This is a genomic window from Actinophytocola sp., assembly GCF_036378875.1.
In the GTDB taxonomy this organism is placed as follows: Bacteria; Actinomycetota; Actinomycetes; order Mycobacteriales; family Pseudonocardiaceae; genus Actinophytocola.
Genome location: NZ_DASUVO010000014.1, coordinates 1 through 48,306 on the forward strand (window position 1 = coordinate 1; position 48,306 = coordinate 48,306).

Here is a 48,306-nt window from a genome sequence, read left to right on the forward strand (position 1 = left end):
CACGGACGCGTCGAAGCTGGGCGACGAGAACGCCAACACCCTGTCCCCCGGCCGCACCGCGAACCGGTCCGCCTCGGCGAACGCGAAGTTCGCCAAACCGGCATGGGTCACCACGACCCCCTTGGGCCGCCCGGTCGAGCCCGAGGTGTAGATGACGTACGCCGCGTTGGCCAACGTGGGTGGCGTCGGTTCCACACCCGGCTCACTGTCCATGGCGGACACCTGAGCCACGTCGTCGATCACCAGCACCGGGCGGGCGTCGGCGAGCATGAACTCCTTGCGGTCCGCCGGATAGTCCGGATCCACCGGCAGGTACGCCGCACCCGCCGCCACCACCGCGAGCTGAGCGATGATCAGCTCGACGGACCGCGGCAACACCAACGCCACCACGGCTTCCGGACCAGCGCCACGAGCCGCGAGCACACAGGCCAGCCGGTCGACTCGGGACGCCACCTCGGCGTAGCTCAACACCAGATCCCCGACGATCAGCGCGGGCGTGTCCGGTGTCCGCGCCACCTGGGCACGGAACAACTCGATCAACGTCGCCGGCGCGAAGTCCGACCTGGTGTCGTGCCACGACTCGATCAGGCGGCGCTCGGCGGGCGACAACAGCGGCAGCTCACCGATCGTGCGGTCGAGGTCGGTCGCCAATGCCGAGATCAGCCTGCGCAGGCGCCCGGCGAGAGCCTCGGCGGTGGCCGTGTCGAACAGTCGTGGGTCGTAGCCGAACTCCAGATGCAGCACCGGACCGTCCACATAGGCGGTGACGCTGACCGCCAGGTTCGTGGTCTCGACGCTGTCCACGGCGGCGACCTGTGGCCCGTCCGCGTGTTCGCCCTCGATCGGGTAGTTCTCGAAGGCAACAAGGCTGTCGAACAGCGGCTGCCCGGCCGGCACCTCGCCGCACGCCTGCACCTGCGCCAGGGACAGGAAGTCGAACCGGCGGGACTCGGCCTGCGCCTCCTGCAGCTGGTGCAGCCAGTCGGACAGCAGCGCGGTTGCCTCGACCCGCACGCGGGTGGGGACGGTGTTGATGAACATGCCGACGATGGACTCGGCGCCGGGCAGGTCGCCGGGCCGTCCGGACACGGTGGTGCCGAACACGACGTCCCGCTCCCCGCTGTGCCGGGCCAGCAGCACGGCCCACGCGCCCTGCACGAGGGTGTTCACGGTGAGGCCGTGTTCGCGGGCGGTGCGTTCGAGGTCAGCGGCCGGCAGGGTCAGCCGGACGTTCGCGGTGGTCTCGGTGCGGTGTGCGGTCACCGGCGGGTGGTCGAACGGAAGCGGCGTGCTGCTGGTGATCCCGGCGAGGACGTCACGCCAGTGCTGTTCGGCGGTGGCCACGTCCTGCGCCGCGAGCCAGGCCAGGTAGTCGCGGAACGGGCGCCGGGCGGGCGGTTCGATGCCGGCGTACTCGGCGAGCACGTCGGCGAACACCTGCGACGTGCTCCACCCGTCGAGCAGCAGGTGGTGGCAGGTCCACAGCAGCTCGACCGTGCCCGGCTCACCCGGGGCGATCACCAGTCGCATGAGCGGCGCCGCGGCCGGGTCGAGGGTGGTCTCGTCCTCCGGCGTGATCGGCCGGTACTCGACCGGCACGGTCACCTCGCGGCGGACGACCTGCACGGGGGTGCTGACGCCGCGCCACGTGAACTCAGTGCGCAGGATCGGGGTGCGGGCCACGACCCGTTGCCACGCGGCGCCGAACCGCTCTGGGTCGTCGATGCCGCTCAGCCGGACACGGGTGTGGGTGACGTACGCGCCGGGGTCCCCGAGGCTGTGGAACAGCATGCCGGCCTGCATGGGCGTGAGCGGGTACACATCCTCGACGTCAGAGCCGTCACCGACCAGATTGTCTACTTCGGACTGGGTGAGGGCGGTCAGCGGGAAGTCGGACGGGGTGCGGCCGCCGTTGTCCGCGCAGTGCGCGGTGATCTCGCGCAGTGCGGCGGCGGTGTGCACGGCGAGCCGGCGGACGGTGTCCTCGTCGTGGATGTCGGCCGCGTACTCCCATTCCAGTCGCAGACAGCCGTTCTCGATGGCGGCGGTGATGTCCAGCAGGTGGCCGCGTTCGGTCTCGGGCGCGATGTCCTGCCCGAGCGGACCGGCGCTGCCACGGATCAGCCCGTCCGCGGTGTCGTTGTCGTCGCCCCAGCGACCCAGGTAGTTGACGCACACCTGGGGCTCTGGCACGTGGTCGAGGTCGGCGCCGGGCCGCAGGTACCGCAGGGCCTCGAAGCTGACGCCTCGCCGGGGGATCGCGCGCAGGGTTTCCTTGACATTCTTGAGGGTGGCGCCCCAGTCGCCCTCCGGCAGGTCGAGTGTCACGGGGAACTGGCTGGTGAACCAGCCGACCGTACGGCCGATGTCGACCCCGTCGAGCACGTCCTCACGACCGTGGCCTTCCAGGGTGATCGCGACCCGCGGGTGTCCGGTCCAGTCGGCCAGCGCACGGCCGATGGCGGCGAGCAGGACGTCGTTGATCTGTGTGCGGTAGGCGTCGGGGACCTGGCGCAGCAGCGCGTCGGTCTCGTCCTCGCTCAGCACCGCCGTGACCGACCGGGCGTCGGCCACCCGGTTGCGTCCGTCCTCGTGATCGACCGGCAGCGGCGGGGTGGCGGGAACCGCTTGCCAGTACGGCAGGTCGGCGTCGAACCCGCCGTCCCGCACGTGCTCGGCGAGCAGTCGCGCCCACTGTCCGAAGGAGACACCGCGTGGTCCGGGTTCGGCACCCGCGTAGGCACGCTCGAGGTCTGCCAGCAGCACCCGCCACGACACCGCGTCCACGACGAGGTGGTGTGCGGTCAGGAACAGCAGGGGGTTGTCGCCGGTGAACAGGATCGCGCGGAACACCCGCCCGTCTGCGGGCCGCATCGAGGCCTGCGCGGCTGCCGCGTGCCGGTCGTGGTCGCCGGCCACCACGATGTCGAGCACGTCGGTGACCGGGCCGGGTTCCTGGTCGGTGTCGGTGAAGTGGGTGCGGAGCGAGGGGTGGTGGTCGCACAATACGGTCAGCGCGTGGCGCAGGCGTGCCGCGTCGATGTCCGGGGCCACCTCGACGGCCATCGACATCGTGTAGTGGTCGCGGTGTGGCACGGCGGCGACGAACCAGTGCTGAATCGGGGTGAGTGGCGCCGGTCCGCCGGTGTCGACGATGGGTGCCGGTGCGGTGTCCCGAACCGCGGCGATGGCGAGGTCGGCGACGGTCTGCCGGAGGAAGATGTCCTTGGCCGTCAACCGGATGCCGGCCTCACGGGCCGTGGACACGACCTGCATGCTCAGGATCGAGTCGCCGCCCATGGCGAAGAAGTTGTCGTGTGCGCCGATCCGTTCGACGCCCAGCACGGCCGACCAGATCGCGGCCAGCTCGGTCTCCAGGCCCGGTCGCGGTGCGACGTGTCCTCGGTCCTCGGCCGGGGCGGGTTCTGGCAGTGCGCGGTGGTCAAGCTTGCCGCTCGTGGTCAGGGGCAGTTCGTCGAGCGGCACGAGCGCGGCCGGGACCAGGTAGTCCGGCAGGGTCGAGCGGAGGTGGGCCGTCAGTTCGTCGGGGTCGCCGCCGACGAGGTAGCCGACGAGCCGCAGGTGGTCGCCGGACTTGCGGGCCACGACCGCGGCGTCTCGCACGTCGGGGTGTGCGAGGAGCGCGGCCCGCACCTCGCCGGGCTCCACCCGGTGCCCGCGGATCTTGACCTGCTCGTCGACCCGGCCGAGGTAGTCCAGCTGTCCGTCCTCGGTCCAGCGCACACGGTCGCCGGTGCGGTACATGCGCGTGCCCGGTGCGCCGAACGGGTCGGCCACGAACCGGGACGCGGTCAAGCCGGGCCGGTTCAGGTAACCCCTGGCCACCTGCTGGCCTGCCAGGTACAGCTCACCTGGCACGCCGACCGGCGCGGGTCGAAGCTCGGTGTCCAGCACGTAGGTCTGGACTGTCCGGAGTGGACGGCCGATCACCGGCTGGCCCGGCACGATCCGGCAGCCGGTGGCGTCGACCGTGACCTCGGTGGGTCCGTAGTAGTTGACCGCCATCAGACCCGGCCGGTCGGCGAGCGCCTGCCACAACGTGTCCGTCGCCGCCTCGCCACCGAGCATGACCATCTGCAGTCCGGCTTCGGCGAGGCCCGCCGCCATGAGTTGGGTGGCGTAGGTCGGGGTGAGGTCGACCGCGGTGATCCCGTTGCGGCGGAAGTAGTCGACGAGCGCGGGTGGATCGAGCCGCAGGTCCTCGTCGATGACGTGCAGCTCGTGGCCGGCGGCCAGGAACAGCAAGCCTTCCAGTGAGGTGTCGAACGAGAACGCCGCCGTCACCGCGAACCGCTGCGGCCCCTCCAGTTGACCGATGATGTCGACGCGGTGGTTGTGGTACAGCGCGGACAGGTTGCCGTTGTCGACCTCGACGCCCTTGGGCACGCCAGTGGATCCGGACGTGTGGATGACGTAGGCCCGGTGCCTCGGGTGCGGCACCACGTCGACGGCAGCCTCCGGAAGGCCGGCGGTGTCGGGCAACGCGTCCAGCACCACGGCCGGTTGGGTGTCGGACAGCAGGAACGCCACGCGGTCGGCGGGCAGGCTCGGCTCGACCGGGACGTATCCGGCGCCCGCCTTGAGCACGCCCAGCATGGCGATCACGAAGTCCACCGAACGGGGCAGCCGCAACGCCACGAGCCGCTCCGGTCCAGCCCCGTGCGCGATCAGCCACCGCGCGAGCCGGTTGGCTTCGGCGTCGGCCTCGGCGAACGTGCGGGACTCCGTGCCGCAGACGAGCGCGGCCGCGTCCGGAGTGCGGGCGGCCTGGGCGGCGAACACCTCCGTGATCGGCGGGTGTGGGCCTGGCAGGTCACCGCGTTGCCACTCCCCGAACACCAGGGCGCGCTCGTCGGCGTCCGCCAGTTCCACTGTGGACAACGAGCGGTCCGGTGCGGCGGCGACGGCGGCGAGCAGCACCCTGAGGTGGTGGGCGAGGCGGGAGACGGTGGCCGCGTCGAACAGGTCCGGGTTGTACTCGATGCCGCCCAGCAGTTCCGGACCGTCCTGTTGGAACTCGATCGTCAGGTCGTGGGTGGAGGTGACGACCGGTGGGCTCACCTCGGTGACGGTCAGGCCCGGCAGGTCCGGCACCTCGTTGGGCGTGTTCTGCAACAGGACCATCACGTCGAACAGCGGGTTGCGGCTCGGGTCGCGTTCGGGCGCCAGCGCGTCGACCACCCGCTCGAACGGCACGTCCTGGTTGGCGAACGCGGCGAGCACGGTGGCACGGACCCGGCTCAGCAGTTCGGTGAACGACTCGGTCGGGTCGACGGCCGTGCGGAGCGCGACGGTGTTGACGAAGAACCCGACGAGGCTGTCCAGTTCGGCGCGGTCCCGGCCGGCGGTGACCGTGCCGACCGTGATGTCGTGCTGTCCGCTGTAGCGCGCGAGCAGGACCTGGCAGGCGGCGAGCAACGTCATGAACAGCGTGCTGTCGCGGCGGGCACCCAGCTCGACCAGCGCGGCGGTCTCCTCGGCCGGCAGCGCGAACCGGTGCACGGCTCCCGCCGAGGACCTCATGGGTGTTCGTGGCCGGTCGGTGGGCAGGTCCAGCGGCTCGATCCCGGCGAGCGTGTCGCGCCAGTGGTCGAGGCTGCGTGCCGCGTCCTCACCGGCGGCCCATTCGCGTTGCCATGCGGCGAAGTCGGTGTAGCGCAACGGAAGCGGCGGCAGCTCGACGCCCTGGTAGAGGGCCGCGAGGTCGTCGGTGAGCACGGCGGTGGACCACCCGTCGGTGACGATGTGGTGCAGTGCCAGGACGAGCACGTGCTCGGTCGGGGCGAGCCGGATCAGTGTGGTACGCAGCAGTGGGCCGTGCCGCAGGTCGAACGGGCGGGCGCACTCGGCGGCCAGCACGGCCTCCAGTCCCGCCGGGTTGTCGGTGAGGTCGACCAGCACGAGGTTCGCGGGCATCGGGTCGTGCACGATCTGCACGCCCTCGGCGAAGGTGGTGCGCAGCGACTCGTGGCGGGCGGTCAACGCGGTGAGCGCGGTGGTCAGCGCGTCGACGTCGAGGTCGCCGGTCAGCCGTAGCGTGGTCGGGCTGACGTACTCGCTGCTGTTCTCCTCGAACTGGTCGAGGAACCACAACCGCTGCTGCGCGAACGACATCGGCGCCGGTCCCGTCCCGGGGTAGGTGGGGATCGTGTCGGTGTGTCCGCCGGGGATCGCGGCGGCGAGCGCGGCGACCGTGGGGTGTTCGAACACCGCGCGCGGGGAGATCTGGCTGCCGAACGCGGCACGCAGCCTGGACACCACGCGGATGCTGAGGATCGAGTCGCCGCCGAGAGCGAAGAAGTTGTCGTGCGCGCCGACCCGCTCGACGCCGAGCACATCGGCCCAGGCGGCGGCCACCACCCGTTCCGCTTCGGTGCGGGGCGCGACGAACGTGTCGGTGGTGAAGTCCGGCGCGGGCAGTGCCCGGCGGTCCAGCTTGCCGCTGGTGGTGAGCGGCAGCTCGTCGAGGGTGACGAACGCGGCCGGCACCAGGTAGTCGGGTAGCACCCTGGCCAACGCGCGACGCGGGTCCTCTGGGTCGCCGACCACATACGCGACGAGCCGGCCGTCACGGGCGACGACGGCCGCGTCCCGCACCCCCGGCAGACCGCGCAGCACGGCGGCGACCTCACCGGGCTCGACGCGGAAGCCGCGGATCTTGACCTGGTCGTCGACGCGGCCGAGGTAGTCCAACTGTCCGTCCTCGGTCCAGCGCACGCGGTCGCCGGTGCGGTACATGCGCGTGCCGGCCGGGCCGAACGGGTCAGCTATGAACCGTTGCGCGGTCAAGCCGGGCCGGTTCAGGTAACCCCTGGCGACCTGTGGCCCCGCCAGGTACAGCTCGCCCGGCACGCCGACCGGAACCGGCCGCAGCTCGCCGTCCAGCACATATCCCCGCACTGTCCGGAGTGGACGGCCGATCACGGGACTACCCTCAGTGATCCGGCAGCCCGTCGCGTCCACGGTGACCTCGGTGGGCCCGTAGTAGTTGACCGCCATCAGACCCGGCCGGTCGGCGAGCGCCTGCCACAACGTGTCGGTCGCCGCCTCGCCACCAATCATGATCATCTGCAGGCCGGCGTCGCCCAGCCCGGCGGCCATGAGCTGGGTGGCGTAGGTCGGCGTGAGGTCGACCGCGGTGATCCCGTTGCGGCGGAAGTACTCCACCAGCGCGGACGGGTCGAGCCGCAGGTCCTCGTCGATCACGTGCAACTCGTGACCGGCCGCCAGGAACAGCAAGCCCTCCAACGACGTGTCGAACGAGAACGCCGCCGTCACCGCGAACCGCTGCGGCCCCTCCAGCTGATCGATGATGTCGAGCCGGTTGGCGTGGTACAGCGCCGCCACGTTGCGGTGACTGACCACCACGCCCTTCGGGCGCCCGGTGGAGCCGGAGGTGTAGATGACGTACGCGGCCTGGTCCGGTCGGACCGGGACGTCGGGATCCGCGTCCGGGTACGCCGACAGATCACCCAACTCGTCAAGGACGAGCACCGGCCGGGCATCCGACAGGATGAACTCGACCCGTTCGGCGGGCAGGCCCGGGTCGATGGGCAGGTACGCGGCACCGGACTTCAGCACACCCAGCATCGCGACCACGAAGTCCACCGAGCGCGGCAGCCGCAGCCCGACCACCCGGTCCGGCCCGGCGCCCTGCTCGATCAACCGGTGGGCGAGCCGGTTCGCGGCGGCATCCAGCTCCGCAAAGGTCAGCGTCGTCGCCCCGGACACCACCGCCGTGGCGTCCGGCACCGCTCGGAAGGAACGGTGGAACAGCGGCAGTTCCCCGATCGCGGCGTGGTCAGGCAGAACAACCGCACGGTCCCCGGTGGACAGCCAGGGCAGCTCCCCCAACGGCCTGGCCATGTCCTCGGTGAGGCCGGCGACGATGTCCCGCAGCCACCCGGCCACCCGCCGCGCGGTCGTCTCGTCCAGCAGAGCCGGGTCGTAGGCCAGTTCGAACCGCACCCGCTCGTCGAGGTTCACGGAGAGCGCGAGCGGCAGGTTCGTGGTGTCGATGGTGTGCACCTCGGCCACCCGCAGTCCATCCACGGTGGACGTGTCCTCGAACGGGTAGTTCTCGAACACCACCACGCTGTCGAACAACGCGGTACCAGGCGCCAGGTCGGCGTGCGACTGGATCCGCGTCAGCGCCAGGAAATCGTGCCGGCGTGACTCGCTCTGCGCGGCCTGCAGCTCCCGCAACCACGGCTCGGCCGGACGACGCGGGTCGACGGTGACCCGCGTGGGCACGGTGTTGATGAACATGCCGACCATCGACTCGACGCCCGGCAGTTCGGCCGGGCGGCCGGACACCGTGCTGCCGAAAACGACGTCGTCCGTGTCCGCCCAGCGCGACAGCAGCAACGCCCACGCCCCCTGCACGAGCGTGTTGACGGTGAGCCCGGCACGCTGTGCGGCGGCCCGCACCGGACTCGCGTCGAGGTCGACACGAACGCCGGCACTCGACTCGGTGCGGTGCGCCTGGGTGGGTGGCCGGTCGTACGGGACGGCGACGGGAGTGTCGAAACCGGACAGCACGGACCGCCAGTACGCGTCGGCCGCCGTGTCGTCCTGTCCGGCGAGCCAGCCGAGGTAGTCACGGAACGGCCGGCGCGAGGGCACGGCCGCCGGCAGACCACGGGTGATGGCCGCATGCCGGGCACACACCTCGGCGAACACCTGCCCGGTGCTCCACCCGTCGAGCAGCACGTGGTGGGTGGACCAGATCAGCACCACCCGATCGTCGCCGGTGCGCACGATCGTCAACCGGGTCAACGGGGCTCGGGCCGGGTCGATGCGGCGCGCACGGTCGCGGGCCACCAGCTCGTCCAACGACGTGTCACGCAGGTCGTGCACCTCGATGTCGAGGGCGACGTGGCGGTGCACGACCTGCACCGGCTCGTCGACGCCTTCCCACACCACGCTGGTGCGCAGCACGGGAGTCCTGGCGACGACCTGCCGGAACGCCTCGGCGAGCGCTTCGGGGTCGGGCACGCCGTCGAGGACGAGGCGTACCTGGTCGACGTACGCGCCGCTGTCCGGGTCGACGAGGCTGTGGAAGAGCATGCCCGTCTGCAGCGGGGTGAGCGGGTAGATGTCGACGACGTCCGTGCCGTCCCCGGCGATCGCGTCGACCTGTTCCTGGGTGAGGCGGGCGAGGGGGAAGTCCGACGGGGTGCGGCCACCGGAGTGTGCGCAGTGCTCGGCGATCTCCCGGCACGCGGTGATCATGGCGTCGGCGAGACCGCGGACCGTGTGCTCGTCGTGGAGGGCGGTGGAGTACTGCCAGTTCAGCACCAGCTCGCCGTGTTCGACCAGACCGTTGATCTCGAGCGGGAAGTCGAGGGGCGAGCCGGGGTCGATCTCGGCGCCCGTCGGTTCGTGCCGGATGCGGAACGTCGAGGCGTCGTCGGAGTCCCAGCGGCCGTGGAAGTTGAAGCACACCTCCGGCAGCGCGGGCAGGTCACTACCCGGCCGCAGGTAACGCAGGGCGTCGTAGCTCATGCCGCGGCGGGGCACGCCACGGACCTGTTCCTTGACCGCCTTCAGCGTGGCGTCCCAGTCGTCGGTGGACACGGTCAGCGCGAGCGGGTACTGGGTGGTGAACCAGCCGACGGTGCGGGACAGGTCGGCGCCGGGGATGATCTCCTCGCGGCCGTGGCCCTCCACGGTCACGGCGACGGTGTCGCGGCCGGTCCAGCCGGCGAGAACGCGGCCGAGCGCGGCCAGCAGCACGTCGTCGGCGTGGGCGCGGTAGCGCTCCTCGGCCAGGCGCAGGAGCGCGGTGGTCGTGTCGCGGTCCAGCCGGGCGGTCACCGAACGGGCCGTGGCCGCCGTGGCCTCCGGTCGCGGCGGCGGCGCGGGAACGGCCTGCCAGTACGGGAGATCGTCGTCGAACCCACCCGCGGCCACGTGGTCCCGCAGCCGGTGTGCCCATTCGCCGAACCCGGTGCCGACCGGCGCGAGCCGCACCGGTTCCCCGGACAGGGCCTGTGTGTAGGCGGTGCGCAGGTCCTCGACGAGTACCCGCCAGGACACGCCGTCCACCACGAGGTGGTGTGCGATCAGCAGCAGCCGCCCGTCCATCAGCAGCGCCCGGAACACCTGACCGGACGCGAGGTCGAGCCCAGCCCGTGCCGACCCGGGGTCACCGACCTCGATGTCCACTGTGGATTGACCGGGTTCCTGGCGCCAGCTCTCGCCGCGGCGCGCGAACCGCATGCGCAGTGCCTCGTGGTGGTCGACGACCGCGGCCACCGCCGTCGCCAGTGCCGCCCGGTCGACGTCCTCGGCCAGTTCCAGGAGCAGCGACATCGTGAAGTGCCGGCGGGCGCCGTGTGTGGCGAAGAACCACGACTGGATCGGTGTAAGCGGCGCCGGCCCCGTCGGGGTAGGGGTGATCGCGGTGGGTTCGGCGGTGGTGACGACGGTCGCGAGTTCCGCGATGGTCTGGTTGGCGAACACGTCCCGCGACGTGAACCGCAGTCCGGCCTGGCGGGCGCGGGACACGAGCTGGATGGACAGGATCGAGTCGCCCCCGAGGCCGAAGAAGTTGTCGCCGGTGCCGACCCGCTCGACGCCAAGGACCTCGGCCCACAGCGCGGCCAGGCGGACCTCGACATCCCCTTGCGGTGCTCGGTAGTCGGAGTCGTGACTGATCTCCGGCGCCGGCAGGGCTTTCCGGTCTACCTTGCCACTCGGGCTCAGCGGCAGCCGGTCGAGCACGACGAACGCGGACGGCACCAGGTAGTCGGGCAGCACCTTCTTCAACTCGTCACGCAGACCGGCCGGGGTGACCGTGGCCGTTGGCACGACGTAGCCGACGAGCCTGCGGTGACCGCCGTCCTCCCTGGCCACGACGCAGGCCTCGCCGACACCGGCACAGCCCAGCAGCGCGGCCTCGACCTCCCCGGGTTCGATGCGGAAGCCGCGGATCTTCACCTGGTCGTCGGCGCGCCCCAGGTACTCCACGGTGCCGTCCGGGGTCCACCGCACGACGTCACCGGTCCGGTACATCCGCTCCCCCGGCGCACCGTACGGGTCCGCGACGAACCGGCCCGCGGTCAGGCCGGGCCGGTTCAGGTAGCCGCGCGCGACCTGCGGGCCGGCCAGGTACAGCTCGCCGAGGACGCCGACCGGGACCGGCCGCAACGCGTCGTCGAGCACGTAGGCCCGCAGGTTCGCCAATGGCCGGCCGATGACCGGCCGCTCCCCCGCGACCCGGGTCGACAGCGCGTCCACAGTGGCCTCGGTGGGGCCGTAGAAGTTGTAGACGGCCGTGTCCGACAGGGCAAGCTCCCGCCACAGCGGCGCGTCCAGTGCCTCGCCGCCCAGCATCAGCACGGCCGGGCGGTGGGACGGGTTGGTGAGCAGGCCGGCGGGCAGCAGGCGGCGCAGGTAGGACGGTGTCAGGTCGAGGAAGTCGATGCGGTGGCTGACCACGTAGTCCACCAGGGCCTCGGGGTCGAGCCGCACTTCGTCGGTCAGCAGGTGTAGCTCGTGGCCGTCGGCCATGAGCACCGGGCCTTCCCACGACGTGTCGAACGAAAACACCGCCGACAGCGCGGCACGCAGCGGCCGCCCGCCCGTGTCCGCGACGAACCCGGCGCGGTGGTTGTGCAGCAGGTTCACCAGGCTGTGGTGCGCGACGACCACGCCCTTGGGCCGGCCGGTCGAGCCGGACGTGTAGACGACGTAGGCGGCGTGGTCGGGGCGGGGACCGGGCACCGGTGGGGTGTCCGGGAACCCGTCCGTCTCCAGTGGACCGTCCACGACGAGCACGGCGCCGGAGTCCTCGACGAGCTGGGCGCGGCGGGCGGCGGGTAGCGACGGGTCGACCGCCAGGTACACCGCACCCGCCTTCAGCACGGCCAGTTGGGCGACGATCGCGTTCGCCGACCGCGGCAGCGCCACGGCAACGACCCGTTCCGAACCGGCGCCGCCGGCCACGAGGCGGTGCGCCAGCCGGTTGGCCCGCCGGTCCAGCTCGGCGAACGTCAGCCGCTCCGCGTCGCACACCAGCGCGACCCGGTCCGGGGTGCGCCGGGCCTGCGCCTCGAACAGGGCAGGGAACGTGGTGGCCGGGACGTCGAGGTCCGTGTCGTTCCACGTGTACAGCAGGATTTCCCGCTCGGCGGCGGTCAGCCACGCCAGCTCGGACAGCGGGTGGTGGGGCGTCGCGGTGAGCGCGTCGAGCAGCGCGAGCAGATGGCCGGCCATCCGCTCGACGGTGGTCGCGTCGAACAGGTCGGTGCTGTACTCCAGCCGGCACTCGATGCCGTCGGCGCGTTCGGTGAAGTCGAAGCTCAGGTCGAAGTTGGCGCTCTGGCGCCGCAGCGCCACCTCCTCGACCGCGAGGTCCGCGAAGTCGGGCAGGCCCTTGCGTTCGTTCTGGAGGGTCACGAACACGTCGAACAGCGGGTTGCGGCTCGGGTCGCGGGGTGCGTCGACCGCCTCGACCAGCCGGTCGAACGGCACCTCGTCGTGGCTGAACGCCTCGAGCGCGCCGGCGTTGACCCGAGCGAGGAACTCGGCGAAGGACGCCGAGGGGTCCACTGTGGAACGCAGCACGACCGTGTTGACGAAGAACCCGACGACCCCGTCCAGCTCTGGCCGGGTTCGCCCCGAGGTCACGGTGCCCAACGACACGTCCTGCTGGCCGCTGTAGCGCGCCAGCAGGACCGCGCAGGCCGCTGTCAGGGTGGTGAACAGCGTCGTGTCGTTGTCGGCCGCGACGTCCCCGAGTCGGGACGCCAGCGACCGGGGCACCGTGAACTCGAAGGCCGCGCCGCTGGTGGAACGCATGGCGGGGCGCGGCCGGTCCGAGGGCAGGTCGAGCGGGACGGCGTCGTCCAACACCCGGCGCCAGTAGGCGGTGTGCTCGGCCATCGCCGGTCCGGTGAGCCGATCCTGTTGCCACACCGCGTAGTCCACGTACCGCAGCTCGGGCGCGGCCGGGGTGTCGCCCGCGTAGTCGGCGGCCAACTCGGTGAGCAGGACCCGCAGCGACCACCCGTCGACCACGATGTGGTGCGCGGTCAGCAGCAGCACGTGGTCCCGGGGCCCGGTCCGGACCACCAGCGCGCGGAACAGCGGCCCGGTACGGAGGTCGAACGGCCGGGCGTACTCCGCGTCGAGCAACGCGCCCAGCTCCTCGACCGGACAGTCCACAATGGGCACGCCGACGTCCCCGGCCGGGTGCACCATCTGCACCGGGCGCCCGTCGACCTCGGTGAACGTGGTACGCAGCGACCCGTGCCGGCGGACCAGGCCAGCCACGGCGGCACGCAGCGCCGGCAACCGCGGCTCGCCGGTCAGGCGCAGCGCGATGCCGCTGTTGTAGTCGGTGCCGCCTGGTGTGAACTCGCTCGCGAACCACAACCGTTGCTGCGCGGAGGAAAGCGGCAGCGGGCCGTGGTGCGCCGCCGTGGGGATCGTCGGCTCGGCGGCGGGCGCCGAGCCGCCCGCCAGTCGCTTCGCCAGCTTGATCCGCAGGTGCTCGGGCAAGGCGTCGATGCGGCGCTGTCGGGAGGAGGTCATCAGTGCGCGGTTCCTTCAACGCTTCGGGCGAGGGTTTCGAGCTGGTCCAGCACGCGTTCCTCCACCAGGTCCGCGAGCGCGCGGACCGTGCGACCGGCGAGGACGTCCCTCGGGGTCAGGTCGAGGGAGAACGCGGCGTTGACGCGTGCGGTGACCCGCAGGCTCAGCAGCGAGTCTCCGCCCAGGGCGAAGAAGCTGTCGGTGACCCCGACGCGGGGCAGCTCGAGCAGCTCGGCCCAGATGTCCGCGACGACCTGTTCGGTCGCGGTGCCGGGGGCGACGTACGCGGCGATCGGGGCGGCGTAGTCCGGGTCCGGCAGGGCGCGCCGGTCGAGCTTGCCGCTCGGGGTGAGCGGCAGCCGGTCGAGTGGGACGACCGCCGAGGGCACCATGTGCTCCGGCAGCGTCGCCGCGGCCGCCTCACGCAGTGCCGTCGTGTCCGCGGTGACGGGCGTGACGTAGCCGACCAGCCTGCCGTCCCGCGCGACCACGGCGGCGTCGGCCACCCCGGGCTGACGGGCAAGCACGGCCGCCACCTCACCCGGTTCGATGCGGAACCCGCGGATCTTGACCTGGTCGTCGGCGCGGCCGAGGTACTCGACGGTGCCGTCCGCCGTCCACCGCGCGAGATCGCCGGTGCGGTACATGCGAGCACCTGGCGCGCCGTACTGGTCGGCCAGGAACCGCTCGGCGGTCAGCCCGGGCCGCTTCAGGTAGCCGCGGGCCAGTTGAATGCCCGCGAGGTACAGCTCGCCGGTGGCGCCGGGCGGGACCGGGGTGAGGTCGGCGTCGAGGACGTACAGCCGCGTGTTCCACGCCGGCCGTCCAATGGGGACGGTCAGGTCACCAGGGGCGCACCGCACGTGGGTGACCTCGATCGACGCTTCCGTCGGGCCGTACAGGTTGTGCAGCTCGACATCGAGCCCGTCGAACGCGGCGTGGAACTCGGCGGCCAGGTCCGCCGGCAGCGCCTCACCACTGGCGAGGACCCGCCGCAGGGACAGGCACTGGCTCACGTCGGCGTGCGCCAGGAACGCCCGCAGCATGGACGGGACGAAGCGGACGGTGGTCACCTGCTCGGCGGTGATCAGGTCGGCGAGGTAGCCGGGATCGCGGTGCCCGTCCGGCCGCGCCACCACCAGCGTGGCGCCAACGGCCAGTGGCCAGAAGAACTCCGACACCGACACGTCGAAGCTCGCCGGGGTCTTCAGCATCACCCGGTCGTCGGCCGTCAGCCCGAACCGCTCTTGCGTCCACAGTAGATGGTTCACCACACCCCGGTGCGGCACCACGACACCCTTGGGCCGGCCGGTCGAACCGGACGTGTAGATCACGTACGCGGCGTCCGCCGGCGTGATGTCCACCTCGGGTGCCGTGTCGTCGCCGCCGCCGACCAGCACGTCGACGGGGTCGTCGAGCACCACCACGGCTTCCGCGTCGGCGACCAGGAAGTCGATGCGCTCCCGCGGCAGGGCCGGGTCGATGGGCAGGTACGCGGCGCCCGACTTCAGCACGGCGTACAGCGCCACCACCAGTTCAGCCGAGCGCGGCAGCGCCACCGCCACCACGCGACCCCTCCCGGCGCCACAGGCGATGAGCCGCCGCGCGAGGCGGCTCGCGTTGGCGTGCAGTTCGGCATAGGTGAACGTGCGACCCTCGGCGACCATGGCGATGGCGTCGGGAGTGCGGTCGGCCTGCTCGGCCAGCAACGCCACCAGCGTCGTGTCCGGCACGGGTGCGGCGGTGTCGTTCCACTCCCCCAGCACCTGCGTCCGCTCGGCCGGCGTGAGGGTCGGCACCGCGGACACCGGGCGGTCCGGGTCGGCGGGCAGCACCCGCAGCAGGTGCGCGAGGTGTTCGGCGAGCGTGTGGACGGTGCGCGCGTCGAACAGCGCCGGCTCGTAGCCGACCAGCAGCGACAGCCGTTCGTGCGGGTAGACGGTCACGCTCAGCGGGAACGTCGTGCTCTCGACGGCGGCCAGCTCACCGATCCGCAGCCCGTCGGTCTCCGCGACCGGGTAGTTCTCGAAGATCACCGCGCTGTCGAGCAGGTCGACACCGCCGGGCACCTGGCTCCACGCCTGGATGCTCGTGAGCGGCGTGTGCTCGAACCGGCGCGCCTCGACCTGCGTGTCCTGCAGCTCCCGCAGCCACCGCGCCACCGGCACGGCGCCGTCGACAGTGGCGACCACGGGGATCGTGTTGACGAACATGCCGATCATCGCGTCCACACCAGGCAGGTCGGCCGGGCGGCCCGAGACGGTGGCGCCGAAGCACACGGTCCGCTGGCCGCTGTAGGTGGCGAGCAGCAGCGCCCACGCGCCCTGCACAACGGCACCGGGGGTGAGCCGGTTGGCCCGCGCGAACGCGTACAGCGCCGTGCTGTCCTCTTCGGATAGTCCGATGTGGAGTCTGGTGGCGGCGCTGGGTTCCAGGACCGTGGACCTCGGCCGGTCGTAGGGCAGCGGGGTTGGCGCCTCGATCCCGGCGAGCACCGCGCGCCAGTGTCGTTCGGCCGCCGCGTCGTCGTACCGGGCGAGGTGGCGCAGGTAGGCGGCGAACGGGGCCCGCTCCGGCAGCGGCTCGCCTGCGTGCGCGGCGGCGACGTCGGCCAGCACGCCGAACACGCTCCAGCCGTCCAGCAGCACGTGGTGGAAGGTCCACAACACCTGGACCTCGGTGTCCGACAGGCGCGCGATCGTCACCCGCATCAGCGGTGGCCGGGACAGGTCGAGGCCCTCGGCCCGGTCGTGCGCCAGCAGTTCGGCGAGGCGCGTGGCCCGGTCCTGGCCGGTCCAGTCCAGCAGCCGCACCGGCAGGTCGACCCGGTCGTGCACCACCTGCACCGGCGTTGGCACGTCCGCCCACACCACGGCGGCACGCAACACGGGTGTGCGGTCGACCACCTGTCGCCAGGCGTCGGCCAGCCGTGCCGGGTCGGTGACGCCGTCGAGGACGAACGAGGTCTGCTGGAAGTAGGCGCCCCGGCCGTCCTGCGACAGGCTGTGGAACACCATGGCCGCCTGCATCGGGGTGAGTGGCCAGATGTCGGCCACGTCCGCGTGCGCGAGCCGGTCCACAGTGGACTGGTCGAGCCTGGCCAGCGGGAAGTCGGCCGGGGTGCGGCGGGTCGCGGTTGGCCGGTGCGCGACGATCGCACGCAACGCGTCCGCCATGGCCGCCGCGAGCCGGGCCACGGTCGCCTTGTCGTGCCGGTGCACGCTGTAGTGCCAGGTGAGCTGGAGGCGGTCCTGCTGGACCCTGGCCACGACGTCGAGCACGTGTGGGCGCGGCGCGTCCGGGTGGGCCGCCAGCTCCAGCTCACCGGTGGTCGCGGTGAACTGCCCGAGGTAGTTGAAGCTGACCTCGGCGTCGGACGCGAGGCGGTCGTCACCGGCCTTGTCACCGCCGGGCCAGCGCAGCGCGCCGTAGCCGATGCCCCGGTCCGGCACGGCACGCAGCCAGGCACCGGTCGTGGCGAGCGCGGCGGCCCAGTCCGGTCCCGGCGTGTGGAGCACCACGGGGAACACGGTGGTGAACCAGCCGACCGTCCTGGACAGGTCGACGCCGTCGAACAGTTCCTCGCGTCCGTGGCCCTCCAGGTGCACGAGGACCTGGTCACGGCCGGCCCACGGACACAGCGCGGCGGCCAGCGCGGTCAACAGGACGTCGTTGACCTCGGTGCCGAACAGGCGGGGCACCTCCCGCAGCAGCGCGGTCGTCGCGTCCCGGTCCAGCGCGACGGTCACCGACCGTTCGGAGGCGGTGGTGTTGGCGCCGTCGTGGTCAGCCGGCACGGTCCCCACCTCGCGTGCCACGGCGGCCCAGTAGTCGCGCTCGGTGGTGAAGTCGTGCGCGGCGAGGCGGTGTGCCCAGTCGCGGAACGCGGTCGTGCGCGCGGGCAGGCGGATCTCGACGCCCTGCGCGGCCTGCTTGTGCGCGGCCCGCAGGTCCTCGGCGAGTACCCGCCAGGACACGCCGTCCACGACGAGGTGGTGCGCCCGGCACCGCACGCCGCGCTCGCCGATGATCCGCGCGTCGAACAGCGGGCCGTGCCCGACCATCGAGCCGTCCTCGCCGGCCGGCAGGTTCTCCTGCTGCCACGTGCCGTCGCGGGTGAACCGCATCCGCAGCGCGTCATGGTGCTCGGTGAGCGCACGCACGGCGGCGGCCAGCGCCTCCGGGTCGGCGGGCATGCCCAGGTCGACCGTGCAGGACTGGTGAAACCACTCGGGATGGACGGTGTGGGTGTCGAGGAACCATCTCTGGATGGGGGTCAGCGGCACGTCGCCCGCGACCGGACCGTCGTCCATGTGCCCATCCCCCAATGGTTGGGCGCGGGTGGCGAGTTCCGCGACGGTCTGGTGGGCGAAGATGTCCCGGGAGGTCAACACGAGCCCCGCCGCACGGGCGGCGGTCACCACCTGGATGGACAGGATCGAGTCACCGCCGAGCGCGAAGAAGTTGTCCCGCACCCCGACCCGCGCGGCGCCGAGCACCTCGGCGAACACCGCGGCGAGGATCGCCTCGACGGGTGTGCGGGGTGGGACGTACGGGGCTTCCTCGGGTGCCACCTTCGCGGGCGTCTCGCGGTCCCCGTCGAGCGGCAGGAGTGTCCCGAGTGGACTGTCCGGTCGTTCGGTCACGGCACGCAGCAGCCCGTCGAGGTCGGCCGCCAGTGCCGCCATCCGGTCGGCGTCGAACAGCGCGGCGTCGTACTCGACGGTCAGCACGAGGTCGTCCCCGGTCGGCCAGAACTCGACGGTCACGTCGAACCGCGAGGCGGGCCGGGGCAGGTGGTGCTCGGTCAGGCGCAGTCCGGCGGTCTCCCTGGTGCGCACCAGGGGCTGGTGCAGTGCGACGGCCGCCTGGACCAGCGGGGTGCGGCTGGGATCCCGTTGCGGGGCAAGGGCTTCGACGACCCGGTCGAAGGCGGTCCCGTCGTGGGCGAACGCGCCGAGCACGGTCTCGCGGACGTCGGTGAGGAACTCGCTGAACGGCTGCTCGGCGGTCACCCGCGACCGCAGCACGACGGTGTTGACGAAGAAGCCGACCACGTCGTCCAGTTCGGCCCGGGAGCGTCCGGCCCGGACCGTCCCGACCGCGACGTCCCGCTGTCCGGCCCGACTGGCGAGCAGTGCCTGCACGGCGGCGGTGAGGGTCATGAACAGCGTGGCGTCGTGCGCGGCGCCGAGGGTCGTCAGTCGCTCCACCAGTGCCGCCGGCAGGCGGTGGTGGAGCACCGCGCCCGCACCGACCCTCAGGTGCGGGCGCGGGCGGTCAGTGGGCAGGTCGAGCACGGGCGATCCGGCGAGCCTCTCGCTCCAGTAGGCGAGGTCGTCGGTGTTCTCGCGCCGGGTGGCGTGCCAGGCCGCGAAGTCCGGATAGTCCAGTGGCCGCTCGGCCAGCGCGGCGCGTGGCCCGCCCGCGGCCTCGGCGTAGCAGGCGGCGAACTCGTCGAGCAGGACGGCCATGGACCAGCCGTCCGTGACGAGATGGTGTTGGGCCAGGAGCAGGACATGCTCCTCCTCGGCCGTCCGGACCAGCAGGGCCCTGGTGAGCGGGCCGGTGTGCACGTCGAACGGACGGGCCAGCTCCTCGGCGAGAACCGCATCCAGCCGGTCCTCGTCCGCGGCCGCGACACGCAGCGGTACCTCGCCGGTCGGGTCGACCAGCTGACGTGGTTCGCCGTCGAACACGGCGAACGTCGTGCGCAGCGCGTCGTGGCGGGCGGCGAGGCGGTCCAGCGCGTCGCACAGGGCGTTCTGGTCCAGCGCGCCGGTGAGGCGGATCGCCGCCCCGGTGTTGTTCGCCACGCCGCCTCGGGTGATCTCCTCCAGCCACAGCCTTCGTTGCGCGGGAGCCAGCGGCAGCGGGTGCTCGCGGGACACGTGGGGGACGCGTTCGGTCTCCTCCGCGCCGGGGAGCGACTCGGCGAGGGCCGCGACCGTGCGGGCGTCGAAGATCGCGCGGCCGGAGAGCCTGATCCCCTGTGCCGCGAGGCGGGCCTGTGCCCGTGCGGCCAGGATGGAGTCACCGCCGAGCGCGAAGAAGTCGTCGGTCGCCCCGACCTCGTCGACGCCGAGCACCTCGGCCCACACGCCGGCGACGAGTCGTTCCCGAGCGTCGCGCGGCGCCACCGACCCGGCCTCGGCCACGCTGCCGAAGACCGGAGCCGGTAGTGCCTCCCGATTGAGCTTTCCGTTGGGGCTCAACGGGAACCTGTCGAGCACGACGAACGCGGCCGGCACCATGTACGCCGGCAGCGTGCGGGTCGCCAACGCCCGCAGCCGGGCCGGCACCGGCCGGTCGGCGGCCGCGGGCACCACGTAGGCGACCAGCCGCTTCAGCCCGCCGTCCTCCCTCGGCACGACGACCGCCTGCCCGACCGTCGGGTCGGCCGCCAGCACCGCCTCGATCTCCCCCGGCTCGACCCGGTGCCCGCGGATCTTCACCTGGTGGTCGGCCCGGCCGACGAACTCCAGGTTGCCGTCCGGCTGCCGCCGCACCACGTCTCCCGTGCGGTACATCCGCTCACCCGGCACCCCGTACGGGTTCGCGAGGAACCGGCTCGCGGTCAGGCCGGGACGTTCCAGATAGCCACGCGCCAGCCCGATCCCCGCCACGTACAGCTCGCCGGGCGAGCCGTCGGACACCGGCCGCAGGTCGTCGTCGAGCAGGTGGACGACGGTGCCGGGGATCGGTCGGCCGATCGGCGGCGCGGCCGTGGCAGGCGCGAGTGGGTCGCTCCAGCTCGTGACCACTGTGGACTCCGTCGGTCCGTAGGCGTTGATCATCTGTCGTCCCGGGGCCCACTTGCGGACCAGCTCCGGCGGGCACGCGTCGCCGCCGACGACCAGCAGGCGGAAGTCCGGCAGGTCGGGGTCGTCCACCGTGGCCAGCGCGACCGGCGGGATGAGCGCGTGGGTGACGCGCCGCTCCCGCAGGACCTCGGCCAGGTGGTCGCCAAGAAGCGGCCCTGGCGGGGGCACGACCAGGGCCGCTCCGCCGGCGAACGCCATGCACAGCTCCAGCACCGAGGCGTCGAAGCTCGGTGAGGAGAACTGCAGCACGCGGTCGCCCGGCCGCACGCCGAACCGCTCGACCTCGGCGGTGGCGAACGTGGCGAGCCCGGCGTGTGTGACGACGACCCCCTTGGGCCGCCCGGTCGAACCGGAGGTGTAGATGACGTAGGCGGCGTGCTCCGGGCGGATCGGCCCGGTCTCCGGCGGGCCGACGACCTCACCGGCGTCGGCCACCCACGTCTGGTCGTCGACGACCAGACAGGGCCGGGCGTCGGCCAGCATGGCCTCGATCCGCTCCGCGGGGTAGGCGGGGTCGACGGGCACGTAGGCCGCGCCGGCCTTGAGCACGGCCAGCTGCGCGACGACGATCTCCACCGACCGCGGCAGCAGCAGTGCCACCACCTTCTCCGGTCCCGCCCCTCCCGCGATCAGCTTGTGCGCGAGGCGGTCCGCGCGGTCGTTCAGTTCGGCGTAGCTGAGCGCGGTGCCGTCGGCGAGGACCGCGGGCAGGTCCGGGTCAGCGGCCACTCGCGCGGCGAAAAGGTCGAGCAAGGTCGTGGCACCCATGGCGTACGGGAACCTTTCGGGGGACGAGGGATCAGCCGACGAGGCGTGCGCGCTCGAGCTGCTTGCTGGCGAGCCGGCCGCCGACCTGGAGGCCGGCGACGTGGCCGTTGCCGTCGAGGACGAACCGGCCGGCCTGGTCGGTGACTCCGGTGTCGCAGTCGCGCATGGTGAACCGGTGTCCGGAGTGGACGGTGAGGTCGGCGAAGGGTTCACCGTCCACGGTGAGCCGGAAGCCGCCGTTGTCGTTGTGTGCCACCGCGTACTCGAGGTCGCCGTTGGTGTAGACGCCGGTGCACCCCTGGGGTGCGTCGACCGGTTCGCCGACGGCGAGCGGGTCGTGGTCGTCCACCGGCACGCCGAGTGCTGGCAGGTCGGGCGAGAGCTCGCGCCACAGCGCGAACCCGGCGGCCGAGTTGGTGGTGAGCGCGACGACCGTGCCGGTGTCGCGGTTCATCCGCAGATGACAGGAGGTGCCGTCGCCGTTGCCGTCGTGGCCCGCGGTGCGGCCGCCGCCGAAGCAGGCGAGGCCCAGCCCCCATCCGTCCGCGAGGCCGAACGGGTCGGCGCCGGACACCGGGGCACACATCTGGTCCCGCACCTCGCGGTCCAGCAACGCGTCGGCGACGAGCAGGCCGCGTCCCAGCGCGACCAGGTCCGACGCGCTGGCGGCGAGTGCGCCGACAGCGGCCTCGGCGGCGGACAGGGACTGGACGACCGGGCGCTGGCGCCGTGAGTGCCCGCTGACCAGGTCCGCGGGCACGCGAGTGCCGGTGACGAACCGGGCGGGGACGCCGAGCGGGTCGAGCACGAGCGCCTGGACGGCCTCCCACCAGTTCATGCCCGTGACCGTCGTGACGGCCTGCCCCGCGAGCAGGTAACCGATGTTGGAGTAGGAGAACGACCGTCCCGGATCGAACAGTGGGCGAACGGCGCGACAGCAGTCCAGGACGTGCCGTCGTGCCGTCGCGGCATGGACGTCCACGTCGGACGGCAGCCCGCCGGTGTGGCTGAGCACGTGCCGCAGGGTGAGCCGGCCGCGGAGGCGACCCGGGAGCTCCCGCATCTCCGGCACCACGACGACCAGGGGCTCGTCCAGGTCGAGGTCGCCGTCACCGACGAGGACCAGCGCCGCGGCCGCGGTCACGACCTTGGTGATCGACCCGACCGGCACCGGCGCGTCGGCGGTCATCGGCACGCCGGCACTGGTTCTGGTCACGCCGTCGACCCAGGTCCAGGTCTCACCGCGACAGTGCACGGCGAACTGCGCGCCCGGCACACCGTGCGCGGCCACCAACTCCTTCAGGCGAACACCAAGCAGTGAGCAGTCCACGCCCCGACCTCTCTACGCCAAATTCGCTCAACTACCGTGACGCATTCCGGAAAGGCAAACCGCAGGGGGTACCCCATTGTCGGACACTCTAAACATCCCGACTACAAGTTCATTTAGTGTGGCATTCCCCGACAATTTACCGACGATCACCTCAAGCAGTCTGACCTGCGCAAAGTGTTAGTGAGGCGCATTGAGTCAATAGCGGACGCGCCTTCTCGATCGCCCTGAAATGGTCATGCCAGTCAAGCTAACAAGTTCGCACCAGAGCAGCTAGTGACGATCGTCATCTCAATTTCGATACACCGTCATAACCGTTCATTGAATCGGCGTGCCACAAAAGGGATTCGTACCTTTTGTACACCGCATTCCCGCGATGTGGGAGGCGCGCGAATCGGGTTTGACGAGCCGGTTCCGCGCTGCGATCGTGGTGATCGTGACCGCTACCGCGACCCTCGTTCGCCGCCAGCATGTCGACTTCCGACTGCGGGCGAGCGCGATCTGTCCCGCGTCCTAACTGACGCGCGTCGTTTCTTCGGCGCCCACGCGCGGCGAAGTGGCCGAGAGGACAGGCAGAGGTCTGCAAAACCTCCCACACGGGTTCGAATCCCGTCTTCGCCTCTTTACCCATGGTTCATCAGCTTGTCGAGTTGACCGTCCACAGCGGACAGTGCGACATCGACCGCGGGGTGGCCGAGCAACACAGCCTGACCGGCGGATGGCGCGCCGCTCGTGCCTGCCCGGCTGGGCAGGCACGAGCGGTCATGTGGAATCGCGGCGCTCGCCGAACAACACCCGGTCCACGCGGTCGACCTGCTCGGCGAGTCGGGCGGCAGCGTGCGGTCCGCACCCATCCGCGACGCCGCCGACCAGGCGGCTGGCTGTCCGATGTGCTGGCCGCGCTCGATCTCGACCGTGTGCACATCGCCCGCGAGTCACCCGCCGAGGTGAACGACGCGTCCTGCGGTTCGTACGGCAGAACTCGTGACCGGCTTACTCTGCGCGGGCACGGATCCCCGCGAGTATCGACTCCACGTCCTCACGTGGGCCGGTGGCGTCTTCCGGGAGATCGCGCAGCGCGGCCTCCAGCAGACCGGCCGCCTCGGCGAGGTGGCCGAGGTCGGCCAGTAGGCGGCCGTGCAGGACGGTGGCGAAGGCGGACTCGGTCGTGGCGTCCAGTGACCGGAAGCCCTCGGCTGCCTCGGCGGCGCGGGGCGCGGCGTCGGCCAGACGTCCCGCGTCGGCGAGGATGCGGGCCGCGTCGTAGGACAGCGACGCCTTCTCCCACACCACATGCGGCTCGTCGCCGTCGATGCCGGCGGCCACCTCGTCGGCGATGGCCAGTGCGGGCAGGCATCTGTCCAGGTCACCGGCCCACCGCCACGACACCGCGGCCTTGCGGCGGTTGGCCAGCTCCTCGAGCGGGAAGTCGTGCCATGCGACAGCGGCCAACGTGTACTGCTCGGCGGCCAGCGCGTCGCGGTCCAGCTCGTCGAGGATGTCGCCCGACATGGCCCGCATCTGGCCGACGCCAGGCTCGTTTCCCTCCTTGGCGCACTGCTCGGCGACCTGCTCCAGCAGTGTCAGCGCCTGGTCCTGCTGCCCCAGCGCGCGGTACGCCCTGGCCAGCAGGAACCGCGCCTGGTTGGTCTCCTCTTCGTCCGGTGGCAGCTCGGCCAGGGCCTCCTCGAGCGCGTCCGCGGCCTCGTCGGCACGCTCGGACATCAGGCTGGCCGCGCCGAAGTCCACCTTGGCGTATGCCGAGGGACCTCCCGCCGCCTCCAGTGCCGCGATGGCCCCGGCCAGTGCCTCACCGGCCTCCTCGGCACGGCCCAGGTCCAGCGCCACCTTGCCCCGCAGGTGCAGGGCCTGCCCTCGCAGCTCCGGGGCCTCGGCCTTCGCCGCCTCGCCGAACAACGGGTACGCCTCGTCCAGGTCGCCGCCCGACGCGTGGAGCTGCCCGGCGAGGAACTGGGCCATGCGCAGGTCGCCGCAGGGTTCGAGCGTGGCGTACGCGGCCACCGCCTGGTCGGCGTACGCCACCGCGGCCGGCGCGTGCTCCTCGCCCATCCTGGCGTGGGTCTGCGCGAGACACATGGCGGCCTGGCCGGCCAGTGCCGCGGAGCCGACCCGCTCGGCCTCCTCCACCGCCGCGCCGAAGACAGCCAGCGCCTCCTCGACACGACCGACGAGCTGATAGGCGTAGCCGAGCTTGACCCTGCCGAGGATCCGGTCTTCGTCGTCGCCGACGACCATCAGCCCCTCGGCGCTCGCCTCGACATCGGCGAGCCCTTCGGCCTCACGCCCGGCCTCGCACCGCAGGATGCCGAGGTGGCCGCGTACCACCAGCCGCCGCACGTCGTCGCCGACCTGTTCGTACAGTTCCATGGCGCGGAGCATGATCTGCTCGGCCTCGCCCGGATCCTCCTCGATCGTGTGCAAGGCGCGGTCGACGAGCCGAGGTGCCAGCAACGCGGGCTCCGGGTCCGGGCACACCTCGTCGAACCGGCGCCAGACGGCCGCCACGACGTGGTGGTTGCCGACGCGGGACTCCGCCCTCACCAGTGCCAGGAGGTCGGCCGGTGACTCGGGCAGGTCGACCGGCGCTGGCTGGGGCGGCCGGACCTCGCGCCGCGCCTGCCCCGACAGCGGCAGGTGTTCGACGATCGGCTCGGCCGCCAGCGTCTCGGCGATCAGGTCGCTGATCGCGGTGGTGCCGTTGCGCGCGTCGAACCGTCGCGCCAGCACGCGGGCCCGCTCGGCGAGCTCCTCGTGCAGTGCGCTCACCGGTACCTCGCGCACCTCGTCGCCGTCGAGCGCGGGACGCCGCACCGGCGTGTCCCCGTGTCCGACCTCCATGACCCGCCGCAGCACCAGGGCCGCGGCCGCGGAGAACCCCATGTCCGCGGACGGGGACGGCGGCTCGGCCAACCAGCCGACGTGCCGCTCGACCAGCTCGAGCCCGCGCGCGTGGTTGCCGCTCATGGCGCAGAACTCCAGGTTGGTGGCGAGCGTCTCCATGTCGGCGCGGTTGGCCTGGATCGCCCGGTACGCACGGCGGTGCGCGTCGGCCGCCTCGGTGTGCCGGCCGGTCCGCAGATACGGCATCAGCAGGCTCGTCAGGATCGCCTGCGGCTGTTCGACACAGGTCAGTGAGCCGTCCAGGACCGGCACGGCGACCGCGACGGCGTCCTCGTCCCGGCGCTGCCACGAAAGGTGGTACGCCTTGGACGTCGGCTCGCACCCGGCGCAGTCGGACATCTCCCCGCGCGGAGCGGCACACCACAGCCGGTACTGCTCGGCCGCGGCCGCCACGTCCCCCACGTGCCGCGCGACCCGCTCGCGGTGCTGGTGCACCGGGTTCATCGTGTGCCCGGCGACGCGGTAGCGCCGCTCCATGTCGTCGAGCACGGCGTGGGTCCGGTCAAGGGGCACCTCGGGGAACTTGGTCATGGCGCTGACCATCCACTTGAAGGCCCAGTAGAGGTTGTGGTCGAACCGCGGATCCGCGTCGCCGCGGTCATAGGTGGCGAGGCACCAGGCGAACGGGACGAACGCCTTCGCTGGCTCGCCGCCGTAGACGTAGGCACTGACCGCCAGGATGCGCGCCTGGTACTGGGCATCCGCGAAGCCCTGCGCGTCCGCGTGCCTGATCACGTCCTCGACGGCGGCGGTCTGCGCGCGCCCGTACGGCATCCGCCACGCGGCGGCCACCTTCTCCAGCAGCTGCTGTTCGCTCTGGCTCAAGACGCCCCCTCACTCGCTGCGTGGCGCCGGAACGCTCCGCAGGCTCCGCTCCTCCGGCGCCCTCCGCGGGTTCGGCGGCGTCCTGATTGTGGATGGTTCGCTCCGCAAGCTCCGCTCACTGGACGTCCTCAATGGTCGGGACGGCCTGGTCGAGCAGGCCGAGGAACGAACGGTTCAACAGCGCGGCGTCCGCGGGCCGGATGGGGTGGTAGCCGAGCAGCAATGCCTGCCCGTACAACGACTCCACGGCCAGGCGGACCAGGTCGGGGTCCTCCAGCCGGCAGATCCGCCGCACCAGCGGGCTGCGGTGGTTGAGCACGAGCTGTGGTCTGTCCTCGACGGGCTTGTCGAACGCGGACAGCACCCCGGCCCACAGCGTGTCCACCTTCTCCCGGGTGGCACGCAGCTCGGCCTGGAACGCGGCCGCGCGGTCGGAGAGGAACAGCACCGGCAGCGACGCCGGTTCGTAGGACCGCAGCACCACCTCGCAGCCCAGCGGGTCCATCCCGCGCTGCGCCGCGGTGAGGAACGGCCGCAGCGTCAGCTCGGTGCCGGGGTCCAGCGCGTCGAACCGGGTGGTCAGGTCGGTGGGGTCGAGCCGAGTGACGGTCAACCCGCGGTCCAGTGCGGGCAGCCGCTCGATGATCTCGGTGTCGTAGGTGTAGCCGGCGTTGACCAGCGGCAGGTCCTGGGCCGCGGCCACGGATGCCAGCTGCCGGAAGTCGTCGATGGTGGCGCTGTAGCGCACGCAGCCGTACCGGGACCGGAACTCGGCCAGCGTCATCCGCCCGACGTTGGTCTCCATCGGCCACCACTGGTCGACCAGGCGCAGCATCTCGTCGTCGTGCAGCGCCAGTGCCTTGACCCCGAGGTGGTGGATGTCGAGGAACTGGTGGAGCCGCTCCGGGCTGGTCCGCGCGAGGTCGACGAGCCAGCCACGCAGCGCGTCGCCGAGCGCCTCGCGGGTGCTGTCCAGCAGACCGTCGGCGTAGAGCGCCTCACGGCTGGCGGTGGGCCGCAGCTCGCCGGAGTCGACGACGCAGCGGGCGAAGAAAGCCCAGTCCGGCAACAGGTCCGTGGCGGACTCGGACAACAGCATCCGCTTGAGGTACACACGGTGTCCCGCCCGCTCGGCGGGGTTGGCGGGGAACGGCAGCACGTAGGCGACGCCGGTCAGGTCCGCCTCCGGCACGTTCAGGTGCACGATGTCGAACGGCGTGAACCCGAGGGTGTCCTGCGCGTGCCCGACGAGGTCCGCCTTACGCTGCCCGGCAGGCCGTTCGTCGCGTGCCCACGGCACGTCGCCGCTGATCCGCTGCCCGTCCACGGTCACCGGGAACGGCAGCAGCCCGCCGTACAGGCGCGCCAGCTCCAGGACCGTGGGCCCGGCGAACCACTGCTCGCAGCCCGGCCGCGCGTTCAGCGTGACCGTCGTGCCAACGTCGTCCCGCTCGCCAGCACCCACCGAGTAGGTGCCGTCGGAACGGCCGACCCACGTCACGGCGGGCGTGCCGGCCGCGCGGGTGAGCACCCGGACCTCGTCGGCGACGAGAAACGCCGACAGCAGCCCGATCCCGAACTGCCCGAGGAACTCGTGGCGCGCGAACCCGAGCTCGTCCCGTTTGGAGCTGCGCCCGATGGTGGCCAGCAGCTCGTGCACCTGCGCCTCGGACAGGCCGATGCCGCTGTCGGTGATCGTCAGCGTCGGCCCGTCGACGCGGATGGCGATCCGTGTCGGCGCGCCGTCCGCCACCGCTTGCCGGGCCGTCACGGCGTCCACGGCGTTCTGCAACAGCTCTCGGACGTACACCCGAGGGCTGGAGTAGAGGTGATGACTGAGCAGGTCGACCACGCCACGCAGATCGACCTGAAAGGTCCGGTTCACCAGTGTCGTTCCCCAGTTGAACAGTCGGATGGAAGCTCGGTCGCCCCGCCGACCGCAAGATCCTCGCATCCTAGCGGGCCCAACCCAGATGATCACGCCGATTAGACTTGTTGAGAATCCTTCATGTTGGCAGGATGCCACCGTGCTCGACATGGACGTTTTCAGAGACGCTCTCCACGGCAACGGCAAACGGCTGCGGAAGGCGGCTGAGCCGGACGGCGTCTTCTGCGTCGCGGCGGAGCCGCACAGCGTCTTCCTCGTCCAGAACTCCGACGACGGGACGCAGTCCGCGACGGTCGGCAGCTGCGGCCGCGTCAGCATCGTCGAGCTGCCGAGGTCGTTCCGGGTTCAGGACATCGCGTACGACGCGGGGGAATTCGTCCTGACCAGCGCCGACGGCCAGGTGGCGCACGGCAGCCCCGACCAGTTCACCGCACAACCGAGGCTCGTCGCGGAGGAGCACAACCCGCGTTACCAGGAGCAGTTGACGGAGATCTTCCTGCGCACCCACCAACTCTCGGAGCTCACGCAGTCGGACAAGCCCTATCCCCCGCCGTCGGTCGGTCCGGAGCTGGCCGGTCCGGAACTCGCCGATATCCTGCGGGTGGGCCAGGCGTTGGTGCCGCTCGGTGAGCACGAGGTGTGGCTGAGCTTCGACTACGCCGGTCCGGAGAAGGTCGCCGACCTGCTCCCCCTCGCCCGTGAGCTGCTCGCGGACTTCGATCGGCTCAGCCGTGCCGGCGCCGAGCTGCTGTGGGACAGGACCACGGAGGGTGAGGAGATCGAGTCGGACCGGGCCGGGTTTCTCGCCGAGATGATCGCCACCAGCCTCGTCGTGTTACTCAGCGGGGATTTCGAGCTGCACTACGAGGGCGCCGAGGATTTCTTCATGGAGGGCTACTGGCCATCGGTCCAGTTCCTGGCCGACCGGACCCCCGTCGACTACGTCATCGAGGCCTGACCGTCCCCAGTGGACAGTTTGTGATCCGTCCCGATCGGGGTACCCCCGGGGGATGGACGAGAAGACCCTGCTGTACACGCTGACCAAGGTGGTGAACACCCTCGCCGAGGCGGGCATCGACTTCGCGGTCGCCGGGGGCTGCGCGGTCTACGCCCGCGGCGGACCGCCGTCAGACCACGACATCGACGTGTTCGTCCGCGAGGACGAGGCGAGAGCGGCACAACAGGCACTCATCGCCGCCGGGATGCGGGGCGAGGAGCCGCCGGAGGACTGGCTCACCAAGGTCTACGACGGTGACGTGCTCGTCGACATCATCTTCCGGCCCAACCACCGCACGGACATGGCTGAGCTGCTCGCCCGCGCCGAGGAGATGCGGATCGGGCCGGCACGGGCGCGGGTGGTCACCGGCACCGACCTCATGGTCGACAAGCTGCTGGTGCTCGACCCCCACCGCTGCGACTTCACCCCGCTCCTGCCGATCGCCCGCGACCTGCGGGAACAGGTCGACTGGGACAAGGTCGCGCGGGAGACCGCGTCGTCGCCGTACGCCAGGGCCTTCCTGACGCTCGTGGAGGCGCTGTCCGTCGCCGAACTGGAAGAGAGCGTGAAATGACCGACGAGAGTCCCCAGTACCGGGTGGCACACGTGCGGCGTGCGCTGGCCGAGGACCCGCGCACCGCGGAGTTGGGGGTGCGGGTGAACGTGCGTGGCGACCACGTGCACCTGTCCGGTGAGGTCGCCACCGAGGAGCGCCGTGGCGCGCTGGAGCAGGTGCTCGCCGAGGTGGCGCCGGACGTGGAGGTGCACAACGACGTGCGGGTGTCCGACACCCGCGAACCGGCGCGGCGGGAGGAACTGCGATGATCCGGATCGCTGCCGTCGGGGACGTGCACCTCGGCGAGGACGCCAGGGGCCAGCTGCGGCCCGCCCTGGAGCACCTGCCCGACCACGCCGACGTCCTGCTGCTGGCCGGCGACCTGACCAGGCACGGCACGGTGGACGAGGCCCACGTGGTGGCCGACGAGTTCGGTGAGCTGGCGGTGCCGGTGGTTGCCGTGCTCGGCAACCACGACCACCACAGCAACGCGGCCGACGACGTCGCGAAGGTACTCGAGGACCGCGGCATCCACGTCCTCGAAGGCGACACGTTCACCATGACCGTCGACGGCCAACGGCTCGGCGTCGCAGGCGTCAAGGGCTTCGGCGGCGGGTTCGCGGGAAAGTGCGCCAGCAACTTCGGCGAGCCCGAGATGAAGGCGTTCGTCAACCACACGATCGACCGCGCCGAGCGGCTGCGTGCCGCACTGGCGAGCCTCGACACCGACGTGACGATCGCGCTCACGCACTACTCGCCGATCCCGGAGACACTGCGCGGCGAGCCACCGGAGATCTACCCGTTCCTCGGCTGCTACCAACTGGGCGAGGTGATCGACGCGTGCGACGTGGACCTCGCCGTCCACGGACACGCCCACTTCGGCTGCGAACAGGGCGTCACCCCCGGCGGCACCCGAGTACGCAACGTCGCCCAACCAGTAATCCACAGCGCCTTCGCCACCTACGGCCTAGCACTCTAACCCCGCGAGTTGCGTTTTCGTGTACACGCCGGCGAGCCGTGCCCAGGGCACTGACGGGGCCTCCCCCGCCGGAACGTCAGCAGCACTGTTATCGAATCTGGTTGTCGATACCAGCAGTCTCAGCTGCCTGGTTGACACTGCCAGGCATCTGTATGGTCATCGCGTGGTAGAGAAGAAGCCCCGCCGGTCGCCCAAGCCGGGTGAACGCCAGCGCGACCCGGAGCGCACACGCGCACAGATCCTGGCCGCGGCGACCGCCGAGTTCGCCGCGCACGGGTACGCCGGCGCCCGCATCAGCGCGATCGCCGGTCGGGCGGGCGTGAACCAGCAGCTCATCTCGTACTACTTCGACGGCAAGGAAGGGCTCTACCGCGCACTGTCCGACAACTGGGCGCAGCGGCAGAACGAGCTGGCCGCCCCGGGCACCCCGGTGCCTGAACAGGTTCGCCGGTTCGCCTTGGAGGTACTGGAAAACCCGGACGGCGTGCGGCTGATGGCGTGGAGCGGCCTGGAGTTCGCGCGTCCCGACAGCGACCCGGACCAGGAACCACGCGCGGACAGGCTCCAGGGCGCCGTCGAGGAACTCCGCGCACTACAGAAGGCGGGCCGGCTACCGGAGGAGGTGGACCCCGCCTGTCTGCTGGTGATACTGATGGCCGCCGGGATGGCGACCACCACACTGCCCCACGTCATCGCAGGCCTGTGCCGGGTCGACCCGGGCTCCCCCGAGTTCGTCCGCCACTACGCCGACCAACTCACGATCATCGCCCGCCTCATCGGGTTGGGCTAGGCGCGGCAGCGGGTGTCCTGAAGCCACCCCCTTCAGGACATGCGGGGTGCGGGCAGCCGCACGGTGAAGGTCGTCGAGCCCGGTTCGCTCCTCACCGTCAGGTCGCCGCCGTGTGCTCTGACCAGTGAGCGCGCCACGGACAGGCCCAGGCCGCTGCCACCGCGGTCGCGGCTGCGGGTCTTGTCGACGCGGTAGAAGCGATCGAAGATCGCGTCCAGGTCGGCCGGCGGGATGCCGGGCCCCGCGTCGTGCACGTCCACCGCGCCAGGGCGGACCGTCACCGACACCGGGGTGCCGGGCGGGGTGTGGACGGCGGCGTTGGTGAGCAGGTTGTCCAGCACCTGCCGGATTCGCAACGGATCCAGTCGCAGGATCACCGGCTCGGCGGTGATCGTCAGCGGGTGTTCCGGGTGCCCGGCACGGAACGCCTCCGCGGCCTGGGCAGCGAGCTCGGCGAGGTCCACCTCGACCAGCCGCAGCGGGGTGCCCGGTTCGTCGGCGTCGAGGCGGGCGAGCAACAACAGGTCGTCGAGCAGTGCGCTCATCCGCGTGGCCTCCGCACGCAGTCGCGCCAGGTGCTTGTCGCGTTCGCCGGGAGTGTTGGCCGCCGCGTAGCCGAACAGGTCCGCGTAGCCGCGGATCGACGTCAGCGGGGTGCGCAGCTCGTGTGAGGCGTCCGCGATGAACCGGCGCAGCCGCTGCTCCGCCTCGGTGCGGGCGGCGAGGGAGTCGTCGATGTGCGCCAGCATCGTGTTGAACGCGGTGCGCAGCTCCTCGACCTCCGCGCCGCCGCCCCCACCAGACGCGCGCACCGGCAGGCGGGCCGAGTCGGTCAGGTTCTGGGAGGTGATGTCGTGGGCGGTGTGTGCCATGGCGGCCAACGGTTTCAGCCCACGCCGCAGCACCGCGCGGCCCACGAGGACCAGCGCGAACAACGCGACGCCGAACGCGACGGCCTCGACGACCACCAGCTCCCGCACGGTCTCGTCGATGTCGTCGACCGGCGCGGCACTCACCAGCACCACGCCCGGCTCGACCTCGCAACCACGCAGCCGGTACGTGCCGAGCCCGCGCAGGTGCACGGTGCGGTAGAGCTCGTCCGAGCCGGCGACGTCCGTGGCGACCTCGGCGAGGTCGTCGGCGTCCTTCGGCAGATCGCTCGGCGCGTGGGGCACGGCCCGACCGCTGGCCACCGAGTACACGACCGTGAACCAGCCGTACGTGGTGCGCTTCAGCCCGCCGTACTCCTTGAACTCGTTGGTCAGCTCCACCTGCGCGTCGCCCATCCTGACGTCGAGCTGGCGCTCCAGGTAGTGCCGCATGACCGACACCATCGTGGCGCCCACGACGGCGAACACCACCAGCGCCAGCGCGGCGAGGCCGAGCGCGAGCCGGGTGCCGAGCCGGGAACCGCGGTAGGCCCGTACGTACCGGGAGATCACGTGGCGGTCCGCCGCAGCACATAGCCGACGCCGCGCACCGTGTGGATCAGCGGCTCCTCGCCGTGGTCGACCTTGCGGCGCAGGTGCGACACGGCCAGCTCGACCACGTTGAACCGGCCGCCGAAGTCGTACTCCCACACGTGGTCGAGGATCTGGGCCTTGGTCAGCACGGTCGGTGACCGGCGCATCAGGTAGCGCAGCAGCTCGAACTCGGTGGGCGTCAGCGAGATCGGCCGGTCGCCGCGCCGCACCTCGCGGGTGTCCTCGTCCAGCGCCAGGTCCGCGACCTCGAGCACCGACCGCCTTGCCTCGGACCTGGCGGTGCGGCGCAGCACGGCCCGCAGGCGAGCCATCAGCTCCTCCACGGCGAACGGTTTGACCAGGTAGTCGTCGCCGCCCCGGGTGAGGCCGGCGACCCGGTCGCCGGTGCCGTCCCGTGCGGTCAGGAACACGACGGGCACCATGGTGCCCGTCGAACGCAGCCGGTCGAGCACGCTGAAACCGTCCAGATCGGGCAGCATCACGTCGAGCACCACGATGTCGGGCTGGAAGTCCGCGGCCTGGCGCAACGCGTCCTCACCGGTGTTGGCGGTGATCGCCTGCCAGCCCTCGTACCTGGCGACGGTCGCGACGAGGTCGGCGATGGGCGGTTCGTCGTCCACGACGAGCAGGCGCACGTTGTCCACGCGTACATGGTGCGCCACGAAGCCCGCCCGCCGACGGCATCGACAGCATTTCGACAGATCACCAACAGGGACGCCTCAGCTTCGGTCAGCAGTCTCGATGTTGTCCCCGAAGTCGATCGAGGAGCCATGACCCCATGACGACCCTCCAGCTGACCGCCCCCGCGGTCCGTCCGCGGGTGCTGGCCCGCACCGGGCTGTACGCCGTGCTCGGCGTGAACGTGGCCGTGGTGACCGCGTTCTTCCTGCAGGCCGGGCTGGGTGACAACACACTGGTCATGCTCGGCCGCCTGGCCGGCCTCTACGGCGCGCTGCTGATGGCGTTCCAGCTGGTGCTGGTCGCCCGGCTGCCGTGGTTCGACCGCCGGATCGGCATGGACCGGCTGACCAGCTGGCACCGGTTCACCGGGATCACGCTGCTGTGGCTGCTCGTGACGCACGCGGTGTTCATCGTCTTCGGCTACACGCTGTACTCGTCGCTGGGGCCGGTCGACCAGCTCGTGCACCTGGCGACGACCATCGAGGGTGTGCTGCGGGCGGTCGTGGCGCTCGTGCTGATCATAGTGGTCGGCGGCGTGTCGGCCCGGTTCGCCCGGCGCCGCCTCGCGTACGAGACCTGGCACTTCATCCACCTCTACACCTACCTGGCCGTGCTGCTGGCGTTCTCACACCAGGTGGCGGTCGGCACGACGTTCACGTCCTCGCCGGCGGCGACCGCGTACTGGTGGGGGCTGTGGGCCTTCGCGCTCGGGTCGGTCGCCGTGGGTCGCCTGGTGCTGCCGCTGTGGCGCAACCTGCGGCACCGGCTGCGGGTGGCGGCGGTGGTGCCGGAGTCCGACGAGGTCGTGTCGATCTACGTCACCGGCCGCGATCTGGACCGGCTGCCGGCGCGGGCCGGGCAGTTCTTCCTGTGGCGGTTCCTCGTCCGGGGCCGCTGGTGGCAGGCCAACCCGTTCTCGCTGTCGGCCGCACCGGATGGTCGGACGCTGCGGCTCACCGCGAAGGCACTCGGCGACGGCAGCGCCGGACTGCGGAACATCAGGCCGGGCACCCGGGTGTTCGTCGAGGGCCCGTACGGGGCGTTCACCGCGATGCACCGGACACGGCCGAACACGCTGCTCATCGCGGGTGGCGTCGGCATCACGCCGGTGCGAGCCCTGCTCGAGGAGCTCGACGGCCACACGGTGCTGATCTACCGCGTCAACGAGGCTCAGGACGCGGTCCTGCTCGACGAGCTGCGGGCACTCGCCCACGGCAAGGGCGCGGTGCTGCACGTGGTGACGGGCCCGGCGGTGCCCGACCGGTTGGCACCGGAGGCGCTTGCCCAGCTCGTGCCTGACCTGCGGGACCGGGACGTGTTCGTGTGCGGGCCGCCCGGGATGACCGGTGCCGTGATGCGGAGCCTGCGTGCACTGCGGGTGCCGAAGCCACAGATCCACGCCGAGCGCTTCAGCCTGGCCGCGTGAGGAGGACATCGTGAAACGAGCGATTCCGATCATGATCCTGACCGTCGCCGGGCTGATCCCGCTGTGGCGGTTCGAGCCGACGCCCGAGACGACCAGCACCGCGAACGAGTCGACCCAGTCGCCGTCCACGTCAACGGATGGCAACACGCAGGTCGTCGCCGGTTCGACCGTGACCACCCGGTACGGCGACGTGCAGGTCGAGGTGACCTTCTCCGGCACGGAGATCACCTCCGTGCGGATGCTCCAGCAGCCGGACAGCGGCCCGACGAGCAAGGCCGTGCCCGAGCTCATCGAGGAGACCCTGACCGCGCAGAGCGCGGACGTGGCCTCGGTGTCGGGCGCGACGACCACGAGCGAGGCCTACGTCGACTCGCTGCAGGCGGCCATCGACGGGCGGGACCAGTAGTGCGCCGCGTCGAGCACATCATGGGGTTCCCGATCTCGGTGCGGGCCGACGGCGATCCGGGCCTGTCGTACACCGCGGCCGACCGGGCGTACGCGTGGCTGCGGGAGGTGGACGCGCGGTTCAGCCCGTTCCGTCCCGACAGCGAGGTGTCCCGGCTGGACCGGCGTGAGCTGGCCCCGCACGAGGTCAGCGCCGACCTCGCCGAGGTTCTCGAGCTGTGCGAGCGCTACCGGGTCGCGAGCGACGGCGCCTTCCAGGTCCGGCTGCCCGGCCGGGGGCTCGACCCGTGCGCGGTGGTGAAGGGCTGGTCGGTGCAGCGTGCCGCGGACCTGCTCGCCGCGGCCGGTGTGCCGGCGTTCTGCGTCAACGCCGGCGGCGACGTGGTGGCGTCCGGCGCGCCGTGGCGGGTGGGCGTGCGACACCCCGAGCAGGCGGACAAGCTGTGCGTGGTGCTGGAGGTGGCCGACGGCGCCGTGGCCACGTCGGCCAGGTACGAGCGCGGCGACCACATCATCGACGGCCGCACCGGCCGTCCGGCCACCGACCTGCTCAGCCTCACGGTCGTCGCGCCGTCCCTGACGGAGGCGGACGCGACGGCGACGGCGGCCTTCGCGATGGGCACGGACGGCATCGAATGGGCGGCCGCCCGCGAGGGCTGCGAGGTGTTCGCCGTGGACACACGGCACCGCGTGTTCCGCACCCCCGGCCTGCCCGCGGCCGCGTAGGAAGTCGATCTTTCGGAGGGGGCGGTCGCCTGGCAGAGTCGTGTTGGTGCCCATCGAACCCTGCACGAAGGAGCGCCCATGACCAGTCGGCGAGGTTTCCTCCTCGGTTCCGGCATGCTGGCGGCAAGCCCATTCCTGGCCGACGCGGCCGCGGCCGACCCGGCCGCGCCGTTGATCGCCTACGTCGGGTGCCGGACCACCAAGCTGCGCAACGCATCCGGCAAGGGCATCACGGTGTGGCGGGTCGGGCGGGATGGCTGGGAACAGATTCAGCTCGTCGAGGCCGAGGACGACGACCCCACCACCCCGCACGGACCGGACGCCATCCCGATCAACCCGTCGTTCCTGGCGCTGGACCCCACCGGGCGCTTCCTGTACACGGTCCACGGTGACGCCACCAAGGTCACGTCCTTCGCCGTCGCGGCGGACGGGACGCTGACCCGGCTCAACACGGTCGACACGGGGCGGCCCAACGGTGTGCATCTCGCGGTCGACCCGAGCGGCCGCTGGTTGGTGGTCGCCCATCTCAGCGCGGCTGGTTCGGTCACCACGCTGCCGATCCACGCCGACGGCTCCCTCGGCGACGTGGCGGGTTCGCTCGTGCCGCCCGGCACACCCGGTCCACACAAGACCGCGCAGCTCGGCCCCAATCCGCACCACGCGCCGTTCGACCCGACCGGCCGGTGGGTGCTCGTTCCCGACCGGGGTCTCGACCGCGTGTTCGTCGCCAAGCTCGACGCGGCGACCGGCGGGCTCACCGTGCACGGCTGGGGTTCGTCGCGGGAGCTCGACGGGCCGCGGCACGTCGCGGTCAACCCCGTCCTGCCCTACCTGTACGCGATCAACGAGCTGCGCTCGACGCTCACCGCGTACCGCTGGGACGCGGCGGCCGGCACCCTGAGTCCACATCGGACCGTGTCGGCCACCGCGCCGAACATGGTGACCAACAGCCGCGGCGGGGAGATCGCGGTTTCGCCGTCAGGTCGCTTCGTCTACGTGTCCAACCGAAGCGGCACCGGCGACGAGACACCGGGCGGCCCGGACCCCGACACGATCGGCGCGTTCCGCGTTGACCGCGCCACCGGCGACCTGACCCCGGTCGAGTGGGTGTCCACACAGGGCATTCGCCCGCGCCACTTCGGTTTCGCCCCTGACGGCCGCCGGCTCTACGCCGCGAACGAGGTGACCCACACGATCGTCGAGTTCGCCGTCGACCAGGGCTCCGGCCGTCTCCGCCCGACCGGCGAGGTGATCGAGACCCCGTCGCCGGTGTGCGTGTTGTTTCGTTCGGTGAGGTGAGGTGCTATGTGAGCAGTTTGTCCAGTGTGATCGGGAGTTCGCGGATGCGTTTGCCCGTGGCGTTGTGTATCGCGCCGGCGATGGCTGACGCCGCGCCCACGATGGCGAGTTCACCGATGCCTCTGGCGCCCAGCGAGCTGAGGGTGCTGTCCGGGTAGTCGAGGAAGTGAACGTCTATCGGCGGGATGTCCGCGTTGACCGGGACCAGGTAGGAGGCCATGTTGGCGTTCGCGAAGCGGCCCGTTGGTTCCATGCGGGCGTCTTCCAGCAGTGCGTGGCCGATGCCCATGATCACGCCGCCCACGATCTGGCTTCGGGAGGTCTTCTCGTTGACGATGCGGCCCGCGTCGACGACGGTGAGCCAGCGGGAGACGCGTGCTTCCGCCGTCCAGCGGTTGACCCGGACCTCGCAGAAGTGGGCGCCGAAAGAGCGGTAGGCAACCGTGCGGTTCTCGTTGCGCGGTGAGGTCGCGGTCGCCTCGACGGCCGGTACGTCCGCTGTGGACAGCAGCGTGCCGAAGCTCATCGTCAGGCCGCCCGCTTTGAGGTCGCCGTTCTCGTAGCGGACGTCGGTCATGCCGTGGAACGGGGAGCGTTCGTGTTCGACGGCGAAGCGCAGCAGTGCGTCCCGTGCCGCCGCTGCGGCCAGCTGGACGGCCGGCCCGTTGGTCGACGTCGAGCCGGAACCACCCGCGTTGGCGGCCGTAGGCGCGGTCGAGTCCCCGATGTCCGGGCTGACCCTCCGCACCGGAATGCCCAGGACCTCGGCCGCCAGGATCGCGAACACCGTGCTCTGCCCGGTGCCCAGGTCGGCTCCGGTGCCGGCGACCACGGCCGTGCCGTCGGCCAGCAGACGCACCTTGATGCTGGCGCTCGACCGCGACGCCGAGTACGTGCAGGTCGCCATGCCCATGCCGACGAGCCAGTCGCCGTCGGTCACCGAGCCCGGCACCGGGTTGCGGCGTGACCAGCCGAAGCGGGCCGCGCCGAGGTCGTAGCACTCGTCGAGGTGCTTGCTCGACCACGGCAGCTTGTTGTCCGGTTTGACCGTCGCGTAGTTGCGTCGCCGGATCTCCAGCGGGTCGACGCCCAGCTGGTCGGCCAGTTCGTCGAGTGCGCTCTCCTGTGCGAACGCGCCGTTGGACTCGCCGGGCGCCCGCATGATCGTGGTGACCGGCACGTCCAGCGTCACGACCGCGCGTCCTATGTGGAGGTTCGGGGTCGCGTAGGTGCTGAGCGAGGTGCTGGCGACCGACTCGGTGAAGCCGTTCGACGCGGACTTGCTGGAGACGCCGTCGTGCTTCACCGCGATCAGCGTGCCGTCGCGGCGGGCGCCGAGTGACACGGTCTGGCTGGTGGCCGGCCGGTGCCCGACGATCGTGAACACCTGCTCACGCGTGAGCGCGGCCTTCACCGGGCGGCCGAGCACGCGTGCGGCGGCCGCGGCGAGCGGCATCTGCGCCCACATCCCCCACTTGTTGCCGAACCCGCCGCCGACATGGGGGTTGATCACGTGGATCCGGGACTGGTCGATGCCGAGCGTGCTCGACAGCCGCTCCTGCACCAGCCGAACGCCCTGGCTGACCGTGTGGACGGTGAGGTTGTCGCCCTGCCACGCGGCGACCGTCGCATGTGGTTCCATCGCGACGTGGTCGTTGCAGGGCGTCAGGTACGTGGCGGTGACGACCACCTCGCTCGCGGCCAGCGCCGCGTCGATCGTCGCGAACTCCGGGGCGAGCACGTCCACGGTCGGTGCGCCGCTCGGCGGTGGAGTCGCGCCGCCCAGGTTGTCCACGAAGGACGTCTTTGACGGCTGGGCGTCGTAGGAGACGGCGACCAGCGTCGCGGCGTCACGGGCCTGCTCGAACGTCTCCGCGACGACGAACCCGATCGCCTGACCGTAGTAGCGCACGTTCGCGTCCCGCAGTGGCGCGTGGACCTCGTCGTTCTGTTCCCGGTTGTAGGTGAACAGCCCGAGGGAGTTGAACGGTGTGTAGACCGCGAGCACACCCGGCGCGGAGGCGGCCGCGGTGGTGTCCATGCCGGTCACCGTGCCCCGCGCGATCGTGCTCGTGATCAGGTATCCGTAGGCGAGGCCGGCCGGATGCCGGTCGGCGGCGTACGCGGCGGCGCCGGTGACCTTGGGCCGGCCGTCGACGCGATCCGTGGCGGTCATCGCCGGCCTGCCAGGTTCAGGACGGCACGGGTGATGGTCCGCTGCATCAACGTCACCTTGAAACCGTTGTGTGCCAACGGGCGCGCGCCCTCGGCGGCACGTGCCGCGGCGGCCTGGACGTGGTCTGCCGTCGGCCGGTGTTGGCGCAGCGCGTCCTCCACGGCGGGTAGTCGCCACGGTCTCGCGCCGACTCCGCCGACCGCGATCCGTGCGTTGTGGACGGTCCCGTCCCGCAGGTCCAGCGCGACCGCGACCGAGGTGAGCGCGAACTCGTACGAGGAGCGGTCGCGGATCTTGAGGTAGGTCGAGCGGCGGGCCCACGACAGCGCCGGCACGAGCACCTCGGTGATCAGCTCACCGGGCCGCAGCTGGTTCTCCAGGTGTGGGGTGTCGCCGGGCAGCCGGTAGAACTGGTCGAGCGGGACCTGCCGCACACCCTCTCGGCCGCGGAGCCGGACCGAGGCGCCCAGTGCCACCAGCGCGACGGCGAGGTCGCTGGGATGTGTTGCCACGCAGGCGGTGCTGGTGCCGAGGATCGCGTGGTTGCGGTTCTCTCCGGTCTGGGCTGGACAGCCGCTGCCGGGTTCCCTTTTGTTGCACGGGGTTCGCACGTCGCGGAAGTAGTCGCACCTGGTGCGCTGCAGCAGGTTGCCGCCGACGCTCGCCATGTTGCGGATCTGCCCGGACGCGCTGAGCAGCAGCGCCTGTGTGAGCATCGGGTAGCGGTTCGCGACCTCGGAGTGGTTGGCCACGTCGCTCATCCGTGCCATGGCCCCGATCCGCAGCCCGTTGTGGTTCGCCGTGATGCCGCACAGGTCCAGGCCGTTGATGTCGATCACGTGCCGCGGTGTCATGACGTCGAGCTTCATCAGGTCGACGAGCGTGGTGCCGCCTGCGAGGAACGCCGAGTCCGGGTTGGCCAGCTTCAGCGCCCGGTCGACACTGTTGGTCGCGACGAAGTCGTAGGCGTGCATCAGGCCTCCTCCCCCGACTCGCGCACCTGTTTGATCGCGTCGACGATGTTGGGATAGGCGCCGCAGCGGCAGATGTTGCCGGACATCGCCTCGCGGATCTCGCCGTCGTCGCGGGCCCGGCCCTCCCGGATCACCGCGACCGCCGACATGATCTGTCCCGACGTGCAGAACCCGCACTGGAAGGCGTCGTGCGAGATGAACGCCTGCTGGACGGGGTGCAGCTCGTCGCCGGCGGCCAGCCCCTCGATGGTGGTGACCTCCTTGCGGTGCACCGAAGCCGCGAGGGTCAGGCACGACAGCACCCGCCGGCCGTCGACGTGGACGGTGCAGGCCCCGCACTGGCCGCGGTCGCAGCCCTTCTTGGTGCCGGTCAGGTCCAGTCGCTCGCGGAGTGCGTCCAGCAGGGTCACGCGCGGGTCGACGGTGAGCTCCCTCCGCTCACCGTTGACCTTCCACGCGACCGTCACCAGGTTCTCCCCCGCTGGCGGCGAGGTCTGTGCCGCCGCGCCGACCGCGGGCGCGGCCAGCACCGTTCCGGCGGATGCCACCGCCGCTTTCCCGAAGAAGCTCCGCCTGGACAGGCCGTCGGAGGTCATAGCGACACACAACACCGAGAGATCAGACGAGTCAATACCGAATCGTTGAAGTAAGCGTTTTCCTAGTCAGTGTGGTCCAGATAGATCAGACCTGTGGTCGCAAGAGCCTCGCGTGTCCAACACTCAGTACCGGTGAGTTCAACAAACCGGTGACCGAGCGATGGCGCACCTCAACCCGCGAGGGCCGGGCGGACGCTACGCGCCCACCCGGCCCCGTGAAGCGAGGCTCGCCGGCCAGGCCCTCGACCCTGCCTTCGAGGGCGTACCCGAATCGCCCCGCGACGCCCACGGCGTCCCGCTTCGCGGACCGCCCGTCTGGGCGAACCTTCGCGGTCTCCCGCTACCGCAGCCCGTATGCGCGCTGGGTGGTCTGGTCCACCGTGTTGCCCTTCTCGTCGACCGCCCGGACGCGCAACGTGACCGCACCGGCCGTCCGATCGAGCGGTGGGTGCACGACGGTCGCGGCGAACTGTCCGCCGCCCTTCGGAGACGTACGCACGGCCTTCCACGTGGTGCCGTCGTCGTAGCTCACCCAGACGTCGAGGTCGCGGATCTTCGGCGCACGCTCGAGCAGCGAGCTGTGGTAGGCGCTGATCGTCACCTGGTGTGCCCTGCCCGCGCGGGCCGTGTTGTCCAGCCCCAGGGCGAGGTCGTAGCCGACGAACAGCTGGCTCGTCGCCTGGCAGACGTCCTTCGTGCCCAGGGTGATGTACCAGCCCATGCAGTTCCCGCCGTCCTCGGGCGAGGTGAACCCGCTTGTCGGCCGGCGCGAGGTGAACGTCCACTCGGTGTTCACGGTCCGCGCGTACTTCTGCATCGCGTAGTCCGAGGTGAACCGTTCGGTCAGCCGGTAGTTCGCCTGCTCCGGCGGCAGCGTGAAGTACTCGTTCAGGTAGCCGAAGAACGGCGGCAGGATCCACACGATCCCTTGCTGCGACTTGATCTCCACACCGTTGCGGTACAGGTGCAGCTCGGTCTGGTCCGTGCCGTTCTCACCGCCGCTGATGTCGTAGGCCTGGTAGCCGGAACCGCCGTTGGCGGAGAGCACGTGCACCGGGTTGAACATGTCACCGTTGCGACAGGACAGACACGTCGGCGTGAAGTAGCGCGCGACGTTCGCCGAGTACCGGGTGGTGTTGGACACCAGGGGCGCCATCCCGGGGTCGTCGGTGCGCTTGCCGGCCCGAGGGAACTCCTCGATCCCGCCGTCGGACCAACCGTTGCGTGCGTAGCCGCTGACGTCGTCCGGCGCGTCGTAGTACAGGCTGGCGGCGTGGTTCCATCCGACCCCTTGCCGTACTGGTCCGAAGTGGACGGAGATGGTGCCCGGCGCGCGGACGTCCAGGCCGTTGCCCTGCCCGATCCGTCGGATCGGGTTGATGCCGGGCAGCTGGGCGTTCCAGCTCAGGCTGGCCACGCCGGGACCGTCGGCGTGGAGTCGCTTGTCCACTGTGAACACGTCGTGCGCGCCGACCTTCGACTCGAGCGACGCCGGGATCCGGTCGAGGTACGGGTAGCTCAACGCGTACACGTACTCCGGGTCGGTCGACCCGGCGATCTCGACGGCACGACGCGAGTCACGCAGGGCCTTGCCCTGGTCGGGTGGCAGGCTGACGGTCGGGATCGGGTAGGCGGGCCACACGCTCCGGCCGTACGGCACGGGATCGAGGAAACCCCGGCCCTCCGCGCTGAACCCGAGCACGCCGACCGCACCGGCCGTCTGCGCGTTGCGCACCCGGTCGAGCCCGTCTTTCGTGCAGGTGGCGGCGCAGATGTCCGACAGGTCGAGCAAGGCGAGCTTGCCCCGCACGTCGATGCTCGCGAAGTCGGTGCCGTTGCCCGCGAACACCACAGGGAGCTTGTGCCGGCCGTCGAACCTGGCGATCTCGTCGTCACCGACCGCCGCGTTCGGCGTCGGGTACCGGGCGTCCAGAGTGGACTTTCCGGTGCGCATCGTGAGCAGCGGTTGCGTGTAGACCCGTTGCGAGTAGGCGTAGAACTCGCCGAGCGTCGGCTTCTGGGTCGGCAGTGACCACAGCGTGTTCGCCCCGTACGCGCGGTACTCGGTGCGTGCGCTCACCGCGCCGCCCTCGCTCGTGCTCACGAAGCCGAACTGCTGCGTGTGCCGCTCGGCCGGTTTCGGCAGCGTGGTGCCGATCTTCTTCGCCTTGCGCAGGTCGAAGACGACCGAGGCGTTCTTCGTGGCGTCCACGTCGGGGTTGGCGATCAGCGCGGAGTGCGGGGCGCCGTCTCGGTCGCGCCACTGCGCGAAGCTGCGCACCGCGTACCGGCCGGCGTAGATCTCGCCGCCGACCTCCGGCAGCTCCGGCCCTTCGCCGATCGGCTCCACCTCGTCGCGGCCGTCGATTCGCACGAGGACCCAGCCGCCCCAGAACAGGTCCGTGGCGCCGTCCGGCGGGATGATCTTTCCGGTGAACGTGACCCGTTTGAGGTCACGGGACACACCGAGGGTGGTGGTGAGCGCGACGCCGGTGCCGCTGGCCCGGACCGCACCCTGGTACCAGGTGTCCGGTCCACCGGTGGGGTTGAAGGTGACCTGCGCGGTCGCCGTGCCGTGCGCGGGCACCGTCACCGTGTCGCGGTCCAGCCGCAGCGCACCTGGCGGCACGGTGCCCTGGCGGGCGCTGATCGTCGCGTCGAGTGCGAGGGTGACCGGGGCGTCGGTGTCGTTGGTGTAGGTGATCGCCTTGGTGACAGGCGACGTCTGGGCGTACGGCAGCTTGCCGAACTGGACGCTGCCGGTGGCACGCACGCCCTGGTCGACCGCGCGGTGCACGTCGACCCGGCCGGTGCCCTGCTCGTATGCGCCGTAGCCGTCGTCCTTCGCGCTGCTCATGAGAGCGTCCTTGAGCTGCGAACCACTCCAGTCGGGGTGTCGCTGGGCGAGGATCGCGGCGGCGCCGGACACGTGTGGCGTGGCCATCGAGGTGCCGGACAGGGTGGTGTAGTGCTCGCCGACAAGAGGGCCGAGCTGGGTGCCGGCCGCGCGGGCCGCCGTGATGTCCACGCCAGGGCCCGCGATGTCCGGCTTGAGCCCGAAGTCGCCGAGACGTGGGCCACGGCTGGAGAAGCTCGCGAGCTTGTCGGACTTGTCGACGGCGGCGACGGTCAGCGCGGCGTCCGCGACGCCGGGGGTGCCGACGGTCCGGTCGCCGCGCGCGCCGGAGTTGCCCGCCGCGACCACGAACAGCGTGCCGGACCGCTCGGACAGTGTGTTCACCGCCTGGCTCATCGGGTCGGTGCCGTCGGTGCAGCACCCGCCGAGGCTCATGCTGACCACGTCGGCGCCCTCGTCGACGGCCCACTGCATGCCGGCGATGATCTGTGAGGAGCTGCCGTTGCCCTCGTCGTCGAGCACCTTGCCGACCAGCAGCGACGCGCCCGGCGCGACACCCTTGTACTTCCCGGCGGACGCCGCGCCCGACCCGACGACGGTGGAGGCGACGTGCGTGCCGTGCCCGTTGCCGTCCGCGACGGTCTGTCCGCCGACGAAGTTCTTCGTGCCGGTGACCTTGCCGGCCAGGTCCGGATGGGCGGCGTCGATCCCGGTGTCCAGCACGGCGACGGTGACACCGCTGCCGTCGTAGCCCTGCTCCCACGCCGAGGGCGCCCCGATCATGGGCACGCTGACGTCGAGGCTGGCCTGCACCGGGCCGTCGAGCCACACCGTGGTCCCGCCGGCCCGGGCGGTCTCCACACCGGCCCAGAACTCGGCGGCCCGCGACTTGTCGACGGTGACGGCCGACCCGTCGACGCTGGGCAGCGCGAGGGTCTCGGCGGCGGCCGGCAACGCGGCGCGGGTGTTCCCGTGCTGCACGATCAGCGGCAGCGTCGGGGTGGTCGAGTCCGCGAAACCGTTGCGCACCAGGTATTCCACGTCGAACAGCCGCCGGTCCAGCCGCCCGGCGGCGATCAGCCCCATGGCGTCGGAGGGGTACACGTAGAGGGACTCGTGGTCGCGCACGGTGGAGTGGAGCACCGGCCGCCCGTCGCGCCGCTCCGCCTCGTCGGTGACGTCGGCGGTGAGCTGCCCGTTCGGCTCGACCCCGACGGACACGGTGTCCCCGGTGATCAGCGTGACCTCGGCGACCTGCTGGACCTCGCCATAACTCGGCGACGCGGCAACGGTTTCAGCCGATGCGACAGGCAACCACGTCGACACCACAAGCCCAACGACCGCGACGGCACGCATCCATCTCATGGGTCCTCCAGGACTCCGACAGGCGAGGTGATCAACAATCACCATGTGCCGGCCGACGCCGCAAGAGATTCACCACGGCCAGTTCCCGCCATGGCAGGAATGCGCCAGCGCCTACCGCGGGCCGAGTCCCGGGCAGCACACGGCGTCATCGCGACCGGCACAGCCGGTCACGATGACGCGGAAACGGGTTAGAAGGGGGTCAGTCCGGTGGCTCCGCCGGTGGCGGGGGCAGGTAGTGACTGCCCCGCTCCGGGTGCTCGTAACGGAACACCGCGCCGTCCACCAGATGCGTCGTCGTCTCCTCGACGCTCCGGTGCGACGATCGGGCCGCACGCCTCGCGAGGTCGGCTCGCGCCTCTCGGGCCGCGCGGTAGCTGTCTGAGTCGGGCATCGCGCTCGCCTCCGCCCTTCGGACGGACTATCACGACACCTTCAGAGTCCCACCGCTTCGGCCTCGCCGCACCCTCGAACACGAAAGTGGACCGGGGGTGTCACGGTCAGTCAGTGCCCGACTCCATGGCGGCACGATCGAGTGCCTCCGGCTCCACGATCTCCTCGTCGGTGGCGGCGATGGCCGCGGCGCCGCCGGGCGGCAGCTCCCCGATGAGCCCGTCCCACGGGGTGAGTTCGCCCTGGGCCGTGTACTGCTCCAGCTTGCCGCGCGAGTCGGCGATGTCGAGGTTGCGCATGGTCAGCTGTCCGATGCGGTCGTCCGGGCCGAACGCCGGGTCCTGGCTGCGTTCCATCGACAGCTTCTCGGGGTGGTAGGACAGCTGGGGGCCGGTCGTGTCGAGGACGGAGTAGTCCTGGCCCCGGCGCAGCCGCAGCGTGACGGTGCCGGTGATCGGCCAGCCGATCCAGCGCTGCAGGCTCTCCCGGAGCATCAGCGCCTGCGGGTCGAACCACCGGCCCTCGTACAGCAGCCGACCGAGCCTGCGGCCCTGCGTGTGGTAGGTCGCGATGGTGTCCTCGTTGTGGATGGCGTTGATCAGCCGCTCGTAGGTCACGTGCAGCAGCGCCATGCCGGGAGCCTCGTAGATGCCGCGGCTCTTGGCCTCGATGATGCGGTTCTCGATCTGGTCGGACATGCCGAGCCCGTGGCGGCCGCCGATGGCGTTGGCCTCCCGGACCAGCTCGACGACGGAGGAGAACTCGCGGCCGTTGATCCGCACCGGCCGGCCGTGCGCGAACTCGACGGTGACGTCCTCGGTCGCGATGTCCACGTCGCCGTCCCAGAAGGGGATGCCCATGATCGGGGACACGATCTCCATGGACGTGTCGAGGTGTTCGAGGCGCTTCGCCTCGTGGGTGGCGCCCCAGATGTTCGCGTCGGTGGAGTACGCCTTCTCGGCCGAGTCGCGGTAGGGCAGGCCGCGCTTCACCAGCCACTCGGACATCTCGTGCCGGCCGCCGAGCTCCGCGACGAAGGCCCTGTCGAGCCACGGCTTGTAGATCCGCAGGTTCGGGTTGGCGAGCAGGCCGTACCGGTAGAACCGCTCGATGTCGTTGCCCTTGAAGGTGGACCCGTCACCCCAGATGTCCACGTCGTCGGCGTGCATGGCCCGCACCAGGAGCGTGCCGACCACCGCGCGGCCGAGCGGTGTGGTGTTGAAGTAGGTCTGGCCGGCCGACCGGATGTGGAAGGCGCCGCAGGCCAGCGCGGCAAGGCCCTCCTCGACCAGCGCGGCGCGGCAGTCGACGAGCCGTGCCTTCTCCGCGCCGTACGCGAGGCCGCGGTCGGGCACGGCGTCGAGGTCCGGTTCGTCGTACTGGCCGATGTCGGCGGTGTAGGCGTAGGGCACCGCGCCGTGTTCGCGCATCCACGCGACGGCGACGGACGTGTCCAGCCCGCCGGAGAACGCGATGCCGACGCGCTCGCCGACCGGTAGCTCGCTCAGAACCTTCGACATTGATCCAGTATGGACGGGGGGTCGCGGCGGCCACGGCCGGCCCCGCCGTCAACCGATATGCCCGGTATCGTATGACGTGGCCAGGTCGGGGGACGGCCTCCTGGGGGATTCCGTGCAGGAAAACACTGCTGCGTCCCGCACGAAGAAGCGGGTCATCCTCACGGCGGGTGCCGTACTGGTGGCCGCGATCACCGTGCTGGGCGTACTCCAACTGCGACCAAGCGGCGCGCCTGCGCCCGCCGCCGACGACTCACCGCCGCCCGAGCTCACGGCGAGCGACATCACCAACCAGTTCCTCACCGCGCTCACCTCGGGAGACGCGGCCGGAGCCGGCAAGCTGACCGACGACCCGGACGCGTCAACCGCGCAGCTCGCCGCGGTGTGGCAGACGCTCCGGCCCTCGTCGGCGACGGCCGACCGGATCGCGCCCGTGGCACCCGCTCCCGACGCGACGGCGGTCGACGAGCGGTTCACGCTCACCTGGCAGCTGGGCACGCAGCGCACGTGGACCTACGAGAGCGCGCTGCGCGTGGTGAAGGCGGCGGCCGGCTGGCGCGTCCAGTGGCAGCCCACGCTCGTGCACCCCCGGCTCGCCGCCGGCCAGAGCCTGGCGCTGCGGGACGTGGCCGGGCAGCCTGCGGTGGTCGACCGCGACGGCACACAACTGGTCACCTGGACCACGAACGGCACGTCGGCCGCCGACCCGGCCGTGGCGCCGCTCCTGGTCGGCGGTCTGGGTCGGGTCGCCGCCGAGCAGGGCTCGGCGGGCGGCTGGTACGTGGCACTGGTCGACGCGGCCGGCGCCGATGTCGAGGTCCTTCACGGCACCCCGACGGCACCCCATGTCGCCACCCTGAGCGTGCCGGTGCAGAAGGCGGCGCAGGCCGCGGTGGACACCCAGCAGAACCCCGCGGCGCTCGTGGCCATCCAGCCGTCGACCGGCGACATCCTCGCCGTGGCCCAGAACG

24 protein-coding genes and 1 tRNA gene are annotated in these 48,306 nt (G+C 71.4%); 11 read left to right on the forward strand and 14 right to left on the reverse strand.

All coding sequences use genetic code 11. The features are described 5' to 3' along the window. The 3 genes from VF106_RS03850 to VF106_RS03860 form a co-directional block, all read right to left on the reverse strand. The coding region (locus tag VF106_RS03850) for a non-ribosomal peptide synthetase (protein WP_330838141.1) at positions 1-13,563 on the reverse strand (13,563 nt) is incomplete at its 3' end. Further along, positions 13,563-21,155: a non-ribosomal peptide synthetase gene (locus VF106_RS03855; RefSeq protein ID WP_330838142.1), complete on the reverse strand. Its 7,593-nt coding sequence runs from the start codon at positions 21,153-21,155 to the stop codon at positions 13,563-13,565. The genes VF106_RS03850 and VF106_RS03855, both read right to left, overlap by 1 nt. A gap of 31 nt (positions 21,156-21,186) precedes the next feature. Beyond that, positions 21,187-22,485, reverse strand: coding sequence for a serine hydrolase domain-containing protein (locus VF106_RS03860; protein ID WP_330838143.1), 1,299 nt, complete (start codon positions 22,483-22,485; stop codon positions 21,187-21,189). Positions 22,486-23,032: 547 nt separating this feature from the next. Here VF106_RS03860 and VF106_RS03865 point away from each other — a divergent pair. Further along, positions 23,033-23,103, forward strand: a tRNA-Cys gene (locus tag VF106_RS03865). A 2-nt stretch (positions 23,104-23,105) separates the two neighbouring features. Here VF106_RS03865 and VF106_RS03870 read toward each other — a convergent pair. The 3 genes from VF106_RS03870 to VF106_RS03880 all read right to left on the reverse strand — a co-directional run bounded on the left by VF106_RS03870 (position 23,106) and on the right by VF106_RS03880 (position 28,114). Then, positions 23,106-23,405, reverse strand: coding sequence for a hypothetical protein (locus tag VF106_RS03870; protein ID WP_330838144.1), 300 nt, complete (start codon positions 23,403-23,405; stop codon positions 23,106-23,108). A 70-nt stretch (positions 23,406-23,475) separates the two neighbouring features. After that, positions 23,476-26,229: a tetratricopeptide repeat protein gene (locus VF106_RS03875; protein WP_330838145.1), complete on the reverse strand. Its 2,754-nt coding sequence runs from the start codon at positions 26,227-26,229 to the stop codon at positions 23,476-23,478. Between the two features lie 115 nt (positions 26,230-26,344). Next, positions 26,345-28,114 (reverse strand): HSP90 family protein, encoded by a 1,770-nt coding sequence (locus tag VF106_RS03880; RefSeq protein WP_330838146.1) that lies wholly within the window; start codon positions 28,112-28,114, stop codon positions 26,345-26,347. Between the two features lie 151 nt (positions 28,115-28,265). Here VF106_RS03880 and VF106_RS03885 point away from each other — a divergent pair, with 151 nt between their 5' ends. The 5 genes from VF106_RS03885 to VF106_RS03905 all read left to right on the forward strand — a co-directional run bounded on the left by VF106_RS03885 (position 28,266) and on the right by VF106_RS03905 (position 31,439). Next, the gene (locus VF106_RS03885; protein WP_330838147.1) at positions 28,266-29,075 is read left to right on the forward strand and encodes a hypothetical protein; all 810 of its coding nucleotides are present in this window, start codon (positions 28,266-28,268) and stop codon (positions 29,073-29,075) included. Between the two features lie 52 nt (positions 29,076-29,127). Continuing rightward, positions 29,128-29,688 (forward strand): nucleotidyltransferase family protein, encoded by a 561-nt coding sequence (locus VF106_RS03890; RefSeq protein ID WP_330838148.1) that lies wholly within the window; start codon positions 29,128-29,130, stop codon positions 29,686-29,688. Next, a complete protein-coding gene (locus VF106_RS03895) occupies positions 29,685-29,939 on the forward strand; it encodes a BON domain-containing protein (protein ID WP_330838149.1) in 255 nt (84 codons plus the stop codon). Before VF106_RS03890 ends, VF106_RS03895 begins: the two co-directional genes overlap by 4 nt. Beyond that, positions 29,936-30,649 (forward strand): metallophosphoesterase family protein, encoded by a 714-nt coding sequence (locus VF106_RS03900; RefSeq protein ID WP_330838150.1) that lies wholly within the window; start codon positions 29,936-29,938, stop codon positions 30,647-30,649. The genes VF106_RS03895 and VF106_RS03900 overlap by 4 nt, the downstream gene beginning before the upstream one ends. Positions 30,650-30,812: 163 nt before the next feature. Continuing rightward, the gene (locus VF106_RS03905; RefSeq protein ID WP_330838151.1) at positions 30,813-31,439 is read left to right on the forward strand and encodes a TetR/AcrR family transcriptional regulator; all 627 of its coding nucleotides are present in this window, start codon (positions 30,813-30,815) and stop codon (positions 31,437-31,439) included. 32 nt (positions 31,440-31,471) lie between these two features. On the opposite strand, the gene VF106_RS03910 is transcribed toward VF106_RS03905, so the two are convergent. Next, positions 31,472-32,878 carry a sensor histidine kinase gene (locus tag VF106_RS03910; protein WP_330838163.1) on the reverse strand — a complete coding sequence of 469 codons (1,407 nt, stop codon included), beginning with the start codon at positions 32,876-32,878 and terminating at the stop codon, positions 31,472-31,474. Then, positions 32,878-33,567, reverse strand: coding sequence for a response regulator transcription factor (locus VF106_RS03915; RefSeq protein WP_330838152.1), 690 nt, complete (start codon positions 33,565-33,567; stop codon positions 32,878-32,880). Before VF106_RS03915 ends, VF106_RS03910 begins: the two co-directional genes overlap by 1 nt. Positions 33,568-33,701: 134 nt before the next feature. Here VF106_RS03915 and VF106_RS03920 point away from each other — a divergent pair, with 134 nt between their 5' ends. The 4 genes from VF106_RS03920 to VF106_RS03935 all read left to right on the forward strand — a co-directional run bounded on the left by VF106_RS03920 (position 33,702) and on the right by VF106_RS03935 (position 37,460). After that, a complete protein-coding gene (locus VF106_RS03920; protein WP_330838153.1) occupies positions 33,702-35,030 on the forward strand; it encodes a ferredoxin reductase family protein in 1,329 nt (442 codons plus the stop codon). 10 nt (positions 35,031-35,040) lie between these two features. Then, complete coding sequence (locus VF106_RS03925) at positions 35,041-35,436, forward strand: FMN-binding protein (protein ID WP_330838154.1); 396 nt, start codon at positions 35,041-35,043, stop codon at positions 35,434-35,436. Positions 35,437-35,456: 20 nt separating this feature from the next. Next, positions 35,457-36,161 carry an FAD:protein FMN transferase gene (locus tag VF106_RS03930; protein ID WP_330838155.1) on the forward strand — a complete coding sequence of 235 codons (705 nt, stop codon included), beginning with the start codon at positions 35,457-35,459 and terminating at the stop codon, positions 36,159-36,161. A 78-nt stretch (positions 36,162-36,239) separates the two neighbouring features. Beyond that, on the forward strand, positions 36,240-37,460 hold the full coding sequence (locus VF106_RS03935) for a lactonase family protein (RefSeq protein WP_330838156.1): 1,221 nt from the start codon (positions 36,240-36,242) through the stop codon (positions 37,458-37,460). Between the two features lie 4 nt (positions 37,461-37,464). On the opposite strand, the gene VF106_RS03940 is transcribed toward VF106_RS03935, so the two are convergent. The 6 genes from VF106_RS03940 to argG all read right to left on the reverse strand — a co-directional run bounded on the left by VF106_RS03940 (position 37,465) and on the right by argG (position 47,338). Further along, positions 37,465-39,636 (reverse strand): xanthine dehydrogenase family protein molybdopterin-binding subunit, encoded by a 2,172-nt coding sequence (locus VF106_RS03940; RefSeq protein WP_330838157.1) that lies wholly within the window; start codon positions 39,634-39,636, stop codon positions 37,465-37,467. Continuing rightward, positions 39,633-40,610, reverse strand: a complete 978-nt coding sequence (locus VF106_RS03945; protein ID WP_330838158.1) for an FAD binding domain-containing protein — start codon at positions 40,608-40,610, stop codon at positions 39,633-39,635. Before VF106_RS03945 ends, VF106_RS03940 begins: the two co-directional genes overlap by 4 nt. After that, entirely contained in the window at positions 40,610-41,077 is a 468-nt protein-coding gene (locus tag VF106_RS03950; protein ID WP_330838164.1) for a (2Fe-2S)-binding protein, read from the reverse strand. The genes VF106_RS03945 and VF106_RS03950 overlap by 1 nt, the downstream gene beginning before the upstream one ends. A 469-nt stretch (positions 41,078-41,546) precedes the next feature. Next, positions 41,547-45,428 (reverse strand): S8 family serine peptidase, encoded by a 3,882-nt coding sequence (locus VF106_RS03955; RefSeq protein WP_330838159.1) that lies wholly within the window; start codon positions 45,426-45,428, stop codon positions 41,547-41,549. A gap of 199 nt (positions 45,429-45,627) precedes the next feature. Then, complete coding sequence (locus tag VF106_RS03960) at positions 45,628-45,819, reverse strand: hypothetical protein (protein WP_330838160.1); 192 nt, start codon at positions 45,817-45,819, stop codon at positions 45,628-45,630. A gap of 106 nt (positions 45,820-45,925) precedes the next feature. Further along, positions 45,926-47,338 (reverse strand): argininosuccinate synthase, encoded by a 1,413-nt coding sequence (gene argG / locus VF106_RS03965; RefSeq protein ID WP_330838161.1) that lies wholly within the window; start codon positions 47,336-47,338, stop codon positions 45,926-45,928. A gap of 112 nt (positions 47,339-47,450) precedes the next feature. Here argG and VF106_RS03970 point away from each other — a divergent pair. Beyond that, positions 47,451-48,306, forward strand: an 856-nt coding sequence (locus VF106_RS03970; RefSeq protein WP_330838162.1) for an NTF2-like N-terminal transpeptidase domain-containing protein, incomplete at its 3' end; no start/stop codon positions are given.

What these genes read in the sequence shown, in the direction of transcription:
- VF106_RS03955 (WP_330838159.1), bottom strand. Translation starts at nt 45,428, where the DNA reads ATGAGATGGATGCGTGCCGTCGCGGTCGTTGGGCTTGTGGTGTCGACG.
- VF106_RS03895 (WP_330838149.1), top strand. Translation starts at nt 29,685, where the DNA reads ATGACCGACGAGAGTCCCCAGTACCGGGTGGCACACGTGCGGCGTGCG.
- VF106_RS03935 (WP_330838156.1), top strand. Translation starts at nt 36,240, where the DNA reads ATGACCAGTCGGCGAGGTTTCCTCCTCGGTTCCGGCATGCTGGCGGCA.
- VF106_RS03960 (WP_330838160.1), bottom strand. Translation starts at nt 45,819, where the DNA reads ATGCCCGACTCAGACAGCTACCGCGCGGCCCGAGAGGCGCGAGCCGAC.
- VF106_RS03900 (WP_330838150.1), top strand. Translation starts at nt 29,936, where the DNA reads ATGATCCGGATCGCTGCCGTCGGGGACGTGCACCTCGGCGAGGACGCC.
- VF106_RS03855 (WP_330838142.1), bottom strand. Translation starts at nt 21,155, where the DNA reads ATGGGTGCCACGACCTTGCTCGACCTTTTCGCCGCGCGAGTGGCCGCT.
- VF106_RS03940 (WP_330838157.1), bottom strand. Translation starts at nt 39,636, where the DNA reads ATGACCGCCACGGATCGCGTCGACGGCCGGCCCAAGGTCACCGGCGCC.
- VF106_RS03945 (WP_330838158.1), bottom strand. Translation starts at nt 40,610, where the DNA reads ATGCACGCCTACGACTTCGTCGCGACCAACAGTGTCGACCGGGCGCTG.
- VF106_RS03920 (WP_330838153.1), top strand. Translation starts at nt 33,702, where the DNA reads ATGACGACCCTCCAGCTGACCGCCCCCGCGGTCCGTCCGCGGGTGCTG.
- VF106_RS03885 (WP_330838147.1), top strand. Translation starts at nt 28,266, where the DNA reads ATGGACGTTTTCAGAGACGCTCTCCACGGCAACGGCAAACGGCTGCGG.
- VF106_RS03930 (WP_330838155.1), top strand. Translation starts at nt 35,457, where the DNA reads ATGGGGTTCCCGATCTCGGTGCGGGCCGACGGCGATCCGGGCCTGTCG.
- argG (WP_330838161.1), bottom strand. Translation starts at nt 47,338, where the DNA reads ATGTCGAAGGTTCTGAGCGAGCTACCGGTCGGCGAGCGCGTCGGCATC.
- VF106_RS03890 (WP_330838148.1), top strand. Translation starts at nt 29,128, where the DNA reads ATGGACGAGAAGACCCTGCTGTACACGCTGACCAAGGTGGTGAACACC.